Here is a 55,442-nt window from a genome sequence, read left to right as displayed (position 1 = left end):
CTTGAGGAGCATGCCGGCCAGATCGACGCCGGCCAGCCGCAGCTCCTTGAAAGTGTTTTCCAGCACGTCCCCGGTCACCTGGGCGCAGCGTTCGAGCGAATGATTGCCGGGTTCGCCGTCGCTCATCACTTCCGGCTCGACCACCGGCACGATGCCGGCTTCCTGGCAGAGAATGGCGTAGCGCGCCAGGGCGTGGGCGTTGGCGCGGATATTGTTGCGGGTGGGGGCGATGTCGTTGATGGTGATGACGGCGCGCCATTTGGCGAAACCCGCGCCGAGCTCGGCATATTGGGCAAGGCGCTGGCGCAGGCCGTCGAGGCCCTCGGTGATCTTCTCGCCGGTATCGCCCGGCATGGGGAAGGCGCCACGGTCGACCTTGATGCCCGGGATGACGTCGGCATCGGCGAGGATGGCGCGGAAGGGGGTGCCGTCGGCAGCCTCCTGCTTCAGCGTCTCCTCGGTGAGGATGACGCCGGAAATATAAGTCTTCATCGCCTCGGAAGCGCCGAACAGCATCTCGCGATAGTCCCGGCGCAGATCGAGCGTATTGGGCAGGTTGATCTTGTCGAAGCGCTTGCCGATCGTGCCTTCGGATTCGTCGGCGGCGAGAATGCCCATTCCGGGCGTCATCAGCTTCTGCGCGATCGCCTTGAGCGATTTGGTCATCGGTCCAACCTCGGAATTTGACTGGCCGCAGGTTAGACTTTCGTTATCCGGCTTGCGATTAGACGTCCGGTTATACGACGAAAGGCTGACCTTGTATGGAAGGGCGGTTGGCTTCGGGCAGACGCCGCTCTAAGCTGCCGGCTTTCCCGGCCGATGGAGGAATGATGAGCACGCAGCCCTATGCGACGATGAATGATGGACAGGCTATCCCCCGGATCGGACTGGGAGTGTGGCGGACGCCCAATGACGTGGCCGCGCAGGTGGTGGAAACCGCGCTCCAGGCCGGATACCGCCATGTGGATACCGCCGCCGCCTATGAAAACGAGGACGGCGTGGGCAGGGCGATCCGGGGCTCCGGCCTCCCCCGCGACGAGATTTTCCTCACCACCAAGGTGTGGAACGACGACCAGGGCTACGAGCGGACCCTGCGGGCCATGGATGCGAGCCTCGAGCGGCTGGGCACCGACTATGTCGATCTTTACCTCATCCACTGGCCCTCGGCGTTTCGCGGCCAATATGTCGAAACCTGGAAGGCGCTGATCCGCCTGCGGGAGGAAGGCAAGGCGCGGTCCATCGGCGTCTCCAATTTCGAGGGCGACTATATCGAGGACATCGTCGCCGCCACCGGCGTCACCCCGGCGCTCAACCAGATCCAGCTCCATCCACGGTTCCAGCAACGCGCCATGCGTGCCAAGCATGACAGACTGGGTATCGTCACCCAAAGCTGGAGCCCGCTGGGGCAGGGACAGCTTCTCGCCGATCCGGCGATCGGGGCCATCGCCGCCCGCCACGACAAGAGCCCGGCGCAGATCATCATCCGCTGGCATCTCGACATGGGTTTCGTGGTCATTCCCAAATCGGTGACGCCCAGCCGGATCGTGGAGAATTTCGACGTCTTCGATTTTACGCTGAGCGATGAAGACAAGACGGCCATCGCCGGGCTGGATGCTGCGGACGGTCGCATCGGTTCGGACCCGGTGACGGCGCAGTTCTGATGCCGGCGGGGCGCTAAGCCTTTTTCAGCGCTTCCACGCCCGGCAGGGGCTTGCCTTCCATCCATTCGAGGAAGGCGCCGCCGGCGGTGGAGACATAGGTCAGCTTGTCCTTGACCCCGGCATGGGCCAGGGCGCTGACCGTGTCGCCGCCGCCGGCCACCGAGACCAGGTGACCGTCATGGGTGCGCTTGGCGACATGCTTGGCGATGGCCACCGTGCCGGCATCGAAGGGCTCCATCTCGAAGGCGCCGACCGGACCGTTCCAGACGAGGGTATGGGCATCGTCGATGGCGCCGGTGATGCGCTCGATCGAGGAGGGGCCGATATCGAGGATCATGCCGTCGGGATCGATGGCATCGACGCCGTAAAGGCGCGTCGGGGCATTGGCCTTGAAATGCCAGGACACCACCGCGTCGATAGGCAGGATGATGGCGCAATTGGCCTTTTCGGCCTTTTCCATGATGCGGCGGGCGGTCTCGTCGAGATCCTTCTCGCACAGCGATTTGCCGACGCCGTAGCCCTGCGCGAAAAGAAAGGTATTGGCCATGCCACCGCCGATGACGAGGCCGTCCACCTTGGTGACGAGATTCTCCAGGAGGTCGATCTTGGAGGACACCTTGGCGCCGCCGACAATGGCCACCACCGGTTTTCTGGGCTTGCCCAGCCCCGCCTCCAGCGCTTCGAGCTCGGCCTGCATCGCCAGGCCCGCCGCGGCAGGCAGAAGACGGGCCAGGGCCTCGGTGGAGGCATGGGCGCGGTGGGCGGCCGAGAAGGCGTCATTGACATAGACGTCGCCCAAACTGGCCATGCGCTTGGCCAGCTCGACGTCGTTGTCCTCCTCGCCGGGATGGAAGCGGGTATTCTCCAACACCAGCACCGAGCCGGCAGGCGCGTCGGCGATGGCAGCCCTGGCGCCGCTCACATCGTTCCAGTCGGTGGCGATGAAGCCCACCGGATGGCCGGTTTCATTGGCCACCGCTTCGCAGACCTGCTCGAGCGAGAATTGCGCATCCGCCTTGCCCTTGGGCCGGCCGAAATGGGAAAGCAGGATGGCCTTGCCGTCCTTCTTGACGATTTCGCGGATGGTGGGCACCAGCCGCTCGATGCGGGTGGCGTCGGTCACCCGGCCGTTTGCGACCGGCACGTTGAGGTCGGCGCGCAACAGCACGCGCTTATTGCCGAGATCGAGTTCATCGAGGGTCTTGAAGCTGTCGCTCACGGTCCTGCCTCCGGGGTCCGGGTGTGTTTGCGGCTGGGTAGCAGAGTGCCACATCCGGCGGAAGCGGGGACAGGAAAAATCTCTGACCGGGCCATAACGGGCCCGAATGACGCTAAAGGCCGCTGGCCACGCAAAAGAAAGGGCACCCCGAAAGGATGCCCCGCAATTTCAGATGTCCGGTCCGCTCAGAGCGTCTTGCCCAGCGCCGCGGTGGTGTCGGCCATGCGGTTGGAAAAGCCCCATTCATTGTCGTACCAGCCCATGATGTTGACGAAATTGCCGTCGATCACCTTGGTCTGGTCGAGCAGGATGGTGCAGGAATGCGGATCGTGGTTGAGGTCGCTCGAGACCAGCGGATGGGTGGTATAGGTCATCACGCCCTTGAGCTTGCCATCGGCGGCGGCGACCAGCGCGTCGTTGACTTCCTGAGCGGTGACGGTGCGGCCGGCGACGAATTTGAGGTCGACCAGCGACACGTTGGGGGTCGGCACGCGGATCGAGACGCCGTCGAGCTTGCCCTTGAGCTGGGGCAGGACGAGGCCGATGGCCTTGGCCGCACCGGTCGAGGTCGGGATCTGCGAAAGGGCCGCCGCGCGGGCGCGGTAAAGGTCCTTGTGCATGGTGTCGAGCGTCGGCTGGTCCCCGGTATAGGAATGAACCGTGGTCATCATGCCCTTTTCGATGCCGACGAGGTCATCCATCACCAGCGCCATGGGCGCCAGGCAATTGGTGGTGCACGAGCCGTTGGAGATGACGACGTGTTCCTTGCCCAGTTGGTCGTGGTTGATGCCATAGACCACGGTGAGGTCGGCGCCATCGGCGGGGGCCGAGACGATCACCTTCCTGGCGCCGGCGGCGAGGTGCGCCGAAGCCTTTTCCTTGGAAGTGAAGATGCCGGTGCATTCGAGCACGATATCGACGCCCATGGCGGCGTGCGGCAGCTCGGCGGGATTCTTCACCGCCGTGACCTTGAAGCTCTGGCCGGCGGTGCGGATCGTGTCGCCATCCACCACCACTTCATGGGGGAAGCGGCCATGCACGCTGTCATAGCGCAGCAGATGGGCATTGGTTTCGACCGGGCCGAGATCGTTGATGGCGACCACCACGATATCGGTGCGGCCCGACTCGATGATGGCGCGCAGGATATTGCGACCGATACGACCAAAACCGTTGATGGCGACGCGAATTGCCATGGTAGACGCTCCTAGGAGGGGAGTTTGGAAAAGGGAGGCGTGGCTCTCTTACACTTGGGCGATGACGGCTTCAACAACGGCCTTCGGCGTAATGCCAAAGTGGTCATAGAGCGCCTCGATGGGGCCGGAAGCGCCGAAACCATGCATGCCGACGAAGCGGCCCTTGTCGCCGAGCAGCCTGGACCAGCTCATTTCGATACCGGCTTCCACCGCGACGCGGGCCCTGGCATTGCCGATCACCTCGGCCTTGTAGGCGTCGGACTGCCGGGCGAACAGCTCCATCGAGGGCACCGAGACCACACGGGCCGAGACGCCCTTTTCGGCAAGCTGCTTGCGCGCCTCGACGGCGATGGACACTTCCGAGCCGGAGGCGAAGATCACCGCATCGGCATCGGCCGGACCGACCAGAGTGTAGGCGCCCCGGGCGCTCTTGTTCTCGGCCGAATACTGCTCGCGCAGGGCCGGCAGGTTCTGGCGGGAAAGCGCCAGGATGGAGGGCGACTTTTCGCTTTGCAGCGCCAGCTCCCAGCATTCGGCGGTTTCCATGGCGTCGGCCGGGCGCAGCACCAGCAGGTTCGGAATGGCGCGCAGGGCCGACAGATGCTCCACCGGCTGGTGGGTCGGGCCGTCTTCGCCCAGGCCGATGGAATCGTGGGTCATCACATAGATGACGCGCTGCTCCATCAGCGCCGAGAGGCGGATGGCAGGGCGGGCATAGTCGGTAAAGACCATGAAGGTGCCGCCATAGGGGATGAGCCCGCCATGCAGCGCGACGCCGTTCATCGCCGCGGCCATTTCATGCTCGCGGATACCGTACATCATGTAGCGGCCGGTGCGGTTGTCGGCCTGGAAGGGCACGGTCTCGGGCGTATTGGTCAGGTTGGAGCCGGTGAGGTCGGCCGAGCCGCCCAGGGTTTCGGGCACGTGCTTGTTGATGATTTCGAGCGCCATCTGGCTGGCCTTGCGGCTGGCCACCTTGGGCATGTCGGCGGCGAGCTTCTGTTTGTATGCGGCCATGGCCCCGGCGAGATCGGCGGGGAGGCGCCCCTCCATGCGGCGGGTGAACTCGTCCTTCCTGTCGGACCGGTCTAGGCGGGCCTGCCATTCCCCGCGCAGGTTCTGGCTGCGCTTGCCGGCGGCGCGCCAGGCATCCAGAATGGCGGCGGGAATTTCGAAAGCGGGGTAGGTGATGCCCAAAGCCGCCTTGGCGCCGGCCAGTTCCTCGGTCCCGAGCGGCGAGCCATGCACCTTTTCGGTGCCGGCCTTCTTGGGCGCGCCGAAGCCGATCGTGGTCTTGGCGGCGATCAGGGTGGGCCTGTCGGAGCTCCGGCTCTCGAGCAGGGCCTTTTCGACGGCATCCTGATCGTGGCCGTCGATCTCGATGGTGTTCCAGCCCACCGCCTGGAAGCGGGCGATCTGGTCGGTGGAATCGGCGTTGGAGACCTTGCCGTCGATGGTGATATTGTTGTTGTCCCAGATGACGGTGAGCTTGTTGAGCTTCAAATGTCCGGCGAGCGAGATCGCCTCCTGGGAGATGCCCTCCATCAGGCATCCGTCGCCGGCCAGCACCCAGGTGTGGTGATCGACGAGCTCCGGGCCGAACTCGGCGGCGAGCTTGGCTTCGGCGACGGCGAAGCCGACGGAATTGGCGAGGCCCTGGCCGAGCGGACCGGTGGTGGTCTCGATGCCGGTGGCGTGGCCGAATTCGGGGTGACCGGCGGTCCTGGAGCCGAGCTGGCGGAAATTCCTGATCTGCTCGATGGTCATGTCCTCATAGCCGAGCAGATAGAGCGCGGAATAGAGCAGCATGGAGCCGTGACCGGCCGAGAGGATGAAGCGGTCGCGATCGGGCCAGTGCGGATCGGCGGGATCGAACTTCATAACCTTGGTGAAGAGCACGGTGGCGATGTCGGCGCAGCCCATGGGCAGGCCGGGATGGCCGGAATTGGCTTTTTCGACCGCGTCCATGCTGAGGGACCGGATCGCATTGGCCAAATCGTTCTGCTGGGCTGTGTTCGTCATCGGAAGGACCGCTCTGTTGAAGGAAGGCTCAGGACTTCTCGGGGGCGCCGAAGCCGGCCTCCTCCCCGAGGCGGTTCGAGCCATAACAGGTTCGGCTTGCCTGTCAATGTCGGCAGAGGCGATTCGCCTGTGTCCCAGGCCGGGTTTCCCGGGGTTTGCCGGCGATGCACGGTTGCAATGACACAATCTCTGAGTCACGCTGTGCCTGCAGGAATCGAAGCGTCCTGAGGGCGGTAGCGGCCATGAGTGAGACGGAACTTCAAGATGAGCTGGCCTCGGCCGCCGCCCGGTTCGACCGGGCCATGGAGCGGCTGGAAGACAGCGTGCGCGAACTGGGCGCCCGTATCCAGCGCCATCAGCGCATCGAGGTCGACACCCAGAGGCTGGTGCATGAGCGGGCACGGCTGGCCACCGAGCTCGACAAGACGGCGGCGCGGGCCAAGCGCCTCGACGACAGCGCGCACGAAGTGTCGCGCCGGCTGGTCGAGGCGATGGAAACGGTCCGGTCGGTGCTGGCGAAGGCGGAGTAGGCGGATGCCCGAGGTGAATGTCGAGATCAATGGCCGCAAATACCGGATGGCCTGCGAGGAAGGCCAGCAGGCCCGGCTGATCGGCCTGGCGCAGCGGTTCGATGCGCAGGTGGAAGGCCTCAAGAGCGCCGTCGGCGAGATCGGGGACAATCGCCTGACGGTCATGGCCGGCATTTCCGTGCTGGACGAATTGAGCCAGGCCGAGCGCCGCATCGCCGCATTGGAAGCGCAGGTGGCCGAGCTGACGGAGGCGGGGCAGGCGCTCGCCGAGGAATTGGAAGCGGTGGAAGCCCGCTTTGCCGGCAAGCTCGAGGAAGCGGCGCGGGCGCTCGAAGGCGTCGCCGGCACCATCGAGCGGACCGCCCTGCTTCCCTGAGCGGCCTTTCGCCTTTGCCGGTGTGGTAAAATCCGCTTTGCCGCTTTGCACCGGGGCGATGAAGCGCCTATATCTGGGCTGCTGCCCGGCGCGTGAGGACATTCATATCCCCGGGGCCTTAATCGATCCTAAGGGAGCTGTCCCTGACCGGGCCCGTGGGCCCGGACACACGGCGCCCACCTACGTGAGTAGGTTCCCGGGATCGAGATGCCCACGGCCAGGGCGGCACCTGATTTATCGCGGCCTCCGGCGGGAGGATGCAAGACGAAGAGATTAGAGCAGGCATGGCGGATACGGCGATCGAGGAGGCGAAAGCCGTGCTGCGCACTCAGGCCCGCCAGGCGCGCGCCGCCCTTTCCGAGGATTTTCGCGAGGAGGCCGCCCGGGCGGTGGCCGGGCATTTCTTCGAGCGGATCACCTATGGGAAAGACGACGTGATCGCCGGCTATTGGCGTATCCGCGACGAGCTCGACTGCCGGCCGATCCTTATCCGCCTGATGGATAGCGGGCAGGCGGTGCTGCTGCCGGTGGTGCTTGGCGCCGAGGCGCCGCTGGACCTGCGCCTCTGGGAGGCCGACGCGCCGCTTTACGAGGCCGGTTTCGGCACGCTCGCCCCGTCCGAGCTGGCGCCGCGCGCCGCGCCGGACCTGGTTCTGGTGCCGTTGCTGGGTTTCGATGCGGCGGGAACGAGGCTGGGTTATGGCGGCGGGTATTACGACCGCACGCTGGCGGCGCTGGCGCGCAAGCCGCGCCTGGTGGGGCTCGCCTTTTCCGGCCAGGAACTGCCCCATATTCCGCGCGACGCCCATGATCTGCCGCTCGATGCCGTCGTCACCGAAGAGGGCGCGCGCTTTTTCGGGTCGCCCGCATGAGGCTGCTGTTTCTGGGCGACGTGGTGGGCCGATCCGGCCGGGAGGCCGTGGCCGAGCGCCTGCCGGGGCTGATCGCGCGCTACGCGTTCGATTTCGTCGTGGTCAATGGCGAGAACGCCAGCCATGGCAAGGGGCTCATCGAGAACCATTATCGGGGCCTGCGCGACGCGGGCGCCGATATCGTCACGCTGGGCGACCATGCCTTCGACCAGCGCGAGGCGCTGAGCTATATCGAGCGCGAGCCCGCCCTGGTCCGGCCGATCAACTACGCTCCGGGCACGCCGGGGCGGGGGGCGATGCTGGCGGAGGGGCGCAACGGCCACCGGGTGCTGGTGGTCAATGCGCTGGGTCGGGTGTTCATGCCCCCCATCGACGATCCGTTCCGGGCGGTGGAAGCGGCCATCGCCGCCTGCCCGCTGGGCGAGCAGGCCGACGCGGTCATCGTCGATTTCCACACCGAGGCGACCTCCGAAATCCAGGCCATGGGCCATTTCCTCGATGGCCGGGCCACGCTGGTGGTGGGCACCCATACCCATATCCCCACCTCCGACCATCGCATCCTGAGGGGAGGCACGGCGCTGATGGCCGATGCCGGCATGTGCGGCGACTTCGATTCCGTCATCGGGGTAGACATGGACGAGCCGCTCAACCGCTTCCTGACCGGCCTGCCCAATGGAAGGTTCAACCCCGCCGAGGGCGAGGCGACGCTGTGCGGCGTCGCGGTCGAGACCGAGCCGGGCACGGGCCTGGCCCGCCATGTCGCGCCGCTGCGCCTGGGCGGCGTGCTGGCCCAGACGCTGCCGGAGTTTCCGGGCTGAGCGGCCGAGCTTTCCTTTTGCCGGCTCTGCACCTATAAGCGGGCCGATTTCAAGACCATCCCTGTCGAGGTTTCTCATGGCTGGCCATTCCCACGCCAAGAACATCATGCACCGCAAGGGCAAGAGCGACGCGGCGCGCTCCAAGATCTTCTCCAAACTCGCCCGAGAGATCACCGTCGCCGCCAAGATGGGCCAGCCCGATCCGGCGTTCAACGCCAGGCTGCGCCTCGCCGTCGCCAATGCCCGCGCCCAGTCCATGCCCAAGGACAATATCGACCGCGCCATCAAGAAGGCGTCGGGCACCGAGAGCGAGAACTACGAGGAAGTGCGCTACGAGGGCTACGGGCCGGGGGGCGTCGCCGTCATCGTCGAGGCGCTGACCGACAATCGCAACCGCACCGCCTCCAATGTCCGTTCCTATTTCTCCAAGAATGGTGGCGCGCTGGGTGAAACCGGCTCGGTGGGCTTCATGTTCGACCGGGTCGGGGAGATCACCTATCCGGCGACCGCGGGCTCGGAAGACAGCATCATGGAAGCGGCCATCGAGGCCGGGGCCGACGATGTCGAGAGCGAGGAAGACGCCCACTATATCTACACCAGCTTCGAGGGCATGGCCGAGGTCTCGGCCGAACTCGAAAAGGTCCTGGGCGAGGCCGAGTCGGTCAAGGCGATCTGGCGGCCGCAGAACCAGACCCAGATCGACGCCGAAAAGGGTGCGACGCTGATGAAGCTCATCGCCACGCTCGAAGAGGATGACGACGTGCAGAACGTCTATTCCAATTTCGACATGAGCGAGGAAGACGCCGCCAAGCTGGAGGGCTGACGCCCGGCCCGGATCAGGCGGCCGAACTCAGCGCGACCCGGTCGCGCCCGGCCGCCTTGGCCCGGTAGAGGAAGTCGTCGGCCAGCCGATAAAGGCTGCGGAAATCGCTGGGACCCTCGAAGGTGGCGCCGCCCACGCTGATGGACAGCGGATAGGAGCGGCCCTCGAACACCAGCCCGATCCGGGCGACGGCGTCGCGAATGGTCTCGGCGATCTTGCGTGCCGCCTTGTCGTCGGCTTGGGGCAGGAAAATCCCGAACTCCTCGCCGCCCAGCCGTCCCAGCAGCGCGTCCGCACCGACGGCCCGGGCCAGCGCCTCGGCGATCAGTTTCAGGACATCGTCGCCCCGGTCGTGGCCCAGCCTGTCGTTGACGGTCTTGAAGTGGTCGACATCGACCACCAGCATCGCTCCATAAGTCCTGGGCTGGCCGAGCAGGCGCGTCACCTCGGCGGTGAAGGCGCCGCGATTGAGGCAGCCGGTCAGCCAGTCGGTGGAGGCGAGGCGCTCGAGCCGGGAATTGGCTTCGCGCAACTGTTCCTGCTTGTAGAGGATGATGCCGATCAGCGGCGTGCCCAGCAGCAAAGGGGTGAAGATGGACACCATGAGGCCGGGCACGTTGATGCCGGCCGAAAAGGTCTCCATGATGAGATTGGTGAAGATGATGGACAAGACAACGGAGACGGCGCTCAGCAGCCCGGTGAGTCGGTAGACTCGCAGCCAGGCTGGCCTCGAGAGCGTTCTGCGTGCTCGGCTCATGGTCGTTCCGTGTCCTTCAGTCCCCGCGCCGAACCTAGGAGGGCTTCCTGAATTCGACGTATGCGGCATGGGCGCAATTTTATTCATATCGGTCTGCTCCCAATTTCGTTGCCTCTTTGTTCACTTTGCCCTTGGTAGGATGATGGGGGCGATCTACAAGGAAGATCATGACCAAACCATTGCGAATCATCGGCATCGATCCCGGCCTGCGGCGATGCGGCTGGGGCATTATCGAAGCTGTGGACAACCGGCTGGGTTTCGTGGCCGGCGGCACGCTGACACCGCCGGTCGAGGGGCCGCTGGCGGGGCGGCTGGCGGCGCTGGCTGCCGGGCTCAATCTCATATTCGACCAGCATGCGCCCGACGAGGCGGCGGTGGAGGAAACCTTCGTCAATGCGGGCATGCGCTCGGCGCTTATCCTGGGGCAGGCGAGGGGCGTCGTGCTGGTGACGCCGGCGCTGCGCGGCCTGCCGGTGGCCGAATATGCGGCCAATCTCATCAAGAAATCCGTGGTGGGCACCGGCCATGCCGACAAGAACCAGGTGGCGCTGATGGTGAGGACCCTGCTGCCGACGGCGCAGTTCAAGGGGGCCGACGCCGCCGACGCGCTCGCCATCGCCATCTGCCACGCCCACCATCGCGCCTCCGCCCGCCGCATGAGGGTTCCGGCATGATCGGCAAGCTCAAGGGGCTGGTCGACAGCTTCGGCGACGATTTCGTGCTCATCGATTGCGGGGGCGTCTGCTACACGGTGTCCTGCTCGAGCCGCACCCTGCAGGCGCTGCCCCGCGTGGGCGAGGCGGCGGTGGTCTTCGTCGAGACCATCGTGCGCGAAGATTTCATCCGCCTTTACGGCTTCGCCAACGAGACGGAAAAGAACTGGTTCACCCTGCTGACCACGGTGCAGGGCGTGGGCGCGCGCGTGGCCTTGTCCATCCTTTCGGTATTGTCGCCCTCGGAACTGGCCAGCGCCGTGGCATTGCAGGACAAGGCGCTGATCGGGCGCGCCAATGGCGTCGGGCCCAAGCTGGCGCTGCGCGTCGTGACCGAACTCAAGGGCAAGGTGCCGGCCATGGGCGCGGTCGATGCCGGTACGCTGGGTCTCCAGGCGGCCCTGGGCGAGGGCGTCGCCTCGGGCAATATCGCCGACGCGGTTTCGGCCCTCTCCAATCTGGGCTATTCGAGTGCCCAGGCCTCGGCGGCGGTGGCGCGGGTCGTTTCCCGGGAGGGCGATGATGCCGCCACCGAAAAACTGATCCGCCTGGGCCTGAGGGAGTTGAGCAGTTGACCAGCCTGACCTCGGCGGCCGCCGGCCGCGACGATTCCCTCGACGTCTCGCTGCGCCCCTCGGGCTTCGGCGATTTCGTCGGACAGGCGGCGGCGCGCGCCAATCTGGAAGTGTTCATCGAGGCGGCGCGCAAGCGCGGCTCGGCGCTCGATCACGTGTTGTTCGTCGGCCCGCCGGGGCTTGGCAAGACCACGCTGGCGCAGATCATCGCGCGGGAGATGGGCGTCGGCTTCCGTGCCACGTCCGGCCCGGTCATCGCCAAGGCCGGCGATCTGGCGGCACTGCTGACCAATCTCGAGGAACGCGACGTGCTGTTCATCGACGAAATCCACCGGCTCAACCCGGCCATCGAGGAAGTGCTCTATCCGGCCATGGAGGACTTCCAGCTCGACCTCATTATCGGCGAGGGGCCGGCCGCCCGTTCGGTGCGCATCGACCTGGCCAAGTTCACGCTGGTCGGCGCGACGACGAGAGCGGGATTGCTGACGACGCCGCTGCGCGACCGGTTCGGCATTCCCGTCCGGCTCAACTTCTATACGCCCGAGGAACTGGTGCAGATCGTCACCAGGGGCGCGCGCCTGTTGGGCATGCCGATGTCGCCCGATGGGGCGCTGGAGGTGGCGCGGCGCTCCCGGGGCACGCCGCGCATCGCCGGCCGGCTGTTGCGGCGCGTCATCGATTTCGCGCAGGTGGAAGGGGCGGGGGAAGTCAACGACGTGCTGGCCGACAAGGCGCTTTTGCGTCTCGACGTCGATGCGCGCGGGCTCGACCTGCTCGACCGCCGCTATCTCACCACCATCGCCGACTTCTACAATGGCGGGCCGGTGGGCATCGAGACCATCGCCGCCGCCCTCAGCGAACCGCGCGACGCCATCGAGGAGATCGTCGAGCCGTACCTGCTGCAACAGGGGTTCATCCAGCGCACGCCGCGCGGCCGCATGCTGACCGCCATCGCCTTCCAGCATCTGGGCAAGATCGTGCCGCAGGGCTTTGCGGGGCTCCAGTCCAGCCTGTTCGGTGGCGAGGAGGAATGAACGAGCGCCTCCCGCTGAGCTTTCCGGTCGCGGGCACCTGCTTCAACTATCGCGTGGCGGGGGTGGCCATCCGCGACGGGCATGTGCTGGTCTGCCGCGAGGACGATGACAGCTATTGCATGCTGCCCGGCGGCCGCGTCGAGATGGGCGAACCAAGCAAGGTGGCGTTGGTGCGTGAAATGGCCGAGGAACTGGTCATGCCGGTCGAAGTGGGCCCGCTGCTCTTCACCTCGGAAAGCTTTTATGGCCGCGAGGGGGACCGCTATCACGAGCTCGGCTTCATCTATGCCATCGAGCTGCCCGAGCATGTACGGCCGGATGGCGAGCAGCCTTTCCTCGTGCGCGAGGATGAAGGACACCTGCTGCAATTCTCCTGGCTGCCCCTCAAGGGATCCGCTTTGAAAGAGGCATGCCTGCTGCCGCCCTGGCTGGCGGCGCGGTTGCGTGCGCTCCCGGGCGCGCCGGAGCATGTCGTGTTCCACGAAGACGAGGCGGTGGAATGACCCGGCATAGTTTTCCAGTCCGCATCTATTACGAAGACACCGATTTTTCCGGCAATGTCTATCACGCCGCCTATCTCAAATTCTTCGAGCGGGGGCGGACCGAATTCCTCCGCGACCTGGGCATCCACCATTCCGAGCTGGCCGAAAAGGGCATCGCCTTCGCCGTGCGCTCAATGCGGATCGAATTTATCGCCGCGGCGCGCATAGACGACCTGCTCACGGTCACCACCGAAGTGGTCGAGAGCACCGGCGTGCGGCTGGCGTTGCGCCAGACAATTATGCGTGAGCAGGCGATCCTGACCAGCGCCGAGGTGCTGGTGGTGGCGATCCGGACCGGCGGCGGGCCGGCCCGCCTGCCCGCCGATCTGCGGCAACGCCTCGGGGCGGGCGCCTAGCCGGGCGGATGGCGCCGGAGTCTCTTTTTTAACCCTTTGGTGACCATAAAAGGCGCAAAGGCGGATTTGCCGCGCGCCGGGCCATCGGGGCCCCGGAAAGGCGGGCATTTCTCTTAATTTTGACAGATTTGGTCCCCATCGCACGACGCCTGGGGCCAGCGCGTTGCCAGGCGGAGCGCTTGCCGGTTTTGCCGCCTGGAGCCGACAGTTTGACGTTTGGCCGGTCGAAAGGGATCGTTCTTCATGGAAGCCATGGATGCAGTTGGGGCCGCCGCGCCGCATGCCGACCTGTCCATCTGGGGCCTGTTCTGGGCGGCGGATTTCGTCGTCAAGTCGGTGATGCTGGGGCTGCTGGCCGCATCCGTGTGGTGCTGGGCCATCATCATCGACAAGACCATCACCTATCGGCGGGCCCGGTCGGAGATGAACCGCTTCGAGCGGACTTTCTGGTCGGGACAGTCGCTCGAGGAACTCTATCAGCAGCAGGCGGAAAAGCCCTCCGGCGGGCTGGGAGCGGTGTTCGTGGCGGCGATGAAGGAGTGGAAGCGCAGCCACGAGCAGAATGCCGCCAGCTTCGTGGGCATCCAGCAACGGCTCGACAAGGTCCTCGACGTCGCCATTTCCCGCGAGAGCGAATATCTGGAAAAGCGGCTGGGCTTTCTCGCCACGGTGGGGGCGGCGGCGCCGTTCATCGGGCTGTTCGGCACGGTCTGGGGCATCATGAACGCCTTCACCAATATCGCGGCGTCCTCGGACACCAATCTGGCGGTGGTGGCCGGGCCCATCGCCGAAGCGCTGTTTGCCACCGCCATCGGGCTCGTCGCGGCCATTCCGGCGGTGATCGCCTATAACAAGCTGTCCTCCGATGCCGGCAAGATGGTGGGCCGGCTCGAGGGCTTCGCCGACGAATTCTCCACCATATTGTCCCGCCAGCTCGAAGCGCGGAGAAGCTGACATGGGGATGGGCGCCGCGACAGGCGGCAATGGTGGCGGAAGACGCCGGCGCCGCAAGAGACATGCGGTGATGAGCGAGATCAACGTGACGCCGATGGTCGACGTCATGCTGGTGCTGCTGATCATCTTCATGGTGGCGGCGCCGATGATGACCGCGGGCGTGCCGGTGGATTTGCCGCGCACCGCCGCCAATGAAATGCCCAGCCAGACCCGCCCGGTCACCGTGGCGGTGACGCCGGAGGGGACGGTGTTCGTCGACGAGACGCAGGTTTCGGAGGCCGAACTGGTCGCGACCGTCACGGCGCTGGCCACTCCGGAGGACCGCATCTATCTGCGCGGCGACACCACCGCCAATTACGGCACGGTGATGCGGGTGATGGGAACGCTTTCGGCCGCCGGCTTCACCAAGATCGGGCTCGTCACCGAGCGTGAACGATAGGCCGCCGCCATGCGCACGGGCCTCGCCGTCTCCATCGCTGCCCATGTCGTGCTGCTGACCCTCGGCCTCATCAATCTGGGATGGACCGAGCCGTTGCAGCCCAGCGTGCAGTCGATCGCGGTCGATCTCGTGCCGATCGAGGAATTCTCCAATATCCGCATGGGCCAGCTCGACAGCGAGGTGGTGGAGACCGATGCGCCTTCGGCGGTCGAATCGGAGCAGCCGGCCGAGCTGGCGCAGCCTACCGGCAATACGGAGCAGGACCAGGCGACCCCGTCGCCGGCCGATATTCCCACGCCCGCCCCGGTGACCGAACAGGCTCCGGCTCCCGAGCCGGAGCCCGAACCCATGCCCGAGCCCGAACCGGAGCCAGCGCCCGAACCTGCGCCGGAGCCGGAACCGGCCCCCGAACCCGAGCCGACGCCGGCGCCGGTGGCACCGACCATGCCCATGAACCGTCCGTCCGACCTCGCGCCGGAGCCGAGCCCGGCGCCCGAGCCGGAACCCGAGCCCGAACCGGTGCCTGAACCTGAACCAGAGCCGGAGCCAGCGCCGGAGCCGGAGCCGGAGCCGGAGCCCGAGCCCACGCCCGAACCGGCGCAGCCGCAGGTGAACGTGGCACTGCCGACTTCGCGGCCCGCCGATCTGGAACAGGTGCGTCAGCAGGCGCGCACCGCCGAGGCGGACCGCCGGAAACGCGAGGAGGAAGAGCGCCAGCGCCAGGCCGCCGCGCGGCAGGCCCAGCAGGCGCCGGCGACCCGGATCGACGCGGAAACGGCGGACCAGATCTCGAACATTATCAACAATGCCCCCACCACCGGCGCGACCACCGGGCAGGGCGGCTCGCCGACGCTGGGCGACACTACCGGCACCTCGGCGCGGCTGAGCCAGACCGCCATCGACGGGCTGGTGGCGCGGATCAAGACCTGCTGGAACCTGCTGCCCAGCGACTTCAACAGCGGCATGAACGTGACCCTGCGGGTGGCGATGAACCGCGACGGCAGCGTCAACGGCACGCCACAGGTGCTCCTAGCCGACCAGTCGGCGGCGGGGCAGGCCATCGCCCGCGCGGCGCAGCGTGCGGTGATGCAATGCGGCCCCTATTCCATGCTTTCGGCGGATGCTTACGAGCAATGGCGCCAGATCGAAGTCGAACTGAGACCCTGACCTTGAATTTGCCCGTTTGCTGGCCAAACTGCGGCCCAGCGGCAAGACCGGAGAGAAACAACAACATGACCCTTCTTACGCGGCGCGCGGCGCTCAAGCTCGGTCTGGCAGGCGGCGCCCTGCTGGCGACTGCTCCCATGTCCCTGGCGCAATTGCGCATCGTGGTCGAAGGCGCCAATTTCCAGCCCCTGCCCATCGCCATTCCGGATTTCGCCTCCTCGGACCCCAATTTCGGCCGGGAGATCGCCGATATCGTGCGGGCCAATCTGCGGCGCTCGGGCCTGTTCCTGCCGCTCGATCCCGCCTCGCTGCCGGTGCGGGTGGGCGACGTCAACAACACGCCCGACTTCAATGTCTGGCGCACCGCCAATGTCGACGGGGTGGTGATGGGCGCGGTGGAACGCGGGGGGCAGATTTCCGCCTCGGTGCGGGTCTGGGACACCCAGCAGGCCAGCCAGGTGGTGGGCAAGAGCTACAATACCGATCCCAATTCGGCCCGCCGCATCGCCCATATGGTCTCGGACGCCATTTACGAGCAGCTTTCGGGCGGCTCGGGCTATTTCGACACCCGCGTGGTCTATGTGGCCGAAAGCGGCCCCAAGGCCAACCGGACGCGGCGGCTGGCGATCATGGACCAGGACGGGGCCAATGTGAGCTATCTCACCGACGGCTCCTCCATGGCGCTGACGCCGCGCTTCTCGCCCAATGGCGATCTGGTCACCTATATGAATTTCGCCGACGGCAATCCGCAGGTCTATCTGCTGCAGCTCTCAACCGGGCGGCAGCAGCGTCTCGCCTCGGTGGGCGCCATGACCTTCGCCCCGCGCTTCTCGCCCGATGGCGGCACCGTCGCCTTTTCGGTGGAACAGGCCGGCGCCACCAATATCTATGCGGTGGGCACCGGGGGCGGGCAGCCGATGCAGCTCACCTCTGGCGCCGCCATCGATACCGGCCCTTCCTATTCGCCAGATGGCGGGCGCATCGTGTTCGAAAGCGACCGGGGCGGCTCCCCGCAGATCTACATGATGGGCGCGGGCGGCGGCAACGCCCAGCGCGTCAGCTTCGGCCAGGGCCTTTATTCCACGCCGGTGTGGTCGCCCAAGGGCGATCTCATCGCCTTCACCCGCCAGTCGGGCGGCCAGTTCCATATCGGCATCATGAACCCGGACGGCTCGGGCGAGCGCCTGCTCTATTCGGGCTATCACGCCGAAGGGCCGAGCTGGGCCCCCAATGGCCGGGTGATCATGTTCTTCCAGGACCCCGGCGGCAATGACGGCCCGCGCCTGATGAGCGTCGATATCTGGGGGCGGAGCGTGCAGACCATCCCCACCGAAAGCTATGCCTCGGACCCGGCCTGGTCGGGGCTGCGCAGCTAGAGCCTTTCACTGTCAAGCGGATCAGCGCTTTCTTGCTCCCCTCCCCCTTGAGGGGAGGGGTCAGGGGTGGGGGTCCTTCGGTGATCCGCCAAACCCACCCCCTCCCCAACCCTCCCCTCAAGGGGGAGGGAGCGCTGGTCGCCGATTCCGTCAAAACATGAAAGCCGCTAGGCGCTCCGGCGTCCGGACGTGCGCATTTGCCGCCCGGCCTTTTGGCTTTGCGGTTTCACGGGTAACGGGCGGCCTTTGACTCGACCTTTTTGTACAATGGGAGCCAAGGGCCGCCCGTCACGCCACCGGCTTGCTTGAGGGGTCTGGATTCAGGCGGTGCCGTTATCGCAGGCCCGGCTGCCAATTTTCTACCCCCGCAGGAGAACGCCTTCTCCATCCGATGCTCCCCGCCCGGCCCTGCGTCGGAGCCGCGTGTGCGGCGGGGATGGACAAAGGATAGGGCGGCAGCCAGGGGACGGGGATAAGTTCTTTTCGGGGGGTGGGGGCTCTTCACCAGTATCGAGTGCGCGGAGAGAACCCCTCACCCTGAATAATCTGCTGAACGCAGATTATTCTATCCCTCTCCCACAAGGGGAAAGGGGTGGCGCGGGGCTCGCTCAATCTGTCGTGACGGGCTGGACCGGTTGAGGCGGAAGTGGTGATCTGGGGTGGCTCAGCGAGAGGAGAGACGTCATGGCCATGCGCCGTCGCGATCTGTTGCTGGCCGGGGCCGCGTCCTTCGTTGCCATGACGGCGGGTCTGCGGGCCGAGGAGAGTTTTCCGTTCCAGCTCAGCGATGCGGAATGGCGGGCGCGGCTCGATCCGGCGGTCTATGGCGTGTTGCGCCATGAGGAGACCGAACGGGCGTTCAGCTCGCCCCTCAACGAGGAAAAACGGGCCGGCACATTCCGCTGCGCCGGCTGCGGGCAGGCGCTGTTCGCATCCGAGACCAAGTTCGACAGCCGGACGGGCTGGCCCAGTTTCTGGGATTTCCTGCCCGGGGCGATCGGCACGAAAGAGGACAACACGCTGGGGATGAGCCGGGTCGAGGTGCATTGCGGCAATTGCGGCGGGCATCAGGGCCATGTGTTCGAGGACGGTCCGCCACCCACCGGCCTGCGCTATTGCATCAACGGGCTGGCGCTGCAATTCGTGCCGGCGGCTTGATCGGACCGGGCAAACCGGCCTATGCGATGAGCCATGAAACTCACGATCATCGAAGCCGGCCGCGTGCCGGCGCCGCTCGATGCGCGGTTCGAATCCTATCCCGACATGTTCCGCGCCATGTTCGACGCCTCGGGCCTGCCCTTCACCTATGAGGTGATCAGCGCCTGCGACGGGGCGGAACTGCCCGATCCGGCGGGGCTGGAGGGGATCGTCATCACCGGATCGCCGGCCGGCGTCTATGAGGATCACGCCTGGCTCGAACCGCTGCGCGCGTTCATCCGCAAGGCCCATGCGGCGCGGACGCCGATGCTGGGCATCTGCTTCGGCCATCAGATCATGGCCGAGGCGCTGGGCGGGGAAGTGCGCAAATCGGAGAAGGGCTGGGGCATGGGACGGCATCGCTACCGCGTCGTCGAGCGGCCCGGCTTCATGGCCGACGCGCCCGAAACGCTGGCCATCGCCTGTTCGCACCAGGACCAGGTGATCGTGCCGCCGCCCGGGGCCGAAGTGGTGCTGGCCTCGGAGTTCGCGCCCCATGCGGGCCTGTTCTATGACACCGGGCAGGCGCTGAGCTTCCAGCCGCATCCGGAATTCCGCGACGAATTCGCGCTGGAGCTGGCGCAATTGCGGCGCGGGCGGGCGCCGGACGCGGTGGTGGACCGGGCGGTGGCCTCCTTCGCGGAGGCTTCGGACAGCGCCCTGCTGCGCGACTATATCGCGCGGTTCATGACGGCGGCGGCGGCGCGCCGATAAGACGGAATTAACCCTGGATGAGGGAGGGTCGCGCGGACATTTCAGCATCCGGGTTTTTCTCTCATGCGCGGCTTCGGGCGTCTTTCCATCACCCATAAACTCGTTTTCGCCTTTCTGGGCTTCGGCGCCCCGGTCATCGGGTTCGGCGGCTATGCGCTGGTGCGGCTGCTGGAGTTGGGAAACATGGAGATCATCCTGCCGCTGATGGCGGCGGGAGCGGCGGCGGCCGCCGGCTGCGCCACCGTCTTCATGCTGTTCCAGCACGTGGTGTCGCGGCGCCTCGCGGCGCTGGTGGGCATCACCGGCGCGCTGACGGCGGGCGATACCCGGGTCGAGATTCCCGCGCAGCAGGCGCAGGACGAGCTCACCGTCATGTTCGACGCCTTCGGACGGTTCCGCGAGGCGCTGGTGCAGCAGGCGGAAATGGAAGAGAGCGAGCGGCAGCGCAATGACGAGGCGGGGCTGCGCCGCCGCGCCTCGGACCGGCTGACCGAGGACCTGCGCACGACCCTGCAGGCGGTGATGCAGGGCGATCTTTCCCGCCGCGTCGCGGCGGACTATCAGCAGGCGGAACTGCGGCAACTGGCCGCCGAGGTCAACGCGCTGCTGGCGGCGCTGGACGAGGGGCTGACGGGCACCGGCCGGGTGCTGTCGGGACTGGCGCGGGCCGATCTCACCCAGAGGGTGAGCGGGGAATTCACCGGGGCCTTTGCGGCACTGCGCGACAACACCAATGCGGTGGCCGACCGGCTGGCCCGGGTGATGGGCGATCTGCAGGAAACCTCGCGGCAGCTCAAGGTGGCGACCGGGGAAATCCTGGCCGGCTCCAACGATCTGGCCGAACGCACCGGGCGGCAGGCCTCGATGGTGGAGGAAACCTCGGCCACGATCAGGCAAGTGTCGGCGACGGTGGGCGCCAATGCCGCCCGCGCCGAAGACGCCAACCGCTCGGTGGGCGCGGCCTCGCGCATCGCGGTGGAAAGCGGCGCGGCCATGGAGGCGGCGACGCGGGCCATGGAGCAGATTTCGGCGTCGTCCGCCAAAATCTCCAATATCATCGGACTGATCGACGACATCGCCTTCCAGACCAATCTTTTGGCGCTCAACGCCTCGGTGGAGGCGGCGCGGGCCGGGGAGGCGGGCAAGGGGTTCGCCGTCGTCGCGGTCGAGGTGCGGCGGCTCGCCCAAAGCGCGGCGGGGGCCTCCGCGGAAATCAAGCAGCTCATCGACCTGTCGGCCGGCGAGGTGCAGGCCGGCACGAGGGTGGTGTTGCAGATCGACGAGCGGATCAGCGCGCTCAACGCCTCGGTGACCGAAAGCGCGGCGCTGATCGGGGAGATCGCCACCGCCAGCCGGCAGCAGGCCGTGGCCATAGACGAGGTCAATGTGGCGATGGGGCAGATGGACGAGATCACCCAGCACAATGCGGCGCTGGTGGAACAGACCAATGCCGCCATCGAGCAGACCGAGGCGCAGGCGGGCGAGCTCGACCGGATCGTCGCCGTGTTCCGTCTCGAGGGGCAGCAGCGCCAGCGGCGGGAGGAGCGGGCGGCCTGAGCCGGTGGCTTTGCGGAACACCGAAGGCCCCCGACCCCTCCTCCTCATGGGGGAGGGGAGCAAGAAGGCGTTGATTCCGCCTGACAATGGAAGGCGCGAGCGGGCCGGTCAGTCTTCCAGCAACAGGGCGATCTCGGTGCGGAGCTGGTCGAGCCCGGTGCCCTTTTCGCTCGAGGTGAGGATGAGGCCGGGATGGGCGGCGGGGCGTTTGGCGATGACGGCCATGGTGCGGCTCACCACCGCCTCGAGGTCCCGCGCCGAGGGCTTGTCGATCTTGGTCAGCACCAGTTGATAGCTCACCGCGGCGCGGTCGAGCTCGTTCATCACCGACAGATCGTTGTCCTTGGGGCCGTGGCGGCTGTCGATCAGCAGATAGACGCGGCGCAGCGTCGCCCGGCCGGTGAGATAGCGATGGACGAGCTGCGTCCAGGCCTTGACCTTGGGTTCGGGGGCGCGGGCATAGCCGTAGCCGGGCATGTCGACGAGGCGCAGATTCTCGCTCTGGCTCTCGAAGATGTTGAGCTCCTGGGTGCGCCCGGGAGTGTTGGAGGTGCGCGCGAGACCCGAAGTGCCGCACAGGGCATTGATGAGGCTCGACTTGCCCACATTGGAGCGGCCGGCAAAGGCGATCTCCACCCGGTCCATGGGCGGCAGGTCGGCGAGGCTGACGCAGCCTTTGACGAAGACGATGGGCCGGGCGAACAGCAGCCGGCCGCGCTCGATCATCAGGGGGTCGTAATCGGTGGTGCTCATGCTGCCCCCTTCGTTCATCGTCATTGCCGGGCCTGTCCCGGCAATCCATTTCCCCCGCGCTCAGACATGGATCACCGGGACGAGCCCGGTGATGACGTTGGGGAAAAGCCGGCTTCCCATCAGGACTTGGCCGCCTCGTTGGTCTTGGGCTTGCGGCGCAGGCTGTCCACGATATTGCCCAGCAGGTTCACCTCGACGCCATGGCGCTTCATGATCACCCATTGCTGGACGATAGAGAGCAGGTTGTTCCAGGCCCAATAGATCACGAGGCCGGCGGGGAAGGTGCCCAGCATGAAGGTGAAGATCACCGGCATCCAGTTGAAGATCATCGCCTGGGTCGGATCGGGCGGGGGCGGATTGAGGCGCATCTGCACCCACATGGTGATGCCCATGACCACCGGCCAGACGCCCAGATGCAGGAAGGAGCCCAGGATCGGCACCATGGTGGGGTCCCACGGGATGAGGCCGAACAGGGTGAAGATATTGGTCGGGTCGGGCGCCGCCAGATCCCGGATCCAGCCGAAGAAGGGCGCGTGGCGCATTTCGAGGCTGATGAAGATGACGGTGTAGAGCGCGAAGAAGACCGGGATCTGGATGAGGACGGGCCAGCATCCGCTGAGCGGGTTGATCTTCTCCTTCTTGTAGAGCTCCATCATCGCCTGCTGCTGGGCGGCGCGGTCGTCCTTGAGGCGCTCCTGGATGGCCTTCATCTCCGGCTGCACGCGGCGCATGGCGGCCATGGAGGCGTAGGAGCGGTTGGCCAGCGGGAAGAACAGCGCCTTGACGATGACGGTCACCGCCAGGATGGCGAGGCCGAAATTGCCCAGCAGGCCATAGAGCGTCACCAGCAGCCAGTGCATGGGCTTGGTGAAGAAGTGGAACCAGCCCCAGTCGATCAGAAGTTCGAGCCGGTCGAAGCCATAGCGGTCCTGATAGGAGGCGATGACCTGATCTTCCTTGGCGCCGGCGAACACATAGGCCTCGTGGCTGACCGAGCCGCCGGCCGGGACGATGACCGGCTGGGTCTCGACATAGTTGGACTGGTAGACGTTGGTGCCGCCGGTGAGCGTATAGGCGAAGCGGGCATTGATGCCGGTGCCCGGCGCGGGCAGCACGGCGGTGGCCCAGTATTTGTCGGCGATGCCGAGCCAGCCGGTGGTAGAGGAGAAATCCACCTGCCGCTCGTTCTGCAGATCGTGATATTTGCGCGCCACGTAATTGTTCGCGCCCAATACGCCGATAGGCCCCTCGTGCTGGATGAAGAAATTCTGCACCTTGGGATCGCCGTGGCGGACGACGCGCGAATAGGGGAAGAGGGCCACGTCGCCCGTGCCCTGGTTCTCCACTGTCTGGGTGACGGTGAACAGGTAATGCTCGTCCACCGCGAAGGTGCGGCGGAACACCAGGCCCTCGCCATTGTCGTAGCGCAGGGTCACCGGAGACTGGGCGGTGAGCGTTCCGGCCTCGCCCTCCAGCGTCCATTCCGACTGGCCGTTGGGCAGGGCGATGCTGGAGCCGGCGGCGGCGGCCCAGCCCTGCTCGATGAAATAGGCGTCGGGAAGGCCGGCGGGCTTCAACAGCGCGATGATGGGGGAATCGGGGTCGACCGTCTCGCGATATTGCTTGAGTTCCAGATCGTCGATGCGCGCGCCCACGAGGTTGATCGAGCCTTCGAGGTCGGCGGTCTGGATGGAAACGCGCCCGGTGGCGGCGAGGGCGCTGTCGCGGTCGGCAAAGACCGGGGCGGCACCGACTTCGGGCGCCGCATCGGCTTCGGCTTCCGTACCGGTCCGGGGCAGGGCCAGATTTTCGGTTTGGGCCTCCTGGGCGGCGCGAATCTCGGCCTGGCGCTGGGCCTGTTCGAGTTGCGGGCCGGCAATGAAGAACTGCCAGCCGAACAGGACGAACATGCTGAGCACGACGGCGAGGATCACATTGCGATTGTCAGAGTTCATGGTCTGGCGTTCCGTTGGCCGCGGCCCGAATTATTGCGTTTGCCGCCTGCGGCGTTCTCGTGCACGCGGGCGATGAGGCCGCCGAGATCGGCGACGAGTTTGGCGAAGGGCAGGCTCAGGGCCTCGCGCCGCGCCAGCAGGACATAGTCGTGTCCGGGGCGAAAGTCACGCGCGGAGGCCGCCGCAGCCGCCCGCAGCCGCCGCTTCATGCGGTTGCGCTCGGGCGCGTTGCCCACCTTCTTGGTGACGGTGAAGCCGACGCCCGGCGCCGCCTCGGGAGAGGCGGCCATCTGCAGGCCAAACGCAGAGCGCCCGGCGCGACTGCCCCGGGCGGCTCTCAAAAACTGCGAGCGCCGCCGGAGACGGCGCAATTCAACCTCGGGCGGGGGCGTTTCGGCCGCCATCCGGACGGAGATCCGTCAGGCCGAGAGCTTCTTGCGGCCCATGGCGCGGCGGCGATTGATGATGGTGCGGCCGTCCTTGGTCGCCATGCGGGCACGGAAACCGTGGCGGCGGGCACGCACGAGCTTGCTGGGCTGGAATGTACGCTTCATGACATCAAACCGCGCCGGGCACGGTTCCTCTTCTTGCTGCTGCTTGACGCAGAAATAGCCTATGGGGCGGGCAAGCCGCGCCGCCTGTCGGATTGGTGGCGTCTATAGGGAAAAGCGCCGGCCAAGTCAACGCGCCTCGACGCTTCCGGCCCGCCGGAGGAGCCGGTTGTCAAGCGCGGCTTTCCCCAGCATAAGAAAGGGAATTGCTTCAGGCCAGTGGCGGACATGGCGGATCATTCACGACCCGATCTGTGCATTGTGGGCGCGGGCGCGCTGGGCATCGCGCTGGCCCTCCACGCGCGGCGCCTGGGCGCCAGCGTGACGCTGGTGGATCGCGGGCCGCCCGAGCCGGGCGACGGGCCGCAGCAGGCGGCGCGGGTCGCGGCGCTGCAGGCGAGCGCGGCGCGGGCGGAGCAGATGCGCGGCGCGGCGGCGCTGGGCCTTGCCGCCGCCGACCCTTCCCCCAGCCTCAAGGCGGTGCAGGAGCGGGCGCGGCAGGTGGCCGCGGCACGGGCCCCGCTCGACGGCCATGAGCGGCTGACGGCGCTGGGCATCGCGGTGGTGAGCGGGGCGGCGCGCTTTATCGATCCCCGCACGCTGGCGGTCGGGGACACGCGGATCCGGGCCGGCGGCTTCATCCTCGCGGTGGGGGCGCGTCCCCTCGTGCCGGCGCTTCCCGGGCTCGAGGAGGCCGGCTATTTCACGCCCGACACCATTCTGGACAATACGCGCAAGCTGACGCACCTGCTCGTCATCGGGGGCGATGCGGCCGGTTTCGCGCTGGCGCAGGCCTTCGCGCGGCTGGGTTCGGAGGTGACGCTGGTGCCGCAGGGGCGCGCCCTTGCCGGCCACGATGCCGAGACAGCCGGCATCCTGCTCGACCTTCTGGCCGGGGAGGGAGTGCGGGTGGAGGATGGCGGGGTGGTGCGGGCCATCCAGCCGCGATCGCAGGGCATCGGCGCCCTGGTCGAGCTGCCCGGCCGCGGGGAGGTCGCGCTCGATCTCTCCCATATCCTGCTGGCGGCGGGCGCCGCGCCCGATATCGAAACGCTCGCGCCGGAGGCGGCACGGCTGCACGGGCGGCGCGGCGATGGAAGCCGGCTTGCGCCCGGGCCCCTGGGCCGGACCGCCAATCGCCGCGTGCGGGTGGTGGGCGCGGCGGCGGGCATCGATCAGTGGCATCATGCGCTCAGCCATGGCCGCGCGGTGGTGGAGACGATAGTGCTCGGCCTGCCGCGCCGCCGGCCGGGAGCGCAGCCGCTGCTGGTGATGACCGATCCGGCGCTGGCGCAGATCGGGCGCCTCGCCGGGCCGGTCGACCGATTGCACCCCGGCCATGGGCTCCATCGCGGAAATTTCGCCGAAAACGACCAGGCAAGGGCGCTGGGCCGGGAGGCGGGGCTCATCAAGGTGCTGACCGGGCCGCAGGGGCGGATCATGGGCGCCAGCCTGGTGGGGCCGGGCGCGACCGAACTGGCCGGAATGCTGGCCATGGCGATGGACCGGGGCATCGGGCTCGATGCGTTGGCCGGGATCGCCGCGCCGCATCCGAGCCTTGCCGCCAGCCTCGTCGCGCTGGGGGAGGACTGCCTCGGGGACCAGAAGCCGCCGGCCTGGGCGAAGCGGCTGGGGGCGCTGCGCCGGCTGGTGCCGTTCTGAGGCCGCGGGGGGCTGACGCCGATTGCCGGCCTGATATGATCGGGGCACGATGCAAGACCTGCCCCGCGTCATGAGCCGCCGGTTTTCCGGCCTGTCCAGCAAGCTGATCGCCACCATTATCGGGGTGATCCTGCTGGTGGAGATCGTCGTCTATCTGCCTTCGCTCGCCAGTTTCCGCGCCACCTGGCTCGAGGACCGGCTGCGGGTCGGGGTGGTGGCGGCGCGGGTGCTGGATGCGGTGCCCGACGTCATGGCGCTGCCCCATACGCTTACCGACCGGCTGCTCAATTCGGCCGGCGCCCATGCCGTGGTCTATCGCCGCGAGGGGCAGAGCCAGCTCATCGAACTGACCGAGCCGGTCACCCCCGAACGGGTGGCGACCGCCGATCTGCGCCAGGGCGATCTGCCCAGCCAGATCTGGGGCGCGCTCGACACGCTGCTGGCCGGGCCGGGCCGCACGCTGCGCATCGTGGGCACGGGCGATCTGGACGAGAGCCTGGTCGAAATCCTGATGCCCGAGGCGCCGCTGCGCCGCGACATGCTGGATTATTCGCGCAATATCGTGCTGGTGTCGCTCGGCATCGCGGCGGTCACCGCCTTCGCGCTCTACATGCTGGTCAGCCATCTGTTCATCGACCCGATCTTGCGGCTGACGGCGAACATGCTCGCCTTCCGGCAGGCGCCCGAAAACGCCACGCTGATTCTCGAGCCCTCGGAGCGGCGGGACGAGATCGGCATCCTGGAGCGCGAACTGGCGGCGATGGAGAGCGATTTGTTCTCCATGCTGCGCCAGCGGCGGCACCTGGCCGATCTGGGGCTGGCCGTGGCCAAGATCAACCACGATTTGCGCAACACGCTGACCTCGGCGCAATTGCTCTCCGACCAGGTGGCGACGCTGGACGATCCCAAGGTGCAATTGCTGGCGCCGCGCCTGGTGACCACGCTGGACAAGGCCATCGGCTTCGCCCAGTCGGTGCTCGATTACGGGCGGGAAGCGGCCATCGTGCCGCAACTGGCGCCGGTCCTGCTGCGGCCGCTGGTGGAGGAGGCGGCGCTGGAGGCGCATGCGGCCGGCAACCCGGCCATCGCCTTTTCCAATGCGGTGCCCGAGGCGCTGCAGATCACCGCCGATGCCGGCCAGATCGGCCGGGCGCTGGCCAATCTGCTCAGGAATGCCCGCGAGGCGCTGGAAGGCCGCATGGGGGACCGGCCCGACAACCGGATCGAGGTGAGGGCCCGGCAAGAGGCGGAGGAGATCGTCGTCTCGGTCATCGACAACGGGCCGGGCCTGCCGCAGCGGGCGAGGGACAATCTGTTCGTCGCCTTCGAGGGCTCGGCCCGGGCCGGAGGCACCGGGCTGGGCCTCGCCATCGCCCGGGAGATCGTCGAGGCCCATGGCGGACGGCTGGAACTGGCCGAGGTGGAGGCGGGAACGCGCTTCGACCTGACGCTGCCGGTCCGCTCCGCCGAGGTTTGACGCTTCCCCCACGAAAATCGCACCGCCCCCGCTTGCAATGACCCATGCAGCCATGTATGGGTTGCCCCGCTTCGGGATCGGAAGCGCTCCGCGCCCGCTCCCCAAGCCAACCGCACAAGTCGGTCTGCGCGCCCGTAGCTCAGCTGGATAGAGCACCAGACTACGAATCTGGGGGTCAGAGGTTCGAATCCTTTCGGGCGCGCCACTATCCTATTGTTTTAGTTTAGGAAAATGGCTTCTGTGATATGCGGGAGCCTGCCGCTTCGACGCCGTTCGCAACGAGTTCGACGTTGTGCTGGTCCACTTCCCCGACAGCTGGGACGCGGTGACACGCGGAAGATTTGTTGACGCACACGACGTGCTGAAGGCTCTGGGCGCTAAGCCGCTCGGTTGCCTGCGGCCTGTCGGGAGCAGAGTTGGCTCGCGCCCGGCCCAGGTCGCAATAAAAACTAAAGGCGCAGCCCGGGGGCTGCGCCTTATTTGGTGCTGTCGAAGCTTGTTAACAGCCAGACCGCGATTTCTGAACTGCTAGGCAGTATTCCTTTGTCGCGCAGAATTGGAGAAAGAGCAAGCTCGTCGGATGGCGAAGGCAATATTTCTAACAGCCGCTGGTCCTTAAGGAAAAAGGGGCTAATATCCTGAGGCAGTGACTTCTGGGGGGAGTTGCATGCAGGCCAAGCTATCCTTTGCGTTCGACATCGGCACCAATTCCATCGGCTGGTGCGTCTTTGCACTCGACCGCCTGCACGATCCTGTCGGCATCCTTGCCTCCGGTGTCCGCATCTTTTCCGATGGCCGCGAGCCCAAATCGGGCACTTCGCTCGCCGAAGGCCGGCGCCTGGCCCGGGGCATGGCCCGCCGCCGCGACCGCTACAAGCGCCGCCGCAAGGCCGTCATCCGCACCCTGGTCAAATATGGCCTCATGCCCGACGATCCGGCCGCCCGCCGCGCGCTGGTTGCCGAAACCAACGACAAGCGCGCCGACCAGCCTGCCAGCGATGTCTATGCCCTGCGCGCCCGGGCGCTCGATGAAAAGCTGCCGCCGCACCATATCGGCCGTGCGCTATTCCACCTCAACCAGCGCCGTGGCTTCAAGTCCAATCGCAAGACCGACCGGCGCGACAACGATCAGGGCAAGATCGCCGAGGGCATTTCCCGGCTCAAGGCCGAGATCGGCCATGCCGACGCCCGCACCTTCGGCGAATATCTCCACCGCCGCCGCCTGGACGGCAAATGGGTGCGCGTCCGGCCCTCCCGCATGCCGGGCAAGGACGACAAGCCCGAGGAAGGCTATGGCTTTTATCCCGAACGCAGTCTTTTGCGCGCCGAATTCGATGCCATCTGGAGCGCACAGGCGGCCCATTATCCCCAAATGCTGACCCAGGAGCGCCGGCAGCATCTCGAAACGGTCATCTTCTACCAGCGTCCCCTGAAACCCGTGCAGGTGGGCCATTGCAGCTTCAATCCGGCTGAAAAGCGCCTGCCGCGCGCCCATCCGCTGTTTCAGGAATTCCGGCTCTACAAGGAAGTCAACGAACTGGCTCTGGTCAACCGCGCCCAGCAATCGGCAAAGCTGACGCTCGATCAGCGTGACGCCCTCGTCACTCAATTGAAGGCCCAGCGCGAAGCCGGCTTTACCGCCTTGCGCAAAACGGCCCGGGCGCCGGCCGGCACCAGGTTCAACAAGGAAACCGAAAGCCGCATCAAGATGAAGGGCGACGAGGTCGCCGCCGAGCTGTCGGCCAAAACCCGATTCGGGCAGCCCTGGTTCTCGATGCCGCTCGACGAGCGCTGGGCCATCGTCGACACGCTGCACACGACCGAGGACCCGCTGGAACTGACGGCCTGGCTGGAGCAGAACTATGCCCTGCCGCCCGAGCGCATCGATGCCATCCTCGCCGCGCGCCTGCCCGAAGGCCATGGGCGCCTGGGCGAAACCGCGCTCACCGAAATGCTGGCGGAACTCAAGGCCGATGTTATTCCCGAAGCCGAAGCCGCCAAGCGCGCCGGCTATGACCATGCCCTGCTCGCCCGCGGCGAAGACCATGACGAATTGCCGAAATATCAGGAAGTGATCGCCCGCCGGATTCCGCCCGGAACCGAAGTCCCGGACGATCCCTATGACGTGCGTAAGGGCCGCATCACCAATCCGACGGTCCATATCGGCCTCAACCAGTTGCGCCGCGTGCTCAACGCGCTGATCCGTCGCCACGGCAAACCCGAACAGATCGCCATCGAACTGGCCCGCGACCTCAAGCTCAGCGACGAGCAGAAGCGCGAAAAGAACATCGAGATCGCCCGCAATACCCGCGCCGCCGAACAGCGCTCGGCCAAGCTGGTTGAGCTGGGCGTGCCGGACACCGGCTATAACCGTGTTCTTCTCAAGCTCTGGGAAGAACTCGATCTGCGCGCGCCGGAAAACCGCGTCTGCATCTATTGCGGCGAGCCCATCGGTATCGGGACGCTGTTTTCGAGCGAGATCGACATCGACCACATCCTGCCCTGGTCCAAAACGCTCGATGACAGCCAGGCCAACCGGATCGTCTGTCATGTGACCTGCAATCGCCAGAAGGCCAACCATGCCCCCGCCGAAGTGCCGCAATGGCAGGTGCGCTACGACGAGATCCTCGAGCGTGCCAATCGCCTGCCGCTCAACAAACGCTGGCGTTTCGGCCGCGACGCCATGAAGAAATTTGCCGACGAGGAAACTTTCCTTGCCCGGCAATTGACCGACACGCAATATCTCTCGCGCCTCGCGCATGAATATATGGCAGCGCTCTATCCCGACGAGGAGCCCGACGCCTGGGGCGAACTCACGCGCAAAAACCACGTGCGCGTCATTACCGGCCGCATGACCGAGATGCTGCGCCGCCAATGGGGCCTCAATTCCATCCTGGCCGACCACAACCAGAAAAACCGCAACGACCACCGGCACCACGCCATCGACGCCGCCGTGGTCGGCGTCACGACGCGCGCTCTACTGCAGCGCATTGCCACGGCAGCCGGCACCCGCGAAGCGCTGGCGCTCGAAGAAACCATCGGCAAGATCGACTCGCCCTGGCCGGGCTTCCGCGACGACCTCAAGGCCGTCATCGAGCGCATCGTGGTCAGCCACAAGCCTGATCACGGCACCTTTCCCCGCAAGGGTCAGATGGGTCAGACCGCCGGCCAGTTACATAACGACACCGCCTATGGCCTCACCGATGACGTGGACCGTCGCGGCAATCCCATCGTGGTGCGCCGCAAGCCCTTCCTCTCGCTCACCGACAAGGACGTTCCCAATATTCGGGATGCGGAGCTGCGTGCGCGACTGCACGCGGCCATAGCGGGGAGCAAGGATTTTGGCACGGCCCTGCTGGCCTTCAAGGAGAACGATCTCAAATTTGGCGGCATCCGCCATGTGCGCCTGACGGAAGGTCTCAAAGTCATCGCCATCCGCGACGCCGCCGGCCGCGCCTATAAGGGCTATAAGGGCGACGCCAATTATCGCTATGACGTCTGGGAAATGCCCGATGGAAAATGGCTCGCCAAGGTCGTTACGCTCTTTGACGCCCACCAGCCCGATTTCGACTGGAGCAGCCTGCGCCCCCATCCCGCCGCTCGCCGCATTCTCTTTCTCCAGCAGGGCGATATGGTGGCTTATGACCATCCCCGCGACGGCGAAACGATCGGCGTCGTCGTCAAATTCGGCCAGAACGGTCAGATCACCCTCGTGCCACACACCGCCTCCGGCGACCTCAAACGCCGCGACGCCCTGCCCAACACGGAAGAAGAAGCCATAGCGCGCGGTGTTCGGGACCGAAACGGCGATCCGGTTTTCGATCCGTTCAAATATTTCGCGCCCACCGCCGGCGGTTTGAAGAAAATCAACCTGCGCAAGCTGCATGTCGACGAGATCGGTGCCGTCCGCCAGTTAAAGCGTCGTGGCGCAGAGGGCTAGAAGGGCGCGCCTACCTGCCGCCCCGCTCCGGACAAAGCGGGAATTTCCAATGCGCCAAGGAAGATGCCGTCGTGGTTAAGGTAAATTCTCGATCAATATTGTAAAAACGGGTCGATAAATTACGCTCCGATCCATGGAGCGCGTGGTTGATATAGAGACGGACAATCTTTTTCTTGCCGTGCATCGCGGTTTTTTGACCGTGACTTCCGGCGATGAAGAGCGTGGCCGCATCCCGCTCGAGGATATTGGCGCCCTCATTGTCCACGCCCACGGCACCACCTGGTCCACCAGCGTTTTCACCCGGCTGAGCGATCGCGGCATTCCCGTCGTTATCTGCGGCACCAATCATGCGCCATCCGCCATGGTCTGGCCGCTCGAAGGGCACCATCTGCAAGGCGCGCGCATGCGCGCCCAACTGGCCGGCTCACGCCCTCTGGCCAAGCAACTCTGGGCGAAGGTCATCAAGGCCAAGATCCGCATGCAGGGCCACATTCTAGACCGTAATGGCCAGGAAGCGGGCGCTTTCGAGCTTCTGGCGCGAAAAGTGCGCTCCGGCGATCCCGACAATATCGAGGCCCAGGCCGCTCGCCGCTATTGGAAGGCCCTTTTCGGCGCAGGCTTTTCGCGCGACCGGGACGCGGCCGGCATCAACAGCCTGCTCAATTATGGCTATACGGTGCTGCGCGCCATCGTCTCGCGCGCCATATGTGCGGCGGGCCTGCATCCTACCGTCGGTATTTTTCACGCCAATCGCGCCAATGCTTTCGCTCTCGCCGACGACCTGATGGAGCCTTACCGTCCCCTGGTCGATCAGCTCGTGCTTGATCTCGTGCATGCTGGACAGTCAGAAGTGGATTCCGCCACGAAGCAGGCGCTCACCGCCATCGCCACGCTCGATCTGCCCGGTCCTTCGGGCCTCTCTCCGCTCTCGGTACAGGTACAGCGCTTCGTTCACTCGCTGGCCGTAAGTTTCGAGACCAGGGTAGCGGCGCTCGAATTTCCCAAGCCGCCAATTCCCGCCAATGCTGTCGTTGACGCAGGCGATGCGTGAACGAAGAGCCAATTCGGGTACGACTCACCTAAGCGGATACCAGCTCATGTGGATGCTCGTCACTTTCGACCTGCCGGTAGAAACCAAAGCCCAGCGCCACGCCGCCACCAAGTTTCGCATGGCGCTGCTCGATTTAGGCTTTGAAATGAGTCAGCTTTCCAACTACCTTAGATTCTGCAACGGCAAGGAACAGTTCGAGTCATATACTCGAAAGATCGAAGCGAAACTTCCCGAGTTCGGCGATGTATACATATTCCAATTCACCGACCGCCAATATGAAAACATCGTTCGCTTTTCAGACCAGGGTCGAAGACCCAGTCAGAAAAATCCCAGCCAGATGGCCCTTTTCTAAAACTTCAACGCTTTTTGCCGGCACCGATACCGCCAAATTCTCGTTGAAAAACAAAGAATTCGGTCGGTATCGAGCCTAGCAGTTCAGAAATCGCGGTCCAGCGGCAACACCATCAAGACTCTCAACACCTCCAAGCGCAGCCTAGCAGTTCAGAAATCGCGGTCCAGCGGCAACCATGGTCCGCGTCGGCCACCGACCGGAATTAGCCTAGCAGTTCAGAAATCGCGGTCCAGCGGCAACTCTCGGCACCCCACATGGCGACCTGCATGTAGCCTAGCAGTTCAGAAATCGCGGTCCAGCGGCAACAAAACAGCCGTCGAATGAAGCGCGTGATCGAGCCTAGCAGTTCAGAAATCGCGGTCCAGCGGCAACAAAACAGCCGTCGAATGAAGCGCGTGATCGAGCCTAGCAGTTCAGAAATCGCGGTCCAGCGGCAACACCGCGGCGGGGTTCGACCTGTCCGGAGTGAGCCTAGCAGTTCAGAAATCGCGGTCCAGCGGCAACTTCGCGCAGCACCTGGCGGGCGCGGTCATTAGCCTAGCAGTTCAGAAATCGCGGTCCAGCGGCAACGCGTCACATAGAGCGCGTCTTCCTCGATGCAGCCTAGCAGTTCAGAAATCGCGGTCCAGCGGCAACAAGGCCGTGACGATCACGGATGAGCAGGTCAGCCTAGCAGTTCATAAATCGCGGTCCAATGGCAACGGAGCGATCCGCTTTCAGGAAATTGTCAGCGCGGCGAGGGTTTTTTTGATTTCGGCAAGGCCGGCAGGACAAACGCCGCTCTGCGGGCGATGGGGGCACCGAAGCCGTGGCCCTGCAGCGCCAGGGCCGCCTTGACGCAGGCGGCCAGATTGCAGCACGGTCGGGGCGGTGACGGCCGCCTCGCGCGGATACCAGGAGCAGGATCACGGCGCGCGATCACGACCTCAGCGGCAGGGTGACGATGAAGCGGGCGCCGCCGTCCGGAGGAGCCTCGCAGCGCACCGTGCCGTCGTGCTCCTCGGCGATCTGGCGGACCAGCGCCAGGCCCAGCCCCCAGCCGCCGGCGGCTTCGCCATGGCCGCCGGGCCGATAGAAGGGCTCGAAAACCCGGCCCATATCCCGTTCCGGAATCCCCGCGCCATGGTCGCGGACCGCCAGTTCGGCCTTCCCGGCCGCATGAGAAACAGTGATCTCGATCGGCGGGCGGCCATGGCGCAACGCGTTCTGAAGCAGATTGCGCACCAGGCGGTGCAGCAGCTGCGGGTCTCCTGAAATCTCCGCCGATATGCCCGCGACCTCGAGCCCGGCCTGCGCGGCCTCCTCGGCGGCCAGAGCCAAGAGGTCGAGGCGCTGCAACGGCCCAGTGGTCCCGGCGTGGCTGAGCCGGCTCGAGAGCAGGATTTCACCCACCAGCGTGTCGAGTTCGCCAAGATTGCGGTCTATCTCCGCGCGTCGCGCCGGGCTGGGATCGGTCTCGAACAGTTCGACGCCCATGCGCAGACGGGCGAGGGGAGAGCGTAATTCATGGCTGGCATTGGCCAGCAATGCGCGATTGGCCGCGATCAGCGTTTCGACACGCTCGGCCGCGTGGTTGAAGCTTTCGGCAACCACGGCGATCTCGTCGCTGCCCAGAATCGGCGCGCGCACCGCCAGGTCACCCGCTCCCCAGGCCTCGACGCTGACACGCAGCTTTTCGAGGCGCCGGGTCAAATGGCGGACCACCGGCCAGGCGATCAGCGCGGTAAGGCCGCTGACGAGGGCGAGCGGGATCAGCGGATTGCCGCGCCGCGGCCCGAAGGGCGGCTCGAGCCGGACGGTCAGCGTCCGCCCATCGGACAGGGGTATCACGACCGGCTCGAAGCGATGGGCCGCCGGCGGCGAGGGTTGGAATTGCGCCAGGACCGCGCCCTGTGCATCCTGCACCGTCAGTTCCGCACCGCTTGCGGCGCCGATCCGGTCGAGACTGGCCTGGAGCAGGCCAGGCTCGGCGTCTTCCGGCAGGCCGGCGGCAATCACCGCAGCGCGCTCGGCGAAGAAATTCCGATCCTCGCCGGAGCCGAGCAGCAGGGCGATCACCGCGAACCCGGTCACCGCCAGGATCGCGATGCTGCCAAGGATGGTGAGATAGATCTTGAGAAACAAGCGGCTGCGCATCGGTCAGCCATCCCCGTCCTGGCGGCGGGCGAAGACATAGCCGGCGCCGCGAACCGTCACGATGCGGCGGGGATGTTTCGGATCGTCCTCAATGGCCGCGCGGATGCGGGAGATATGGACATCGATGGAGCGGTCGAAGGCGTCGCCGTTCACGCCGCGTACCCGGTCGATCAACTGGTCGCGCGAAAGAATCCGCCCGGCGCTCTCGGCCAGGGCGAGCAGGATATCGAACTGGTGGCCGGTGATGTCGCAATGGTTTCTATCGAGCCGCGCTTCGCGTGCGCCCGGATCGATTTCCAGCCGCCCGAAACGCAGCACGCCGGCCGCGGCGGGGCCGGTGCGGCGGCGCAGGATCGCCCGCAGCCGTGCAAGCAGTTCCCGCGAGCTGAACGGCTTGGGCAAATAGTCGTCGGCGCCGATCTCGAGCCCGACGATGCGGTCGGTCTCGTCGCCCTTGGCCGTCAGCATCAGCACGGGCACGTCGGAGGTCACGCGGAGGCGGCGCAACACCTCGAAGCCGTCGAGATCGGGCAGCATGACGTCGAGGATCACCGCGTCGGTGCGGTGGCGGGCGAGAGCGGCCAGCCCGGACGTGGCAGTGGCGGCCGTGTGCACGGCAAAGCCATTGCCTTCGAGATAGTCGCGCAGCATGGCGGAGAGCCGCGTATCGTCGTCGATGATCAGGATAGCGTCCGCCATGCCCCAGCCTTCCACCCGCTATTGTCGCCCATACCACATGCGCCGGAAAATAGCGTCGCGCCGAACCAGATGGTGGTAAAGCGCCGCGCCGACATGGGCGGCCAGCAGGGCAATGAGCGCGAAGGCGCCCAGGCCATGGGCCATGCGCGGCGGAAACTGGGTGAAATCGGGAAGCGTGCCGGCGCCAGACAGCAGTATGCTTCCGGCCCCGCTCATCGCCAGCAGGCCGATGCCGCTGGCGAGCATGATCACAAGGACCAGATAGAGCAGCCGGTGGGTAAAGCGAGCCAGAGCCTCCTGCCAGGCAGGCGTGCCGGCGATCGGTGCCGGCTTGCGATCTGCCAGCAGCCACCAGGCGATACGCGCGAGCGTCAATGCCAGGACGATGATCGCCAAAGGCACATGCAGTTGCAGCAGCATTATCTTGATGGCCGGATCGATTGTCATCGCGGCTCCGAAGCCGGAGCCGAGCAGGACAAGAATGGCGATGGCGCTGAGCCAGTGCATGGTGACGGCGACGCTGCCATATTGGTCAGGACGGCTTTTCATTGGGATAAGCTTTCGATTGCAGGAACACTATCCTTGCCGGCGCCTGGAAGGCGCCGGCAAGGGCGCGGTCAGCGGCGGCCGAGGCCGAAGCGCGGGCCGAAGCCATTCTGCTGCTCAAGCAGAATGGTGCGCTGATCGGGGGAGAGAACTTCGGCGGCGTCGAGGAAAGCCTCCAGCGCCCGGGCCGAAACCGCGTCGCCCGTCTCGAGCGCCTGCCGGCGCAGGGTTTCGAATGCGGCACGATCGATGGTCTCGGCGGCGAGCAGCGTCGCCACCTGCTTCTTCATGGTGTCGGCATCGGCGGTCATCGCGCCGATCTCGGCGCTCGCCTCGTCCACGATCCCGCGAATTTCCGCGCGTTGCGCGTCACTGGCGTCGACCGAGCCCAGGGCACGATCGAGCATGGAGCCGATCATCGGGCCGCCAAAGCCGGAGCCACCCATGCCGCCGTGGCCCCACATGCCGTTAAAGGGATCGCCTGCCTGAACCGCTCCAACGGCGCCGATTGCGCCAAGACCCAGAACGACGATGCCGGCGAGCAGCACCGTCCGGGTGCTTCTGCGTTCCTGTGCCATGTCCTATCTCCTTGTCCATTACGGCCCTATTGCCGTGATGAGGCGAAGATGGAGCCCTGGTGTTGCTCCCGTTCATGGCTAATGTGAAGATTTATCAAGCATGAGCCCATCATCAAGGCCCAGGCAGGGCTGCGACGACTTGACCAGCGCTTGCCGAACTAAAAGATGAACTTCGTACTCATCTTAATGTATCCTGCCTCCGCCCATGGCTGCACGATCGCCAGAACATAGTCATTTCGCGTCAGTTCCAGGGCCAATTTCTTGCTCGAAGGAGGCATCATGTCCACTTTTCCCCTTAGCCGCCGCTCGGTCTTGGTCGGGTCCGCGGGGCTGGCGCTGAGCCTTGCCGCGCCCACCATCCTGCGGGCGGCGCCCATTGCGAGGCTCGCCCTTTACGGTCCGCCGGCCTCGCCCACGATCACGCTCGCTCACGCCGTCGCCTCCGGTGCCCTTGCCGATCTGGCGGAGGACGTGTCGCTGACCGTCTGGCGCAATCCGGACGAGCTGCGCGCCGGGTTGACCTCGGGCCAGATCGACCTTTCGGTGGTGCCGGTGCAGGCGGCCGCCAATCTCTACAATCGTGGCATGGGCGTCAGGCTGGTCAATGCGATGACCGATGGCCTCATCTATGTCGTCGCCGCCCAGGGAAGCGTCGGAGCCTTCGCCGATCTGGCCGGCAAGCGGATCGCGGTGCATTTCGTCAACGACACGCCCGATCTGATCCTGCGCGCCCTGCTGGCCAAGGAAGGCCTCGTCGACAGCGTGGAGATCGTCGCCACCGGCTCGCCGGCCGAGTCGGCACAATTGCTGCTCGCCGGCCAGATCGAGGTCGCGCTGTTGAGCGAACCTTTCTCCACCGTGGCGATCTCGCGCGGCAGGGAAGCCGGGCTGGATCTCGCCCGGGTGATCGATATCCAGCAGGAATGGGGCCGGCAGACGGGGCTGGGCGCCATGATCCCCCAGGCCGGCCTGGCGGTCACCAAGGGTTTTTCCGAGGCCAATCCCGACCTGATCGCGCCGCTGCATGAGATTCTGGTCGAGGCGAACGCGGCGGTGAACGCCGATCCGGCCAAGGCCGCCGCCGATGCCAGCGGCCCGCTCGAACTGCCCGCGCCGGTGCTGGCGGCCTCGATTCCGCATTCGGCGCTGGTGGCCCGGCCCGCCGGCTCCATCCGCGCTGAAATCGAGGCCATGCTCTCGCTGATGGCCGAAAGCGATGCGGCGATCATCGGCGGCAGCCTGCCCGACGATGGTTTCTACGCCCTGAGCTGACCATGAGCGAAGCGGGCATCGCCCGACGGTCCGGGTGGCTCCTCGAGCGCCTCGCGCGGCTCGGCCGGTTCATCTGGTCGGGCTGGGCGGGGCTGGCCGGGCTGTGCCTGCTCGCCGCGCTCTGGCAGGCGGGCCACGAGGCCTATGGGGATTTCATCCTGCCGGCGCCGCTGGCGACGCTTTCGGCGGCGGCTCGCCTGCTCACGGACGGCTCGGCGCGCGACCTGCTATTGCTGACCAGCGCGCGGGCGCTGCAGGGTTTCGGCGCCTGTGCGCTTCTCGGCGGGGTCGCAGGGATCGCGGCGGGCTATTCGCCGGCCACGCTGCGGGTATCCCGGCCCATCGTGACCGTGCTGTTGGGCGTGCCGCCCATCGCCTGGATCGTCCTGGCGATGATCTGGTTCGGAACCGGCAGCGCCACCGTGGCCGCGACCATCCTGATATCGGCCCTGCCGATCGTCTTTGTCGGCGCGGTGGAGGGGGTGGTCACTCGCGACCGGGGCCTCGATTCCATGGCGCAGCTTTTCGGCGCCGGGGCGATCCGCCGCTTCACCCATGTCGCCTCCCGCCAGATCGCCGTGCATCTGCTGCCGGCGCTGATCCTGGCGCTCGGCACCGCCTTCAAGGTCGCGGTCATGGCCGAACTGCTGGCCAATGCCGGCGGGGTGGGCGGCGCGCTGGCCCGGGCGCGCTCCATGCTCGATATCTCCAGCGCCCTGGCCTGGGTGGCGCTGGCGGTGATGGCGCTGCTGGCGGTCGAATATGGCCTCGTGCGCCCGGCCAAGGCCGAACTCGAGCGCTGGCGCGATGCCGCCGCGCCGTGGGGCGTGAAACGATGAACCTGCTGGCGCTGCGGGGCATCGGCCATGCCTTTTTCGGCCGCACCGTGCTCGAGGGCGTCGACCTGGCCGTCGGCCCGGGCGAAGTCGTCTCCCTGCTGGGCCCTTCGGGGTCGGGCAAGTCCACCATCGCCCATATCGCCGCCGGCCTGATCGAGCAGAAGGAGGGCCATGTCACCCGCTCCTATGCGCGTCATGCCATGGTCTTTCAGGAGCCGCGGCTGATGTATTGGGCAACGGTGGAACAGAATATCGGTTTTCCGCTGCGCCTCGTCCGCGCTCCGCGCCGGAACCGGGCCGAGCGCATCGAGGCGGCGGCCGTCCGCGCCGGGCTGCTGCCCGAGGATCTGGACAAATTTCCCGTCGAGCTGTCCGGCGGCATGCGCCAGCGTACCGCCATCGCGCGCGCCCTGGTCAACGAGCCCGACTTCATCTTTTTCGACGAGCCGTTCACCGCGCTCGACGTGGCGCTCAAGCGCCGCATGCAGGATCTGGTCATCGACGCCTCGAGCGGCGGACGGTTCGGGGCGCTGTTCATCACCCACGACGTCATGGAGGCGATCCGCATCAGCCATCGCATCCTCGTCCTGGCCCCCGACGGGCGCGGCATCGCCGGCGAGCGCCGCGTGGCAGGAGAGCCCGGCATGCGCAGCGAGGAGGAGGGGTTCGTACTGCGGCAGGAATTCCTGCACCGCGATCCGCTGTTCGCCCATATCCACGAGATCGACGAAAGGGCCCGGCCATGACCCCGCCGCTGCATCGGGTCCTGTCGGACGAAGGCTTCCGCATCTTCTTTCCCCTGGCGGCGATCCACGCCGCGCTCTGGCCCTTTCTCTGGGTGGCGCTGTGGTCGTTCGACCTGCCGCTGGCCCGCAATGTCCCGCCGGGCCTCTGGCACGCCCATGAGATGATTTTCGGGGCCTGGGGCGCGGCGCTGATCGGCTTCATGACCACCGCTGCCCCCGAATGGACCAATTCGCCCCGGCCGCGGGGGCGGGCGCTGTGGGGGCTTGCCGGGCTCTGGGGCGTGGGGCGCATGGCCGGGCTGGTGGGTGCCGATATCCTGCTGCCACTCTCGGCCCTGGCCGATCTCGTGTGGATTGCGGCGCTGGTGCTGTGGCTGGGCTGGGTGTCCTGGAACGCTCGGACCACCCGCGTCCTGTCGTTCATGGGCTGGATCTTCGCCCTGGGCCTGGCCGGCGCCGTGGCGCGCTGGGACATGATGACGGGATACGGGCCGCTCGCATCCGACGCGTTGCGGGTGGCGGGACTGCTGTTCCTGGGCCTGCTCGGCCTCGCCCTGGCACGGATCACCGTGCCGGTCACCAATGTGGTGCTCGACCCCACCGAGACGAGTTCCCCCTTCCGGCCCCATCCCGGGCGGCTCAATCTCGGCCCGGGCCTCGTGGCCCTCGCCATCATGGGGGAACTGGCCGGGCTTTCACCGGGAGTGAGCGGATTTTTGTGGATCGCCGCCGGCGCCGGCTTCATGGATCGCATGGCCGAGGGCTTTGTGGGGCGCGAGGCGTTCCGGTCGGAAATCCTCGTTCTCATGGCGGCAAGCGGCTTTGCCGGCGCCGGACTGATCCTGCTCGGCGCTTCGCGCCTGGGCGCACCCTGGGGCGAGGTCGCGCCCCTGCATCTGGCGCTGATGGGCGGGCTGGGGCTGGGCGTGCTGGCCGTTCTGGCCATTGCCGGGAGGTTCCACACCGGGCAGGGGCTCGGCCTGCACTGGCAGACGCAGGCGGCCTTTCTCCTCGCGGGGGCGGCGGCGCTGTTGCGGGCGCTGCCGGAAATGGGGTTTATGCCCTGGCCGCCCGGCCCGCTGCATCTGCTCTCGGCGCTGTTGTGGGCTGCCGCCTTCGCGCTCTGGCTCCAGGATTATTGGCCCGCCCTCAGCGATGCGGAAACGCTCGATCGGCATTGACGGCGGAACAGGGATGCCGTCCTTTGAGCAGGTTGCATTTCAACTCCCCTGTCGCGCCATGCATCATGAATTTGTGGATGCCGCATATATCCGCGCGACATTGGTGGCGCAGGCGGCGGTGGCGGCGCCGCGCAACAGAATTATAATTGCATAATTATACTTGCAAATAAATGAAATCGAAATTATGTGAGCTGTGCCCGGCTACGGTCACGCGAGAAAGAGGAAATCCATGCCAGCCAAGCCTGAAGTCACCGGCTTTTTCGATCCGCGCACCTGGTCGATCCAATATGTGGTGGCCGATCCTCAAACGAAGAAATGCGCCATCATCGACCCGGTGCTCGACTATGACGAGAAGTCGGCCGCCACGGCCACCACCCATGCCGATGCCATTCTCGAATTCATCGCCGACAAGGGCTATGCGGTCGAATGGATTCTCGACACGCATCCGCATGCCGACCATTTCACCGCCGCGGCCTATCTCAAGGACAAGACCGGCGCGCCGACCGCCATCGGTGAAAAGGTGGTCGAGGTGCAGAAGCTCTGGAAGGGTTTTTACAACTGGCCCGATTTTCCCGCGGACGGCTCGCAATGGGACAGGCTGTTTGCCGATGGCGAGACGTTCAAGCTCGGCAATATCGATGCCAGGGTGATGTTCTCGCCAGGCCATACGCTGGCTTCGATCACCTATGTCATCGGCGACGCCGCCTTCGTCCATGACACGCTGTTCATGCCGGATTCGGGCACGGCGCGCGCCGATTTTCCCGGCGGCGACGCCAGCCAGCTCTGGACGTCGATCCAGGCCATTCTCGCCCTTCCCGGCGAGACGCGCATCTTCACCGGCCACGACTACCAGCCGGGTGGCCGCGATCCGATGTGGGAGTCGACGGTGGCCGAGCAGAAGGCGAAAAACATCCATATGTCGGTTCACAAGACCGAGGCCGAGTTCGTGGCCGCGCGCGAGGCGCGCGACAGGACGCTCGCCATGCCCAAGCTGATCCTGCACGCCTTGCAGATCAACACCAATGCCGGGCGGTTGCCCGCACCCGAGGACAATGGAAGGCGCTATCTCAAGATCCCGATAAACCTGCTCGAAGGCGCCGCCTGGGACGATTGATGGACATGATACTGATTTCGGATGAAGCCAGGGAGCTCAAGGGCAAGGTGGGCGAAGCGACCCTCTTTCTCAAGAAGCTCGCCAATCCGGACCGCCTGCTGGTCGCCTGTGCCCTGGTCGAGGGCGAACGGTCGGTGCGCCAGCTTGAGGACGGGCTGGGCATCCGCCAGCCAGGCCTGTCGCAACAGCTTGCCGAATTGCGCGAGGCCGGGCTGATCGTCGGGCGCAAGGAAGGCAAGCAGGTCTTCTACCGGCTCGCCGACCCGCGCGTCGAAACCTTCGTTCACACAATGCACGACCTGTTCTGCAAGTAAGAGGCAGGCCGCACTCACTCAAGCAAAGGAGACTGAAATGAAGATCAATGTCGGAACGCCCGACCGTATCGTCCGCCTCGTCATTGGCGTGCTGCTGGTCATCGCTCCCTTCGTCACCGGCTGGGCGCTGTTCGCCAATCCGGTCTGGACCTGGGTTTTCGTCATCGTCGGAGCGGTGCTGGCGGTGACCGGTGTCGTCCGCTTCTGCCCCGCCTACGCCATTTTCAATCTCTCGACCGCGAAGACCCAGGACAAATGACCGAATTCACCCCATGGCCGTCGCTGTTCGGCGGCGGCCTGATCGGCCTTGCCGCCGTGCTGCTGATGGCGTTTCACGGCCGCATCGCCGGCATGACCGGCATCCTCTCCGGCCTCGTCCCGCCTTTCTCCCATGACTGGAGCTGGCGGGCGGCGTTTCTCATCGGCGCCATCGGCGCCCCGGCACTGCTCGTGAGCGCCACTGGCGTTTCCGTACCCTTCGAAAGCCCGGCGCCCGCCTCCTGGCTGGTCGCCGGCGGGCTGGTGGTCGGGATCGGCGTCTATTTCGGATCGGGATGCACTTCCGGCCATGGCGTTTGCGGGATGGCACGCCTTTCGCCGCGCTCGATCGTCGCCACGCTCGTTTTCATGGCATCGACCGCCATCACCGTCTTCGTCGTTCGCCATCTGCTGGGAGGGTGATAGTGGCCCGCATCGTTTCCGCTCTCGTCATCGGTCTGGTGTTCGGTTCCGGTATCGCTCTCTCCGGCATGGCCAATCCCGCCAAGGTGCTGAACTTTTTCGACTTCGCCGGGACATGGGACCCCTCGCTCGGCTTGGTCATGGGCGGCGCCCTCATCGTCACGGCGATCGGCTATGCCTTCGTCCTCAGGCGCAAGGCACCGGTTTTCGACCGTCTGTTCCATCTGCCCACGCGCCGCGATCTCGACCTGCCGCTCGTCGCCGGCTCGGCAATATTCGGTATCGGCTGGGGCGTCACCGGCTTCTGTCCTGGCGGGGCGATCCCCGCGCTTGGACTTGGACATGGGGACGCATGGCTATTCGTCGGCTCCATGATTGCGGGCATCGCGCTGGCGCGGCTCGTCCGCCATTCGCTGGCGACACGCATGACGGCGAAGGTCGTTTGATCATGTGGCCCTTCAACCTCTTTGGAAAAATCGGAAAAATGAACATCAACAAAATCGACGACCATTTCGCGGCCACCGGGCAGATCCGTCCGGAGGATATCGAGCAACTGGCCAGGGACGGCTATGTCGCCATCGTCTGCGCGCGGCCGGACGACGAAGATGCCGGCCAGCCCGCCTTCGCCGAGATCGCCCGCGAAGCTGAGAAATACGGCATGAAAGCCGTCCACATCCCGGTCAGCGGTACGCCGTCGCCCCAACAGGTGAACCAATTCAACGAAGCGATGGCAGCGATCGAGGGGCCGGTTCTGGGCTATTGCCGTGCCGGGGGCAGGGCCGCCTCGCTCTATTCTACAATGGGGCGGTAATCCCGCAACTGTCCGGGGCGCTGCCGCGCTTCCCGCCGCAGCGCCTTTCCTCCTCCCCGTTTCCGGCGAGCATGCATGCCCGAAGCCTCCCGTTTTTTTCCGTTCCTCCACTGGGCCAGAACCTATGACGGAGCGATGCTGAGCAGTGACCTGCTGGCAGCGGTGATCGTCACCATCATGCTGATCCCGCAATCGCTGGCTTATGCCATGCTGGCCGGCCTGCCGGCGGAAGTGGGCCTTTATGCCTCGATCCTGCCGCTCGTCGCCTATGCGATCTTCGGCACCAGCCGCACGCTGGCGGTCGGGCCGGTGGCCGTGGTCTCGCTGATGACGGCGTCCGCAGTCGGGCAGATCGCCGCCGAGGGGACGCTCGACTATCTCACCGCCGCTATCGTGCTCGCCCTGCTTTCGGGCGGCATGCTCGTCGCCATGGGGATTTTCCGGCTCGGCTTTCTCGCCAATTTCCTCTCGCATCCGGTGATTTCGGGCTTCATCACCGCCTCCGGCCTACTGATCGCCGCCGGCCAGCTCCGCCACATCCTCGGCGTTCCAGGCGGCGGCAACACCCTGCCCGAAATCGCCATGTCGCTTTCAGGCCATCTTACGGCAATCAATCCGGCAACGCTCGCCATCGGTATCGGCGTGCTGGCTTTGCTGTTCTTCGCCCGCAAATATCTCAAGCCGCTGCTGGTCGCCATACGCGTTCCGGCGTGCCTTGCCGACATGATGGCGAAGGCGGCGCCAATCCTGGCGGTCGCCGCCACCGTAGCCCTTGCGACCGGGCTCGACCTGGGCGCGGGCGGCGTCGCATTGGTCGGCGAGATCCCGCAGGGCCTGCCGGCCTTCGGCGTACCCGCGCTGTCGCTCGATCTCGTCTCGGCGCTGCTGGCCCCGGCCTTCCTCATCTCGGTGGTGGGGTTCGTGGAATCGGTTTCCGTCGGCCAGACCCTTGCCGCCAAGCGTCGCCAGCGCATCGATCCCGACCAGGAGCTGATCGGGCTGGGCGCCGCCAATATCGCGGCGGGCCTGTCCTCGGGCTATCCCGTCACCGGCGGCTTTGCGCGCTCGGTGGTCAATTTCGATGCTGGGGCGCAGACCCCCGCCGCCGGCGTGTTCACTGCCATCGGCATCGCGCTCGCCGCAATGTTTCTTACCCCCTTGCTGGCCAATCTCCCGCAGGCGACGCTGGCCGCCACCATTATCGTGGCGGTGCTGACGCTGGTGGATTTGGGCGCGGTGCGCCGGGTCTTCGCCTATTCGAAATCCGATTTCGCCGCCATGGCCGCCACGATCGCCGTCACGCTCGGCTGGGGGGTGGAACTGGGCATCGTCGCCGGGGTCCTGCTGTCATTGCTGCTGCATCTTTACCGAACCAGCAAGCCGCATGTCGCCATTGTCGGCCAGGTGCCCGGCACCGAGCACTATCGCAATGTCGAGAGGCATTCCGTGCTCACCAACCCGGAAATCCTTTCGATCCGCGTCGATGAAAGCCTCTATTTCGCCAATTCACGCTTCCTCGAAGACACCATCGCCGCCCAGGTCGCGGACCGCCCCGAGCTCAAGCACGTCATCCTGATGTGCTCGGCCGTCAACGCCATCGATGCCTCGGCGCTCGAAAGCCTCGAAGAAATCAACCGCCGCCTTGCCGATGCCGGCATCGGCTTCCACCTCTCCGAGGTCAAGGGACCGGTCATGGACCGGCTCAAGGGCACGGAGTTCCTCGAGCATCTCAATGGCGAGGTCCATCTCAGCCAGCATGGGGCGGTCTCGGAAGTGCGCTCGCAATGCCAAGCGCGCGGCAGAAGCACGATGGACGCAGCAAGCGGCGCTCAGGCGCGGTAAAGCCGAATATCGATATGTCCGGATGAGCATGAAGGCACATGCCTCGGATTACACGCCTTGACACATACCGGCTGTATAGTTAGTGAAAGGTCGTGTGTTTATGGGGGTGCCTGTGCTGGATCTGTTGAGCGGAGTTCGCGTCGTTAGCCTTAACCACTTCCTGCTGGGACCCGTGGGCGCGCAATATCTCGCCGATATGGGGGCGGAGGTCATCGCGGTGGAGCCGCTGGACGGCGCTTTTCAACGCAGCTGGGGCGGCGCGAACAAACGGGTGGATGGCCAGTCCATGCTGTTTCTGGCCGGCAACCGCAACAAGAAGAGCCTAGCGCTCGACATGAAGAGCGCCGGCGGACGAGCGGTCATGGAGCGGCTCATTGCCCGCGCCGACGTGCTGGCCGAAAACTTCCGCCCTGGCGTCATGCAGAGGCTGGGCCTGGGAAGTGACGAGCTTCTTCAGCGCCATCCAGGTCTCATCTATGCGGCCGCATCCGGTTTCGGAGCGGATGGTCCCTATGCCGATCGTCCCGGGCAGGACCTCCTGATCCAAGCCATGTCGGGATTGGCCAAGATCACCGGCTCCGCAGAAGGCGCTCGGCCGGTGGGGGTCTCGGCTGCCGACCACCATGGCGCGGCGCTTTTCGCCTTGGGCATCGTCGGTGCGCTTGTGCGGCGCCAGCGTACCGGCAGGGGCGGGCGGGTGGATGTGAGCCTGCTTTCCGCCGCCATCGACCTGCAGGTGGAATCCTTTACCTGCTATATGAATGGCGAGCAGCCCGATACCGTTCACCAGCCGCGCAATATCGGCGGATGGTATTTCGCCGCCCCCTACGGCATCTATTCCACCAGCGATGGCGAGCTGGCCATTTCCCTGGGTGACATCGCCCTGTTGGCCCGGGCGATCGAGCGGCCGCAGCTCAACGATTTCGACAAGAACGCACAATATGACCGGCGCGACGAGGTCGCGGCTATCGTGGCCGGGGCGCTGGCCGCCCGGCCCACCGCCCATTGGCTGCCGCGCCTTGCGGCCGAAGGGGTCTGGCATTCGGTCGTCAATGACTATGCCGAGGTGCTGGATGATCCGCAGGTGCGCCACAATGGCAGCTTCGTGGAAGTCGCCGGCGCCACCGGCAGCGCCATCCGTCTCGTCAACCATCCGATCCGCTATGACGGCGCCGCCGCCGAGGTGGCCATGCCACCGCAGCCCCTGGGCGCCCAGACAAGGGAAATCCTGCGCTCGCTCGATTATTCGGACGTTGAGATTTCAGAGCTGATTGCAGCGCGTGCCGTAGGGGCCGCGCAGGACTGACGCTCATTGGACAACGGGGGAGGAATTCTTGAGCGATAAAACCTTTGCGCATCCGCGCTATGAGGCCTGTCGTGCCGCCATGGCGGTGGTGAACGACTGGGCCACCAAGCTCGCCGGCCTGTTGCTGGGCGGCATGGTTGCGGCCATCGCCGTCTCGGTATCGGTGCGGCTGCTCTATAGCTATAGCGGCATTCGTCTATCGGCCCCCTGGACCGAAGAAGTGGCGCGCTATCTGATGGTGGCCAGCGTCTTTCTGGGCGGCGCGGTCGCCGCGTTCCAGAAGCGGCTGATCGGCGTCGATGCCTTCGTCTCCATGATGCCCTCCAGGTTGGCCCGCTGGATGCGCGCCTTCGCACATCTGCTGACGCTTGGCTTCGCCTTGCTCATCGTCTGGCAGGCGGCGGCGCTCGTCGAATTCGGACTGCGTCAATGGTCCCCCGTCATGCGTATGCCCATGGCCTTTGTCTATGCCTGGATTCTCCTGGGGGCGGCGCTGATGGCTGCCAATACCGTGCTGCATATGATCGGCGAGATCATCGGCGCAGAGGGGCTTCATGACGTCGAGATCGACGAAGACGCTGCCGAAATCCTCTCCCATCAAGGAACCAAGCCATGATCGCCGCGCTCTCGCTGTCCTTCCTCGGCATCATGTTCATCGGCGCGCCCATCATGGTGGCGCTGGCGCTTTCGGCCGTTGTGGCGCTGCAAAGCAGCGGCAGGCCGCTGATGATCGTGCTGCAGACCGCCTTCCAGTCGCTGGATTCGTTCAGCCTCATGGCCATCCCTTTCTTCGTACTGGCCGGTAATCTCATGCAATCGGGCGGCATTGCCCGCCGTCTCGTGGGATTGGCCAATGCGTTTGTCGGCTGGATCCGTGGTGGACTGGGTGCGGTGGCCGTCATCACCTCGATGATGTTCTCCACGGTTTGCGGCTCCTCGTCCGCCACCACTGCCGCCATCGGGTCCACGCTCATCCCCGCCATGCAGCGCAAGGGCTATCCCAAGGCTTTCGCGGCGGCGACCGCAGCGGCCTCAGGCGAATTGGGCGCCATCATCCCGCCCTCCATCCCCATGGTGGTCTATGGGCTGGCGGCCAATGTCTCGGTGGCGTCGCTGTTCATCGCCGGTATCCTGCCGGGCCTGCTCATCACCCTGTCTCTCGTGATCACCGTGTGCGTGGTCGCCCGCATCAAGGGCTTCGACGAGGTCACCCCGATCAATCTGCGCGACTGGCTCTGGGGTATCTGGAGCGCCTTCCGCGAATCGATCCTGGCCCTGCTCATGCCCGTCATCATCCTCGGCGGCATCTATGGGGGCTTTTTCACCCCCACCGAGGCGTCCTGCGTGGCCGTGATCTACGGACTGGTCGTCGGCATGTTCATTTACAAGGAAGTGGCCTTCAAGGACCTGCTGACCGTTCTCGGCCGTTCGGCGGTCATGTCGGCGATCATCATGCTGATCGTCGCCTTCGCGGCCGTGTTCGCCTATCTGCTCACCATCAACCAGGTGCCCCAGCAGGTGGCGATCCTGCTCGGCAAGATCACCGACAATCCGCTGATCTTCCTGCTGCTGGTCAATATCCTGCTGTTCTTCATCGGCATGTTCGTCGAAGCGCTGGCCGCCATTCTCATTCTGGCGCCGATCCTGGCCCCCGTGGCGGTTTCCTTCGGCATCGATCCCATCCATTTCGGCATGGTGATCATCGTCAATCTCGCCATCGGCATGGTTACGCCGCCTGTCGGGGTCAATCTGTTCGTGGTCTGCCAGATCGCCAATCTCAAGCTCGAACAGCTTATCCGCCCGCTGCTGATCTTCCTGGCCGTGCTGGTGATCAACGTCGCCATCATCAGCTACGTCCCGGCCCTGAGCACGGTCCTACTCGGTTATTGAAATTCGGAGGAGAATGAAAATCCATGAAAATGTTCGGTAAACTCACGGCAATCGCCGCCGGCGCCCTGATGATGATGTCGTCCGCCCAGGCGCTGGACATGAATCTGGGCCACACCCTGACCCTGGACAGCCCCTTCCATGCCGGCGCGCAGAAATTCGCCGACCTGCTGAAGGAGCGGTCCAATGGCGAGATCAACATCACGGTGTTCCCCCATTCCCAGCTCGGGGGCGAGCTGACCCTGATCCAGGGGGCGCAGATGGGCACCGAGGACGTCTTCGTCACCGGCCAGTCGACGCTCACCAATACGGCGCGCGAATTCCTGATCTTCGACATTCCCTATCTCTTCGACAGTGTCGAGCAGGCCAATGAAATCCTCAACGGACCGGTGGGCGATAAATTCCTCGACGTGCTGCCCGATTACGGTCTGGTCGGTTTGGGCTGGTTCTCCTCCATGGAGCGCAATGTCTTTGCCTCCCGCGCCATTGAAAGTGCCGACGACTTCAACGGCATGAAGCTGCGCGTCATCCAGTCGCCGGGCTATGTGGAAAGCTATAACGCGCTGGGAGCGCAAGCGACGCCCATGGCCTATTCCGATCTTTATCTGGCGCTCCAGCAGCATGTGATCGACGGTGCCGATACCTCACCGGACCAGTTCGTATCCGACAAGTTCATCGAGGTCTCCAAGTTCTACAACGTCACCCGCGTGCACTACATGCCGGCACTGCTGATCATGTCCAAGTCACGCTGGGATTCCTTCTCTCCCGAGGAGCAGGAAATGGTGCAGGGCGCGGCCGACGACGCCATGGCCCATGCCCAGGCTTATTATCGCGAGGTCTATGACAAGGCGATGCAGGAAATTGCCGCAGCCGGCGTCACCATCGTCGAGACCGACGTGACCTCGCTGGTCGAGGCCACCGCTCCGGTCGCTCAGCAGTTGATCGACCAGATTCCCAACGGCCAGGAATTTTACGACGCCGTGATGGCCGCCAAGAACTGATCGCAGAACGATCTTCCGGCATGGGGCGATGAGCTTGCCCCATGCCCTTTGCCGGAGACAGCCATGACCCAGAACCCGGTGCGCGCCGAACAGCACGGCGCTATCCGCATGCTCATCATAGAGCGCGCCGAAAAGCACAACGCTCTCAATCCCGGGGTCATCGCCGGGCTCGAGGCGGCGCTGGCCGAAGCCATGGCCGACGAGCCAACCCGTGTCGTGATTCTGGCTGGCGGCGGCGAACGGGCCTTCGTCGCCGGCATGGATGTGGAGGGCGTCGCGGGAGCCGATGCTCTGGGGGCCTATCGGGCCATGCGCGCCGGCCAGGAATTTTTCTCCTCCATCGCCCGGAGTCCCAAGCCGGTCATCGCCATGGTGCAGGGCTATGCATTGGGCGGCGGGTTCGAGCTAGCGCTCTCGTGCGATTTTATCGTCGCCAGCGAGCGCGCCCGTTTCGGCTTTCCCGAAATCACGCTGGCCACGTTCGCAGGCTGGGGCGGCACGCAATTGGCCATGGCTCGCATGCACCCGGCTTTCGCCCGCGAAATGTTGCTTAGCGGCAAGCACTACATGGCCGAGGAAGCCCGCCATTTCGGTTTTATCAACCGGATCGTCCCCCATGAGTCGCTGCTGGCCGAAACCCTCGCCTTTGCGGGGATGTTTGCCGACAAGGCGCCGCTGGCGCTCGAATTCGCCAAGCTGGCGACGCGCGCCGCCGCCGATCCGCAGGAAGCGGGCATGCTGGTCGAGGCCGGGCTCTATGCCGTCAACTTCGTCCAGCCGCATGCCGAAGCGGCCTTCCGGAATTTTCTTGCTGCCCGGCAGCGCTAACCGATAGGACTTTCTCATGGCCCTTATCCAATATCTCACGCGCATCCAGTTCGAGCCGGGCGCCATCGGCCTGCTGCCGGACGAATTGCGGCTGCTGGGCGTGTCGCGCCCGCTGATCGTCACCGATCGAGGCATTGTCGCTGCGGGTCTGCTGGCCGATGTTCTCGCCAAGGGCGGATTGGCAGACGATACGGCGGTGTTCGACGAAACACCCGAAAACCCAACCGAGTCCGCGGCGCTTGCGGCCGTCGAGCGCTTCCACGCCGCCGGCTGCGATAGCATCGTGGCCCTTGGCGGCGGTTCGGCGCTCGATCTGGGCAAGGCGGTGGCACTGCTGGCCACCCATCCCGGCCCCCTGGAGCAATATGCCGTCATCCTGGGCGGTCTCGACCGCATCTCCGCCGACAAGCCTCCAGTGATCGCCATTCCCACCACCGCCGGGACGGGCAGCGAGGTAGGGCGGGCGGCCCTGCTGACCCTCGATGACGGGCGCAAGCTGGGCTTCATCTCCCCGCACATGATCCCCAATGTGGCGCTGTGCGATCCGGAGCTGACCCTGGGCCTGCCGGCCTATCTCACCGCCGCCACCGGCATGGATGCAGTCACCCATTGCATCGAGACCTTCCTCAGCCCGCGCTATAATCCGGTGGCCGATGCCATCGCCCTGGACGGGCTGGGCCGCGCCATGCGCTGGCTGGAAGTGGCCACCAGGGATGGCGGCAATAAAGAGGCCCGGCAGGAAATGATGATGGCGGCGCTGCAGGGCGGATTGACCTTCCAGAAAGGCCTGGGCGCCGTCCATTCCCTGTCCCATCCGCTAGGCGGACTCAAGGCGCTGAAACTTCATCACGGTACGCTCAATGCGGTGCTGCTGCCCGCCGTGCTGCGCTTCAATGCCCAGGGAGAAGGCGCGGCGGACAAATTCAGCCGCCTCAAACAGGCCATGGGCCTCGAGGAAAAGGCCGATCTGCCGCAGGCACTGGCCGATCTTTCCCATCGCCTCGGCCTGCCAGCGAGGCTGGGCGAGATGGGCGTGACGGCAGATTGCTTCGCCGAAGTGGTACAGGGCGCGGTCAACGATCATTCGACCGCCAGCAATGGCCGCCCCATCGCGGCGGATGACTTCACTCGAATTCTGCACGAAAGTCTGTAAAAAGGGTGTGATGGAGAGGAGCGTCGCGTAGCCCCATGCCCGATAGTATTGAAGCTGAACCCGCAGAGCCGCGCAAGAAACGCCGGGCCACGCCCAATGCGGTGTTACGCGAAGACAGTATTCACCGCATCACCGAGGCGGCGTTTCGGCTTTTCGTTACACGGAGCTACGCCGCCACCACATTGCAGCAGATCGCCGATGAGGTCGGCATGACCAAGGGGGCGATCTTCTTCTATTTCCAGAGCAAGGAAAACTTGCTGCTGCACCTGCTGGCAGTGGCCGAGCAGTCAATCGTCACCTCCTTCGCCCAGCAGGCCGAGGCCTCGTCCGGTTCGGCCGTCGAGCGGCTGGTGGCCTTTTTCCACCATGGCGCTCGCCAGGGCCTCGAGCGTCCCTACCAATTGCTCTGCCTCATCCAGATGTCCATCGAGTTCAGCGGTTCGGAAACGGAGATCGGACGGCGCGTATCGGCCATCTACGACAAGATTTACGGCCTGCTCGCCCATATCGTCGAGGACGGACAGCGGAACGGGGATCTGACCGACGCCATCAAGCCGGTGGAGTTCGTCGCCATGGTGGTGGCCATGCATGACGGCATGATGCTGGAATGGCATCGGCGCGGCGGTCGCATCGATGGAAGGCTTCTGGTGCAGGCGGTGCGCATGACCGTGCTGAATGGCGTCCTGGCTCAGGAGCGCCGGTAAAGCGTTTCGACGCGCAGACCTGCCCGGTGGCGATCCCATTCCGCTTCACCTGGTCCAGCCTCGCGCAAGGCCTTCTTGCGCACCTTGTTGGTCGGCGTTCGCGGCAGTGCCGCAATGGGCTCGACATAGCGCGGCAGCATGTAGTGGGGCAACATGCCCGCCATATGCCTCAGCAGCGCTTCTGGATCGAAGCTTGCACCTGGGCGCGGCACCACGAAGAGCTTGATGTCATCGTCGCCCTCGAAGCCGGATGGTACGCCGATCGCCGCCGCTTCGGCCACGCCCGCGGCGCTCAGGGCTGCGCGCTCGATGTCCAGGGAGGAAATATTCTCCGCGCGCCGGCGGATTCTGTCGCCGAGCCGATCCACGTAAAAGACATTGCCCTCGGCATCGGCATAGGCCAGGTCGCCGGAATGAAACCAGAGATTCCGCCAACTGGCCAATGTCGCCTCGGGCTGGCCCAGATAGCCGAGCAGCGAGGTGAAGCTGTGTTTTGGCCGCACCAGGATTTCGCCCGCGGTGCCAGGAGGCACGGGCTCGTCGGTTTCGGGGTCGCAGATGGCCAGGTCGTACCAGTCGGATAAAAGCCGCCCGCAGGACCCCGCCGGGTGGGGCTCGTCAGATCGCGTCCACAGCGGGTTGCCGATCTCGGTCATGCCCCACATTTCGATACCCTTGAGATTGAAACGTCGCTCAAAGGCGGCACCGATGGCGCGGGGCAGGGGGCAGCACATCATCCGGCGCAGATCATGCTCGCCATCCTGGGGCGTTTCGGGTTGAGCATGGATCATTTCCAGCATCGGTCCATGTGCCATGGAGAGCGTCGCGCCATACTGGCGAATGCGGGAAAGCCAGATGCTGGGGGCGAAGCGCTTTTCCACCACCACCCGTGCGCCCACGCTCATGGCGGCGAAGACGCACATATATTTGCCTGCCACGTGATTGAGCGGATAGGCGCAATAGACGATGTCGCGGGCATCGAGCCCGGTCATCTCCACCACCTGGGCGGCCACCATGCAAAGCTGGCGATGCGGCAGCAGCGCTCCTTTGGCCGGGCCCGATGTGCCGGAGGTGAACAGCACCGCTGCGGGGGAGGAGGGAAGAATGAGCCGATCCGGCGGGACTGCCGGCCCCCCTTTCAACAGCGGTTCCAGATCCTGCCTCCCGGGCTCGTGGGGTACGCCGGCGGGCCGGGCGTGCACAAAGAGCGAGGCGGGGAGCGGCGTGTCTCCCAAATTGTCGAGCAGAGCCCAATCGGCGATCATCGCGACGGGCTGACCGGTTTCGAAGGCGTGCCGGAGCGGCAGGCCACGCAGATCGGGGTGGATGGGAAGTTCGACGCCCCCCGCCAAGAGCGTTCCCATCCAGCCCAATAATGCCAGCGTGCCCGACCCCATCACGGCCACACGCTGGCCTGGTTCCAGCCCGGCGGCGATTAGCGCGTGGGCAATGGAAGCGGCCTGAGCCATAAACTGGCCATAGGTGAGTTCGGCCCCGCTGGCGGCGTCGACGAGAAAGATGCGCTCGGCGCTGTCCTGCCAGCGCAAGCCGGCCACGGCGGCAACCGTTTCCTGCTCAATCTGGTGCAAATCCGTCCTCCCGCTGCGCAGTCGCTGGCCGCCAGTCCTATATCGGAAGGCGGTTTTTCCTAAAACAAGAATAGCAGATTGACAACATACCGGCTGGTTAGTAAGTTTTAAGGCAGGAGGTGGCTTCTGGTATGGCAATAAGTCTCGATGACGCACTGAATGCGATGATCCGCAGGGTCGAACGGACCGCCGCGGCGCCTCTTGCGGGCTTTCCGCATCATGCCGACCCCGCAACCGGGCAATGGACCACCAGCCCCGACGGTTTCTGGACCGGCGGGTATTGGGTGGGTCAGCTCTGGCTGGCCGATCAGATACGGCCCGGCGATTTTGCCGTCCAGGCGGAAAACTGGCTGGAGAGACTAGCGCCCCGCGCCCATTCGCGCACCGTGTTTCGGGGCTTTCTCTTTCTTCATGCGGCCGCCCTCGGCGCCGACCTGGCCGGCAGCGCTCGCGGCAGGACGCTGGCCATCGAGAGTGCCCGTTCGCTGGCGTCGACCTTCGACGAGCGCGCCGGCCTCATGCCGCTGGGACGCGACGCCGAGGAGGCCCATACGGTCAGCGACACGGACACCAATATCGACGGGCTGACGGCCAGTCCGCTGCTGCTCTGGGCAGCCAAGGCTGCCGGCGACGCCCAACTCCGGCGTATCGCCCTCTCCCATGCTCGCCGCAATGCCCATTATTGCGTGCTGGAAGATGGCGGCGTCATCCAGTCGGCATCCTTCGATGCGCGAAGCGGGGAAATCCGTCGCCGCTTCACTCATAAGGGGCTGGCCGACGATTCGATTTGGACCCGGGCGCAGGCCTGGGCCATGCTCGGCTATACGCTCTGCGCCGGCATGGCGCGGGAGGAGGCCGATCTTCTGGATTTGGCGATCAAGGTCTCCGATTGGTGGCTCGACCATGCCCCGGCCGATCACGTCGCCTATTGGGATTTTGCCGTGCCGCAGGACGGCAAGGGCGTCCGCGACAGCTCGGGCACGGCCATTGCCGCCGCCGCCCTGCTCAAGCTTTCGCGCCTGGTTGCCGATCCGGGCCGGGCCGAGCGGTATCGTATGCGTGCACGCGCCATGATCGACGCGCTGGTCGAGCGCCATCTGGTCATGGAGAACGATGCTGCGAACCGGCCCGTGGGCTTGCTGGCCGATGGCTGCTTCGATATGCGCAGCGGCGTGGCTACGGCGAACGAACTCATTTGGGGCAGCTATTATCTGCTCGAGTCGCTTTTGGTCCTGCATGGTGACCTCCATGGCAAAAGCGAGATTGTTCGACCGTGAGCGCGCAGGCGGCATTTCTGGATGGGCTGGTGGGAACCGCCGTCTCCTTCACCAAGCAGATCGGTGAAGCCGACCTGCTCGATTTCGCCCGCGTCACCGGCGACAGCCATCCCAATCATACCGACGAGGCCTATGCCCTGGCCGCCGGGCTGGGCGGCCGTGTCGCCCAGGGTTCGCTGATGGTCGGCCTCATTGCCGGCGCTTCGACGCAATATCTGACGCAACTGGGGCGGCCGGCCGTCTCCTATGGCTATGACCGGGTGCGCTTTCTCAAGCTCGTCCATATCGGGGACCGTCTCACG

At 65.6% G+C, this 55,442-nt stretch carries 57 protein-coding genes, 1 tRNA gene, 1 other RNA gene and 1 CRISPR repeat array (2 of these 60 cut by a window edge); of the genes, 45 read left to right on the top strand and 14 right to left on the bottom strand.

Annotation, left to right across the window (positions count from 1 at the left end; all coding sequences use genetic code 11):
* Positions 1-666 carry the 5' portion of a class I fructose-bisphosphate aldolase gene (locus ACFOOL_RS02725; protein WP_380094638.1) on the bottom strand. 363 nt of this gene lie to the left of the window's left edge, so 666 of the gene's 1,029 nt are visible here — the first part of the coding sequence; it begins with the start codon at positions 664-666; its stop codon lies beyond the left edge, outside the window.
* A 164-nt stretch (positions 667-830) separates the two neighbouring features.
* On the opposite strand from ACFOOL_RS02725, the gene ACFOOL_RS02720 reads away from it, so the two are divergent.
* Positions 831-1,661 carry an aldo/keto reductase gene (locus ACFOOL_RS02720; protein ID WP_380094637.1) on the top strand — a complete coding sequence of 277 codons (831 nt, stop codon included), beginning with the start codon at positions 831-833 and terminating at the stop codon, positions 1,659-1,661.
* A gap of 13 nt (positions 1,662-1,674) precedes the next feature.
* Here ACFOOL_RS02720 and ACFOOL_RS02715 read toward each other — a convergent pair whose 3' ends face one another.
* From ACFOOL_RS02715 to tkt, 3 genes are all read right to left on the bottom strand, one after another.
* A complete protein-coding gene (locus tag ACFOOL_RS02715) occupies positions 1,675-2,880 on the bottom strand; it encodes a phosphoglycerate kinase (RefSeq protein WP_380094636.1) in 1,206 nt (401 codons plus the stop codon).
* A gap of 185 nt (positions 2,881-3,065) precedes the next feature.
* On the bottom strand, positions 3,066-4,073 hold the full coding sequence (gene gap, locus ACFOOL_RS02710) for a type I glyceraldehyde-3-phosphate dehydrogenase (protein WP_380094634.1): 1,008 nt from the start codon (positions 4,071-4,073) through the stop codon (positions 3,066-3,068).
* A 48-nt stretch (positions 4,074-4,121) separates the two neighbouring features.
* Positions 4,122-6,095: a transketolase gene (tkt, locus tag ACFOOL_RS02705; protein ID WP_380094631.1), complete on the bottom strand. Its 1,974-nt coding sequence runs from the start codon at positions 6,093-6,095 to the stop codon at positions 4,122-4,124.
* Between the two features lie 242 nt (positions 6,096-6,337).
* On the opposite strand from tkt, the gene ACFOOL_RS02700 reads away from it, so the two are divergent.
* The 6 genes from ACFOOL_RS02700 (at position 6,338) to ACFOOL_RS02675 (ending at position 9,514) form a co-directional block, all read left to right on the top strand.
* A complete protein-coding gene (locus ACFOOL_RS02700; protein ID WP_380094630.1) occupies positions 6,338-6,625 on the top strand; it encodes a DUF4164 family protein in 288 nt (95 codons plus the stop codon).
* Between the two features lie 4 nt (positions 6,626-6,629).
* Entirely contained in the window at positions 6,630-7,001 is a 372-nt protein-coding gene (locus ACFOOL_RS02695; protein WP_380094628.1) for a cell division protein ZapA, read from the top strand.
* A 75-nt stretch (positions 7,002-7,076) separates the two neighbouring features.
* Positions 7,077-7,234: non-coding RNA, 6S RNA (gene ssrS, locus ACFOOL_RS02690), on the top strand.
* A 51-nt stretch (positions 7,235-7,285) separates the two neighbouring features.
* On the top strand, positions 7,286-7,873 hold the full coding sequence (locus tag ACFOOL_RS02685; RefSeq protein WP_380094626.1) for a 5-formyltetrahydrofolate cyclo-ligase: 588 nt from the start codon (positions 7,286-7,288) through the stop codon (positions 7,871-7,873).
* Positions 7,870-8,691 (top strand): TIGR00282 family metallophosphoesterase, encoded by an 822-nt coding sequence (locus ACFOOL_RS02680; RefSeq protein WP_380094625.1) that lies wholly within the window; start codon positions 7,870-7,872, stop codon positions 8,689-8,691. Before ACFOOL_RS02685 ends, ACFOOL_RS02680 begins: the two co-directional genes overlap by 4 nt.
* A gap of 76 nt (positions 8,692-8,767) precedes the next feature.
* Positions 8,768-9,514 (top strand): YebC/PmpR family DNA-binding transcriptional regulator, encoded by a 747-nt coding sequence (locus ACFOOL_RS02675; RefSeq protein ID WP_380094623.1) that lies wholly within the window; start codon positions 8,768-8,770, stop codon positions 9,512-9,514.
* A 13-nt stretch (positions 9,515-9,527) separates the two neighbouring features.
* On the opposite strand, the gene ACFOOL_RS02670 is transcribed toward ACFOOL_RS02675, so the two are convergent.
* A complete protein-coding gene (locus ACFOOL_RS02670) occupies positions 9,528-10,271 on the bottom strand; it encodes a GGDEF domain-containing protein (protein WP_380094621.1) in 744 nt (247 codons plus the stop codon).
* Between the two features lie 167 nt (positions 10,272-10,438).
* Here ACFOOL_RS02670 and ruvC point away from each other — a divergent pair, with 167 nt between their 5' ends.
* From ruvC to ACFOOL_RS02610, 12 genes are all read left to right on the top strand, one after another.
* Positions 10,439-10,945: a crossover junction endodeoxyribonuclease RuvC gene (ruvC, locus tag ACFOOL_RS02665; protein WP_380094620.1), complete on the top strand. Its 507-nt coding sequence runs from the start codon at positions 10,439-10,441 to the stop codon at positions 10,943-10,945.
* Entirely contained in the window at positions 10,942-11,559 is a 618-nt protein-coding gene (gene ruvA / locus ACFOOL_RS02660) for a Holliday junction branch migration protein RuvA (RefSeq protein WP_380094618.1), read from the top strand. The genes ruvC and ruvA overlap by 4 nt, the downstream gene beginning before the upstream one ends.
* Positions 11,556-12,593, top strand: coding sequence for a Holliday junction branch migration DNA helicase RuvB (ruvB, locus tag ACFOOL_RS02655; RefSeq protein ID WP_380094617.1), 1,038 nt, complete (start codon positions 11,556-11,558; stop codon positions 12,591-12,593). The genes ruvA and ruvB overlap by 4 nt, the downstream gene beginning before the upstream one ends.
* Complete coding sequence (locus ACFOOL_RS02650; protein WP_380094615.1) at positions 12,590-13,096, top strand: NUDIX hydrolase; 507 nt, start codon at positions 12,590-12,592, stop codon at positions 13,094-13,096. The genes ruvB and ACFOOL_RS02650 overlap by 4 nt, the downstream gene beginning before the upstream one ends.
* Complete coding sequence (gene ybgC / locus ACFOOL_RS02645) at positions 13,093-13,491, top strand: tol-pal system-associated acyl-CoA thioesterase (protein ID WP_380094612.1); 399 nt, start codon at positions 13,093-13,095, stop codon at positions 13,489-13,491. Before ACFOOL_RS02650 ends, ybgC begins: the two co-directional genes overlap by 4 nt.
* Positions 13,492-13,743: 252 nt before the next feature.
* Positions 13,744-14,445 (top strand): protein TolQ, encoded by a 702-nt coding sequence (gene tolQ, locus ACFOOL_RS02640; RefSeq protein ID WP_380095902.1) that lies wholly within the window; start codon positions 13,744-13,746, stop codon positions 14,443-14,445.
* 7 nt (positions 14,446-14,452) lie between these two features.
* The gene (tolR, locus tag ACFOOL_RS02635; protein WP_380095901.1) at positions 14,453-14,884 is read left to right on the top strand and encodes a protein TolR; all 432 of its coding nucleotides are present in this window, start codon (positions 14,453-14,455) and stop codon (positions 14,882-14,884) included.
* A 9-nt stretch (positions 14,885-14,893) separates the two neighbouring features.
* Complete coding sequence (locus ACFOOL_RS02630) at positions 14,894-16,051, top strand: hypothetical protein (RefSeq protein ID WP_380094611.1); 1,158 nt, start codon at positions 14,894-14,896, stop codon at positions 16,049-16,051.
* Positions 16,052-16,116: 65 nt separating this feature from the next.
* A complete protein-coding gene (tolB, locus tag ACFOOL_RS02625) occupies positions 16,117-17,427 on the top strand; it encodes a Tol-Pal system beta propeller repeat protein TolB (protein ID WP_380094610.1) in 1,311 nt (436 codons plus the stop codon).
* A gap of 690 nt (positions 17,428-18,117) precedes the next feature.
* The gene (gene msrB, locus ACFOOL_RS02620) at positions 18,118-18,585 is read left to right on the top strand and encodes a peptide-methionine (R)-S-oxide reductase MsrB (protein WP_380095899.1); all 468 of its coding nucleotides are present in this window, start codon (positions 18,118-18,120) and stop codon (positions 18,583-18,585) included.
* Between the two features lie 33 nt (positions 18,586-18,618).
* Complete coding sequence (locus ACFOOL_RS02615; protein ID WP_380094608.1) at positions 18,619-19,338, top strand: type 1 glutamine amidotransferase; 720 nt, start codon at positions 18,619-18,621, stop codon at positions 19,336-19,338.
* A gap of 63 nt (positions 19,339-19,401) precedes the next feature.
* On the top strand, positions 19,402-20,895 hold the full coding sequence (locus ACFOOL_RS02610; protein ID WP_380094606.1) for a methyl-accepting chemotaxis protein: 1,494 nt from the start codon (positions 19,402-19,404) through the stop codon (positions 20,893-20,895).
* Positions 20,896-21,003: 108 nt separating this feature from the next.
* Here the strand turns inward: ACFOOL_RS02610 and yihA are convergent, their stop codons facing one another.
* From yihA to rpmH, 4 genes are all read right to left on the bottom strand, one after another.
* On the bottom strand, positions 21,004-21,648 hold the full coding sequence (gene yihA / locus ACFOOL_RS02605) for a ribosome biogenesis GTP-binding protein YihA/YsxC (RefSeq protein WP_380094604.1): 645 nt from the start codon (positions 21,646-21,648) through the stop codon (positions 21,004-21,006).
* Between the two features lie 119 nt (positions 21,649-21,767).
* Positions 21,768-23,603 (bottom strand): membrane protein insertase YidC, encoded by a 1,836-nt coding sequence (yidC, locus tag ACFOOL_RS02600; RefSeq protein WP_380094602.1) that lies wholly within the window; start codon positions 23,601-23,603, stop codon positions 21,768-21,770.
* On the bottom strand, positions 23,600-24,007 hold the full coding sequence (rnpA, locus tag ACFOOL_RS02595) for a ribonuclease P protein component (RefSeq protein WP_380094601.1): 408 nt from the start codon (positions 24,005-24,007) through the stop codon (positions 23,600-23,602). The genes yidC and rnpA overlap by 4 nt, the downstream gene beginning before the upstream one ends.
* Before the next feature lie 15 nt (positions 24,008-24,022).
* Positions 24,023-24,157 carry a 50S ribosomal protein L34 gene (gene rpmH, locus ACFOOL_RS02590; protein ID WP_380094599.1) on the bottom strand — a complete coding sequence of 45 codons (135 nt, stop codon included), beginning with the start codon at positions 24,155-24,157 and terminating at the stop codon, positions 24,023-24,025.
* A gap of 225 nt (positions 24,158-24,382) precedes the next feature.
* Between rpmH and ACFOOL_RS02585 the strand changes: the two genes are divergently transcribed.
* The 6 genes from ACFOOL_RS02585 (at position 24,383) to cas2 (ending at position 32,636) form a co-directional block, all read left to right on the top strand.
* Entirely contained in the window at positions 24,383-25,816 is a 1,434-nt protein-coding gene (locus tag ACFOOL_RS02585) for an FAD-dependent oxidoreductase (RefSeq protein ID WP_380094597.1), read from the top strand.
* 49 nt (positions 25,817-25,865) lie between these two features.
* Positions 25,866-27,293 (top strand): sensor histidine kinase, encoded by a 1,428-nt coding sequence (locus tag ACFOOL_RS02580; RefSeq protein WP_380094595.1) that lies wholly within the window; start codon positions 25,866-25,868, stop codon positions 27,291-27,293.
* A gap of 128 nt (positions 27,294-27,421) precedes the next feature.
* Positions 27,422-27,498: transfer RNA gene (locus tag ACFOOL_RS02575), tRNA-Arg, on the top strand.
* 462 nt (positions 27,499-27,960) lie between these two features.
* Positions 27,961-31,233: a type II CRISPR RNA-guided endonuclease Cas9 gene (gene cas9, locus ACFOOL_RS02570; RefSeq protein WP_380094593.1), complete on the top strand. Its 3,273-nt coding sequence runs from the start codon at positions 27,961-27,963 to the stop codon at positions 31,231-31,233.
* Positions 31,234-31,366: 133 nt separating this feature from the next.
* Positions 31,367-32,284, top strand: a complete 918-nt coding sequence (gene cas1, locus ACFOOL_RS02565) for a type II CRISPR-associated endonuclease Cas1 (protein ID WP_380094590.1) — start codon at positions 31,367-31,369, stop codon at positions 32,282-32,284.
* 46 nt (positions 32,285-32,330) lie between these two features.
* Positions 32,331-32,636, top strand: coding sequence for a CRISPR-associated endonuclease Cas2 (gene cas2 / locus ACFOOL_RS02560; RefSeq protein ID WP_380094588.1), 306 nt, complete (start codon positions 32,331-32,333; stop codon positions 32,634-32,636).
* A gap of 72 nt (positions 32,637-32,708) precedes the next feature.
* A CRISPR array of direct repeats spans positions 32,709-33,338; the repeat unit is 36 nt; unit sequence AGCCTAGCAGTTCAGAAATCGCGGTCCAGCGGCAAC.
* Positions 33,339-33,554: 216 nt separating this feature from the next.
* On the opposite strand, the gene ACFOOL_RS02555 is transcribed toward cas2, so the two are convergent.
* The 4 genes from ACFOOL_RS02555 to ACFOOL_RS02540 all read right to left on the bottom strand — a co-directional run bounded on the left by ACFOOL_RS02555 (position 33,555) and on the right by ACFOOL_RS02540 (position 36,595).
* Positions 33,555-34,772 (bottom strand): HAMP domain-containing sensor histidine kinase, encoded by a 1,218-nt coding sequence (locus ACFOOL_RS02555; protein ID WP_380094587.1) that lies wholly within the window; start codon positions 34,770-34,772, stop codon positions 33,555-33,557.
* 3 nt (positions 34,773-34,775) lie between these two features.
* On the bottom strand, positions 34,776-35,471 hold the full coding sequence (locus tag ACFOOL_RS02550) for a response regulator (RefSeq protein WP_380094585.1): 696 nt from the start codon (positions 35,469-35,471) through the stop codon (positions 34,776-34,778).
* A gap of 18 nt (positions 35,472-35,489) precedes the next feature.
* The gene (locus ACFOOL_RS02545; RefSeq protein ID WP_380094584.1) at positions 35,490-36,020 is read right to left on the bottom strand and encodes a cytochrome b; all 531 of its coding nucleotides are present in this window, start codon (positions 36,018-36,020) and stop codon (positions 35,490-35,492) included.
* A gap of 68 nt (positions 36,021-36,088) precedes the next feature.
* Positions 36,089-36,595: a periplasmic heavy metal sensor gene (locus tag ACFOOL_RS02540; RefSeq protein WP_380094582.1), complete on the bottom strand. Its 507-nt coding sequence runs from the start codon at positions 36,593-36,595 to the stop codon at positions 36,089-36,091.
* A 279-nt stretch (positions 36,596-36,874) separates the two neighbouring features.
* Here ACFOOL_RS02540 and ACFOOL_RS02535 point away from each other — a divergent pair, with 279 nt between their 5' ends.
* The 18 genes from ACFOOL_RS02535 (at position 36,875) to ACFOOL_RS02450 (ending at position 52,274) form a co-directional block, all read left to right on the top strand.
* Positions 36,875-37,867, top strand: a complete 993-nt coding sequence (locus ACFOOL_RS02535; protein ID WP_380094580.1) for an ABC transporter substrate-binding protein — start codon at positions 36,875-36,877, stop codon at positions 37,865-37,867.
* A 2-nt stretch (positions 37,868-37,869) separates the two neighbouring features.
* Complete coding sequence (locus ACFOOL_RS02530; RefSeq protein ID WP_380094578.1) at positions 37,870-38,706, top strand: ABC transporter permease; 837 nt, start codon at positions 37,870-37,872, stop codon at positions 38,704-38,706.
* On the top strand, positions 38,703-39,452 hold the full coding sequence (locus ACFOOL_RS02525) for an ABC transporter ATP-binding protein (RefSeq protein ID WP_380094576.1): 750 nt from the start codon (positions 38,703-38,705) through the stop codon (positions 39,450-39,452). Before ACFOOL_RS02530 ends, ACFOOL_RS02525 begins: the two co-directional genes overlap by 4 nt.
* Positions 39,449-40,633 (top strand): NnrS family protein, encoded by a 1,185-nt coding sequence (locus tag ACFOOL_RS02520; protein ID WP_380094575.1) that lies wholly within the window; start codon positions 39,449-39,451, stop codon positions 40,631-40,633. Before ACFOOL_RS02525 ends, ACFOOL_RS02520 begins: the two co-directional genes overlap by 4 nt.
* 229 nt (positions 40,634-40,862) lie before the next feature.
* Complete coding sequence (locus ACFOOL_RS02515) at positions 40,863-41,747, top strand: MBL fold metallo-hydrolase (RefSeq protein WP_380094573.1); 885 nt, start codon at positions 40,863-40,865, stop codon at positions 41,745-41,747.
* A 5-nt stretch (positions 41,748-41,752) separates the two neighbouring features.
* Complete coding sequence (locus ACFOOL_RS02510; RefSeq protein WP_380094571.1) at positions 41,753-42,061, top strand: ArsR/SmtB family transcription factor; 309 nt, start codon at positions 41,753-41,755, stop codon at positions 42,059-42,061.
* A gap of 37 nt (positions 42,062-42,098) precedes the next feature.
* On the top strand, positions 42,099-42,320 hold the full coding sequence (locus ACFOOL_RS02505; RefSeq protein WP_380094570.1) for a YgaP family membrane protein: 222 nt from the start codon (positions 42,099-42,101) through the stop codon (positions 42,318-42,320).
* Positions 42,317-42,742 (top strand): YeeE/YedE family protein, encoded by a 426-nt coding sequence (locus ACFOOL_RS02500; RefSeq protein ID WP_380094569.1) that lies wholly within the window; start codon positions 42,317-42,319, stop codon positions 42,740-42,742. The genes ACFOOL_RS02505 and ACFOOL_RS02500 overlap by 4 nt, the downstream gene beginning before the upstream one ends.
* A 2-nt stretch (positions 42,743-42,744) precedes the next feature.
* Entirely contained in the window at positions 42,745-43,188 is a 444-nt protein-coding gene (locus ACFOOL_RS02495) for a DUF6691 family protein (protein WP_380094568.1), read from the top strand.
* 38 nt (positions 43,189-43,226) lie between these two features.
* Complete coding sequence (locus ACFOOL_RS02490) at positions 43,227-43,553, top strand: TIGR01244 family sulfur transferase (protein WP_380094567.1); 327 nt, start codon at positions 43,227-43,229, stop codon at positions 43,551-43,553.
* 75 nt (positions 43,554-43,628) lie between these two features.
* Positions 43,629-45,395, top strand: coding sequence for a SulP family inorganic anion transporter (locus tag ACFOOL_RS02485; RefSeq protein WP_380094566.1), 1,767 nt, complete (start codon positions 43,629-43,631; stop codon positions 45,393-45,395).
* Between the two features lie 112 nt (positions 45,396-45,507).
* Positions 45,508-46,701, top strand: a complete 1,194-nt coding sequence (locus tag ACFOOL_RS02480) for a CaiB/BaiF CoA transferase family protein (RefSeq protein WP_380094564.1) — start codon at positions 45,508-45,510, stop codon at positions 46,699-46,701.
* A gap of 28 nt (positions 46,702-46,729) precedes the next feature.
* Complete coding sequence (locus ACFOOL_RS02475; RefSeq protein WP_380094563.1) at positions 46,730-47,317, top strand: TRAP transporter small permease; 588 nt, start codon at positions 46,730-46,732, stop codon at positions 47,315-47,317.
* Positions 47,314-48,591, top strand: coding sequence for a TRAP transporter large permease (locus tag ACFOOL_RS02470; RefSeq protein WP_380094562.1), 1,278 nt, complete (start codon positions 47,314-47,316; stop codon positions 48,589-48,591). The genes ACFOOL_RS02475 and ACFOOL_RS02470 overlap by 4 nt, the downstream gene beginning before the upstream one ends.
* Before the next feature lie 23 nt (positions 48,592-48,614).
* On the top strand, positions 48,615-49,589 hold the full coding sequence (locus ACFOOL_RS02465; protein WP_380094560.1) for a TRAP transporter substrate-binding protein: 975 nt from the start codon (positions 48,615-48,617) through the stop codon (positions 49,587-49,589).
* A gap of 63 nt (positions 49,590-49,652) precedes the next feature.
* The gene (locus ACFOOL_RS02460) at positions 49,653-50,417 is read left to right on the top strand and encodes an enoyl-CoA hydratase/isomerase family protein (protein WP_380094559.1); all 765 of its coding nucleotides are present in this window, start codon (positions 49,653-49,655) and stop codon (positions 50,415-50,417) included.
* A gap of 16 nt (positions 50,418-50,433) precedes the next feature.
* Positions 50,434-51,570, top strand: coding sequence for an iron-containing alcohol dehydrogenase (locus tag ACFOOL_RS02455; RefSeq protein WP_380094558.1), 1,137 nt, complete (start codon positions 50,434-50,436; stop codon positions 51,568-51,570).
* Between the two features lie 35 nt (positions 51,571-51,605).
* Positions 51,606-52,274, top strand: a complete 669-nt coding sequence (locus ACFOOL_RS02450) for a TetR/AcrR family transcriptional regulator (protein WP_380094557.1) — start codon at positions 51,606-51,608, stop codon at positions 52,272-52,274.
* On the opposite strand, the gene ACFOOL_RS02445 is transcribed toward ACFOOL_RS02450, so the two are convergent.
* Positions 52,259-54,001, bottom strand: a complete 1,743-nt coding sequence (locus ACFOOL_RS02445) for an AMP-binding protein (protein ID WP_380094556.1) — start codon at positions 53,999-54,001, stop codon at positions 52,259-52,261. The two genes, ACFOOL_RS02450 and ACFOOL_RS02445, sit on opposite strands and share 16 nt — an antisense overlap.
* Between ACFOOL_RS02445 and ACFOOL_RS02440 the strand changes: the two genes are divergently transcribed.
* On the top strand, positions 53,995-55,140 hold the full coding sequence (locus ACFOOL_RS02440; RefSeq protein WP_380094554.1) for a hypothetical protein: 1,146 nt from the start codon (positions 53,995-53,997) through the stop codon (positions 55,138-55,140). The two genes, ACFOOL_RS02445 and ACFOOL_RS02440, sit on opposite strands and share 7 nt — an antisense overlap.
* Positions 55,137-55,442, top strand: the 5' portion of a protein-coding gene (locus ACFOOL_RS02435; protein WP_380094552.1) for a MaoC family dehydratase. Its footprint extends 120 nt past the window's final position; the window shows 306 of its 426 coding nt (coding positions 1-306); it begins with the start codon at positions 55,137-55,139; its stop codon lies off the right edge, out of view. Before ACFOOL_RS02440 ends, ACFOOL_RS02435 begins: the two co-directional genes overlap by 4 nt.

The organism is Devosia honganensis (genome assembly GCF_042648785.1).
Classification (GTDB): domain Bacteria; phylum Pseudomonadota; class Alphaproteobacteria; order Rhizobiales; family Devosiaceae; genus Devosia; species Devosia honganensis.
This window is presented reverse-complemented; position numbering and strand designations above follow the sequence as displayed.

Bases quoted from the DNA above. Each gene is read 5' to 3' on its own strand.
- ACFOOL_RS02720 (WP_380094637.1), top strand. From the start codon at position 831: ATGAGCACGCAGCCCTATGCGACGATGAATGATGGACAGGCTATCCCC.
- gap (WP_380094634.1), bottom strand. From the start codon at position 4,073: ATGGCAATTCGCGTCGCCATCAACGGTTTTGGTCGTATCGGTCGCAAT.
- tkt (WP_380094631.1), bottom strand. From the start codon at position 6,095: ATGACGAACACAGCCCAGCAGAACGATTTGGCCAATGCGATCCGGTCC.
- ACFOOL_RS02700 (WP_380094630.1), top strand. From the start codon at position 6,338: ATGAGTGAGACGGAACTTCAAGATGAGCTGGCCTCGGCCGCCGCCCGG.
- ACFOOL_RS02695 (WP_380094628.1), top strand. From the start codon at position 6,630: ATGCCCGAGGTGAATGTCGAGATCAATGGCCGCAAATACCGGATGGCC.
- ACFOOL_RS02685 (WP_380094626.1), top strand. From the start codon at position 7,286: ATGGCGGATACGGCGATCGAGGAGGCGAAAGCCGTGCTGCGCACTCAG.
- ACFOOL_RS02680 (WP_380094625.1), top strand. From the start codon at position 7,870: ATGAGGCTGCTGTTTCTGGGCGACGTGGTGGGCCGATCCGGCCGGGAG.
- ACFOOL_RS02675 (WP_380094623.1), top strand. From the start codon at position 8,768: ATGGCTGGCCATTCCCACGCCAAGAACATCATGCACCGCAAGGGCAAG.
- ACFOOL_RS02670 (WP_380094621.1), bottom strand. From the start codon at position 10,271: ATGAGCCGAGCACGCAGAACGCTCTCGAGGCCAGCCTGGCTGCGAGTC.
- ruvC (WP_380094620.1), top strand. From the start codon at position 10,439: ATGACCAAACCATTGCGAATCATCGGCATCGATCCCGGCCTGCGGCGA.
- ruvA (WP_380094618.1), top strand. From the start codon at position 10,942: ATGATCGGCAAGCTCAAGGGGCTGGTCGACAGCTTCGGCGACGATTTC.
- ACFOOL_RS02650 (WP_380094615.1), top strand. From the start codon at position 12,590: ATGAACGAGCGCCTCCCGCTGAGCTTTCCGGTCGCGGGCACCTGCTTC.
- ybgC (WP_380094612.1), top strand. From the start codon at position 13,093: ATGACCCGGCATAGTTTTCCAGTCCGCATCTATTACGAAGACACCGAT.
- tolQ (WP_380095902.1), top strand. From the start codon at position 13,744: ATGGATGCAGTTGGGGCCGCCGCGCCGCATGCCGACCTGTCCATCTGG.
- tolR (WP_380095901.1), top strand. From the start codon at position 14,453: ATGGGCGCCGCGACAGGCGGCAATGGTGGCGGAAGACGCCGGCGCCGC.
- ACFOOL_RS02630 (WP_380094611.1), top strand. From the start codon at position 14,894: ATGCGCACGGGCCTCGCCGTCTCCATCGCTGCCCATGTCGTGCTGCTG.
- tolB (WP_380094610.1), top strand. From the start codon at position 16,117: ATGACCCTTCTTACGCGGCGCGCGGCGCTCAAGCTCGGTCTGGCAGGC.
- msrB (WP_380095899.1), top strand. From the start codon at position 18,118: ATGCGCCGTCGCGATCTGTTGCTGGCCGGGGCCGCGTCCTTCGTTGCC.
- ACFOOL_RS02615 (WP_380094608.1), top strand. From the start codon at position 18,619: ATGAAACTCACGATCATCGAAGCCGGCCGCGTGCCGGCGCCGCTCGAT.
- ACFOOL_RS02610 (WP_380094606.1), top strand. From the start codon at position 19,402: ATGCGCGGCTTCGGGCGTCTTTCCATCACCCATAAACTCGTTTTCGCC.
- yihA (WP_380094604.1), bottom strand. From the start codon at position 21,648: ATGAGCACCACCGATTACGACCCCCTGATGATCGAGCGCGGCCGGCTG.
- yidC (WP_380094602.1), bottom strand. From the start codon at position 23,603: ATGAACTCTGACAATCGCAATGTGATCCTCGCCGTCGTGCTCAGCATG.
- rnpA (WP_380094601.1), bottom strand. From the start codon at position 24,007: ATGGCGGCCGAAACGCCCCCGCCCGAGGTTGAATTGCGCCGTCTCCGG.
- rpmH (WP_380094599.1), bottom strand. From the start codon at position 24,157: ATGAAGCGTACATTCCAGCCCAGCAAGCTCGTGCGTGCCCGCCGCCAC.
- ACFOOL_RS02585 (WP_380094597.1), top strand. From the start codon at position 24,383: ATGGCGGATCATTCACGACCCGATCTGTGCATTGTGGGCGCGGGCGCG.
- ACFOOL_RS02580 (WP_380094595.1), top strand. From the start codon at position 25,866: ATGCAAGACCTGCCCCGCGTCATGAGCCGCCGGTTTTCCGGCCTGTCC.
- cas9 (WP_380094593.1), top strand. From the start codon at position 27,961: ATGCAGGCCAAGCTATCCTTTGCGTTCGACATCGGCACCAATTCCATC.
- cas1 (WP_380094590.1), top strand. From the start codon at position 31,367: ATGGAGCGCGTGGTTGATATAGAGACGGACAATCTTTTTCTTGCCGTG.
- cas2 (WP_380094588.1), top strand. From the start codon at position 32,331: ATGTGGATGCTCGTCACTTTCGACCTGCCGGTAGAAACCAAAGCCCAG.
- ACFOOL_RS02555 (WP_380094587.1), bottom strand. From the start codon at position 34,772: ATGCGCAGCCGCTTGTTTCTCAAGATCTATCTCACCATCCTTGGCAGC.
- ACFOOL_RS02550 (WP_380094585.1), bottom strand. From the start codon at position 35,471: ATGGCGGACGCTATCCTGATCATCGACGACGATACGCGGCTCTCCGCC.
- ACFOOL_RS02545 (WP_380094584.1), bottom strand. From the start codon at position 36,020: ATGAAAAGCCGTCCTGACCAATATGGCAGCGTCGCCGTCACCATGCAC.
- ACFOOL_RS02540 (WP_380094582.1), bottom strand. From the start codon at position 36,595: ATGGCACAGGAACGCAGAAGCACCCGGACGGTGCTGCTCGCCGGCATC.
- ACFOOL_RS02535 (WP_380094580.1), top strand. From the start codon at position 36,875: ATGTCCACTTTTCCCCTTAGCCGCCGCTCGGTCTTGGTCGGGTCCGCG.
- ACFOOL_RS02530 (WP_380094578.1), top strand. From the start codon at position 37,870: ATGAGCGAAGCGGGCATCGCCCGACGGTCCGGGTGGCTCCTCGAGCGC.
- ACFOOL_RS02525 (WP_380094576.1), top strand. From the start codon at position 38,703: ATGAACCTGCTGGCGCTGCGGGGCATCGGCCATGCCTTTTTCGGCCGC.
- ACFOOL_RS02520 (WP_380094575.1), top strand. From the start codon at position 39,449: ATGACCCCGCCGCTGCATCGGGTCCTGTCGGACGAAGGCTTCCGCATC.
- ACFOOL_RS02515 (WP_380094573.1), top strand. From the start codon at position 40,863: ATGCCAGCCAAGCCTGAAGTCACCGGCTTTTTCGATCCGCGCACCTGG.
- ACFOOL_RS02510 (WP_380094571.1), top strand. From the start codon at position 41,753: ATGATACTGATTTCGGATGAAGCCAGGGAGCTCAAGGGCAAGGTGGGC.
- ACFOOL_RS02505 (WP_380094570.1), top strand. From the start codon at position 42,099: ATGAAGATCAATGTCGGAACGCCCGACCGTATCGTCCGCCTCGTCATT.
- ACFOOL_RS02500 (WP_380094569.1), top strand. From the start codon at position 42,317: ATGACCGAATTCACCCCATGGCCGTCGCTGTTCGGCGGCGGCCTGATC.
- ACFOOL_RS02490 (WP_380094567.1), top strand. From the start codon at position 43,227: ATGAACATCAACAAAATCGACGACCATTTCGCGGCCACCGGGCAGATC.
- ACFOOL_RS02485 (WP_380094566.1), top strand. From the start codon at position 43,629: ATGCCCGAAGCCTCCCGTTTTTTTCCGTTCCTCCACTGGGCCAGAACC.
- ACFOOL_RS02470 (WP_380094562.1), top strand. From the start codon at position 47,314: ATGATCGCCGCGCTCTCGCTGTCCTTCCTCGGCATCATGTTCATCGGC.
- ACFOOL_RS02465 (WP_380094560.1), top strand. From the start codon at position 48,615: ATGAAAATGTTCGGTAAACTCACGGCAATCGCCGCCGGCGCCCTGATG.
- ACFOOL_RS02460 (WP_380094559.1), top strand. From the start codon at position 49,653: ATGACCCAGAACCCGGTGCGCGCCGAACAGCACGGCGCTATCCGCATG.
- ACFOOL_RS02455 (WP_380094558.1), top strand. From the start codon at position 50,434: ATGGCCCTTATCCAATATCTCACGCGCATCCAGTTCGAGCCGGGCGCC.
- ACFOOL_RS02450 (WP_380094557.1), top strand. From the start codon at position 51,606: ATGCCCGATAGTATTGAAGCTGAACCCGCAGAGCCGCGCAAGAAACGC.
- ACFOOL_RS02440 (WP_380094554.1), top strand. From the start codon at position 53,995: ATGGCAATAAGTCTCGATGACGCACTGAATGCGATGATCCGCAGGGTC.